53 protein-coding genes and 2 pseudogenes (1 of these 55 only partly in view) are annotated in these 57435 nt (G+C 54.8%); 36 read left to right on the top strand and 19 right to left on the bottom strand.

The features are described 5' to 3' along the window. Both ACOTZF_RS21875 and ACOTZF_RS21870 read left to right on the top strand, forming a co-directional pair. A protein-coding gene (locus tag ACOTZF_RS21875; protein WP_072200518.1) for a capsule biosynthesis GfcC D2 domain-containing protein crosses the window boundary here: on the top strand, positions 1-210 show its 3' portion. It extends 528 nt beyond the left edge of the window; only the last 210 of its 738 coding nucleotides appear in the window; the start codon falls outside the window, past its left edge; it ends in the stop codon at positions 208-210. Then, positions 210-2306: a YjbH domain-containing protein gene (locus ACOTZF_RS21870; protein ID WP_029882648.1), complete on the top strand. Its 2097-nt coding sequence runs from the start codon at positions 210-212 to the stop codon at positions 2304-2306. The genes ACOTZF_RS21875 and ACOTZF_RS21870 overlap by 1 nt, the downstream gene beginning before the upstream one ends. 77 nt (positions 2307-2383) lie before the next feature. Here ACOTZF_RS21870 and ACOTZF_RS21865 read toward each other — a convergent pair whose 3' ends face one another. Next, a complete protein-coding gene (locus ACOTZF_RS21865; RefSeq protein WP_129317932.1) occupies positions 2384-2836 on the bottom strand; it encodes an acyltransferase in 453 nt (150 codons plus the stop codon). A gap of 96 nt (positions 2837-2932) precedes the next feature. Between ACOTZF_RS21865 and psiE the strand changes: the two genes are divergently transcribed. The 5 genes from psiE to ACOTZF_RS21840 all read left to right on the top strand — a co-directional run bounded on the left by psiE (position 2933) and on the right by ACOTZF_RS21840 (position 7832). Continuing rightward, positions 2933-3343, top strand: a complete 411-nt coding sequence (gene psiE, locus ACOTZF_RS21860; protein WP_000202963.1) for a phosphate-starvation-inducible protein PsiE — start codon at positions 2933-2935, stop codon at positions 3341-3343. Between the two features lie 146 nt (positions 3344-3489). Then, positions 3490-5184, top strand: coding sequence for a PTS transporter subunit EIIC (locus tag ACOTZF_RS21855; protein WP_114519487.1), 1695 nt, complete (start codon positions 3490-3492; stop codon positions 5182-5184). Continuing rightward, the gene (locus ACOTZF_RS21850) at positions 5181-6224 is read left to right on the top strand and encodes an oxidoreductase (protein WP_129317933.1); all 1044 of its coding nucleotides are present in this window, start codon (positions 5181-5183) and stop codon (positions 6222-6224) included. The genes ACOTZF_RS21855 and ACOTZF_RS21850 overlap by 4 nt, the downstream gene beginning before the upstream one ends. A 2-nt stretch (positions 6225-6226) precedes the next feature. Continuing rightward, a complete protein-coding gene (locus tag ACOTZF_RS21845) occupies positions 6227-7087 on the top strand; it encodes a hypothetical protein (protein WP_045294813.1) in 861 nt (286 codons plus the stop codon). A 40-nt stretch (positions 7088-7127) separates the two neighbouring features. Next, complete coding sequence (locus tag ACOTZF_RS21840) at positions 7128-7832, top strand: GntR family transcriptional regulator (RefSeq protein WP_029882653.1); 705 nt, start codon at positions 7128-7130, stop codon at positions 7830-7832. 103 nt (positions 7833-7935) lie between these two features. Here ACOTZF_RS21840 and malG read toward each other — a convergent pair whose 3' ends face one another. The 3 genes from malG to malE form a co-directional block, all read right to left on the bottom strand. Beyond that, positions 7936-8826 (bottom strand): maltose ABC transporter permease MalG, encoded by an 891-nt coding sequence (malG, locus tag ACOTZF_RS21835; RefSeq protein WP_013095043.1) that lies wholly within the window; start codon positions 8824-8826, stop codon positions 7936-7938. Between the two features lie 14 nt (positions 8827-8840). Further along, on the bottom strand, positions 8841-10385 hold the full coding sequence (malF, locus tag ACOTZF_RS21830) for a maltose ABC transporter permease MalF (RefSeq protein WP_129252132.1): 1545 nt from the start codon (positions 10383-10385) through the stop codon (positions 8841-8843). 125 nt (positions 10386-10510) lie between these two features. Then, positions 10511-11701, bottom strand: a complete 1191-nt coding sequence (gene malE / locus ACOTZF_RS21825) for a maltose/maltodextrin ABC transporter substrate-binding protein MalE (RefSeq protein ID WP_014830274.1) — start codon at positions 11699-11701, stop codon at positions 10511-10513. A gap of 371 nt (positions 11702-12072) precedes the next feature. Between malE and malK the strand changes: the two genes are divergently transcribed. The 5 genes from malK to ubiA all read left to right on the top strand — a co-directional run bounded on the left by malK (position 12073) and on the right by ubiA (position 17215). Then, positions 12073-13182 carry a maltose/maltodextrin ABC transporter ATP-binding protein MalK gene (gene malK / locus ACOTZF_RS21820; protein ID WP_008500080.1) on the top strand — a complete coding sequence of 370 codons (1110 nt, stop codon included), beginning with the start codon at positions 12073-12075 and terminating at the stop codon, positions 13180-13182. Positions 13183-13253: 71 nt separating this feature from the next. After that, positions 13254-14597, top strand: a complete 1344-nt coding sequence (locus ACOTZF_RS21815) for a maltoporin (RefSeq protein ID WP_038980815.1) — start codon at positions 13254-13256, stop codon at positions 14595-14597. Between the two features lie 112 nt (positions 14598-14709). Continuing rightward, positions 14710-15654: a maltose operon protein MalM gene (gene malM / locus ACOTZF_RS21810; RefSeq protein WP_038980816.1), complete on the top strand. Its 945-nt coding sequence runs from the start codon at positions 14710-14712 to the stop codon at positions 15652-15654. A gap of 180 nt (positions 15655-15834) precedes the next feature. Then, complete coding sequence (ubiC, locus tag ACOTZF_RS21805; RefSeq protein WP_013095049.1) at positions 15835-16332, top strand: chorismate lyase; 498 nt, start codon at positions 15835-15837, stop codon at positions 16330-16332. A gap of 13 nt (positions 16333-16345) precedes the next feature. Beyond that, complete coding sequence (gene ubiA / locus ACOTZF_RS21800; RefSeq protein ID WP_013095050.1) at positions 16346-17215, top strand: 4-hydroxybenzoate octaprenyltransferase; 870 nt, start codon at positions 16346-16348, stop codon at positions 17213-17215. A gap of 98 nt (positions 17216-17313) precedes the next feature. Here the strand turns inward: ubiA and plsB are convergent, their stop codons facing one another. Beyond that, positions 17314-19734: a glycerol-3-phosphate 1-O-acyltransferase PlsB gene (plsB, locus tag ACOTZF_RS21795; RefSeq protein WP_013095051.1), complete on the bottom strand. Its 2421-nt coding sequence runs from the start codon at positions 19732-19734 to the stop codon at positions 17314-17316. Positions 19735-19888: 154 nt separating this feature from the next. Between plsB and ACOTZF_RS21790 the strand changes: the two genes are divergently transcribed. The 5 genes and pseudogenes from ACOTZF_RS21790 (at position 19889) to ACOTZF_RS21770 (ending at position 22706) form a co-directional block, all read left to right on the top strand. After that, entirely contained in the window at positions 19889-20257 is a 369-nt protein-coding gene (locus tag ACOTZF_RS21790; protein WP_013095052.1) for a diacylglycerol kinase, read from the top strand. Between the two features lie 108 nt (positions 20258-20365). Next, positions 20366-20974 (top strand): transcriptional repressor LexA, encoded by a 609-nt coding sequence (gene lexA / locus ACOTZF_RS21785; RefSeq protein ID WP_013095053.1) that lies wholly within the window; start codon positions 20366-20368, stop codon positions 20972-20974. Between the two features lie 64 nt (positions 20975-21038). After that, positions 21039-22376, top strand: a complete 1338-nt coding sequence (gene dinF, locus ACOTZF_RS21780; RefSeq protein WP_045294820.1) for an MATE family efflux transporter DinF — start codon at positions 21039-21041, stop codon at positions 22374-22376. After that, positions 22373-22447 (top strand): annotated as a pseudogene (locus ACOTZF_RS21775) (hypothetical protein); the annotation flags it as partial. The gene dinF and the pseudogene ACOTZF_RS21775, both read left to right, overlap by 4 nt. Before the next feature lie 49 nt (positions 22448-22496). Further along, positions 22497-22706 (top strand): CsbD family protein, encoded by a 210-nt coding sequence (locus ACOTZF_RS21770; protein ID WP_020686626.1) that lies wholly within the window; start codon positions 22497-22499, stop codon positions 22704-22706. Positions 22707-22775: 69 nt separating this feature from the next. On the opposite strand, the gene zur is transcribed toward ACOTZF_RS21770, so the two are convergent. Further along, positions 22776-23288: a zinc uptake transcriptional repressor Zur gene (gene zur, locus ACOTZF_RS21765; RefSeq protein ID WP_013095057.1), complete on the bottom strand. Its 513-nt coding sequence runs from the start codon at positions 23286-23288 to the stop codon at positions 22776-22778. A gap of 115 nt (positions 23289-23403) precedes the next feature. Here zur and ACOTZF_RS21760 point away from each other — a divergent pair, with 115 nt between their 5' ends. The 4 genes from ACOTZF_RS21760 (at position 23404) to pspG (ending at position 26829) form a co-directional block, all read left to right on the top strand. Beyond that, positions 23404-23892, top strand: coding sequence for a cupin domain-containing protein (locus tag ACOTZF_RS21760; RefSeq protein ID WP_023620296.1), 489 nt, complete (start codon positions 23404-23406; stop codon positions 23890-23892). 220 nt (positions 23893-24112) lie between these two features. After that, entirely contained in the window at positions 24113-25372 is a 1260-nt protein-coding gene (gene traF, locus ACOTZF_RS21755) for a conjugal transfer protein TraF (RefSeq protein ID WP_155687126.1), read from the top strand. Positions 25373-25454: 82 nt separating this feature from the next. After that, a complete protein-coding gene (gene dusA, locus ACOTZF_RS21750; protein WP_038980821.1) occupies positions 25455-26450 on the top strand; it encodes a tRNA dihydrouridine(20/20a) synthase DusA in 996 nt (331 codons plus the stop codon). 136 nt (positions 26451-26586) lie between these two features. Then, entirely contained in the window at positions 26587-26829 is a 243-nt protein-coding gene (gene pspG, locus ACOTZF_RS21745; protein WP_038980822.1) for an envelope stress response protein PspG, read from the top strand. A gap of 184 nt (positions 26830-27013) precedes the next feature. Here pspG and ACOTZF_RS21740 read toward each other — a convergent pair whose 3' ends face one another. Then, entirely contained in the window at positions 27014-27997 is a 984-nt protein-coding gene (locus ACOTZF_RS21740; RefSeq protein ID WP_013095062.1) for a quinone oxidoreductase, read from the bottom strand. Positions 27998-28057: 60 nt separating this feature from the next. Between ACOTZF_RS21740 and dnaB the strand changes: the two genes are divergently transcribed. The 6 genes from dnaB (at position 28058) to ACOTZF_RS21710 (ending at position 33701) form a co-directional block, all read left to right on the top strand. After that, positions 28058-29470, top strand: a complete 1413-nt coding sequence (gene dnaB / locus ACOTZF_RS21735) for a replicative DNA helicase (protein WP_013095063.1) — start codon at positions 28058-28060, stop codon at positions 29468-29470. A 16-nt stretch (positions 29471-29486) separates the two neighbouring features. Further along, positions 29487-30566, top strand: coding sequence for an alanine racemase (alr, locus tag ACOTZF_RS21730; RefSeq protein WP_129252130.1), 1080 nt, complete (start codon positions 29487-29489; stop codon positions 30564-30566). A 125-nt stretch (positions 30567-30691) separates the two neighbouring features. Beyond that, complete coding sequence (gene tyrB / locus ACOTZF_RS21725) at positions 30692-31885, top strand: aromatic amino acid transaminase (protein WP_029882661.1); 1194 nt, start codon at positions 30692-30694, stop codon at positions 31883-31885. 217 nt (positions 31886-32102) lie between these two features. Continuing rightward, entirely contained in the window at positions 32103-32816 is a 714-nt protein-coding gene (gene aphA / locus ACOTZF_RS21720) for an acid phosphatase AphA (protein WP_013095066.1), read from the top strand. A 112-nt stretch (positions 32817-32928) separates the two neighbouring features. After that, a complete protein-coding gene (locus tag ACOTZF_RS21715; RefSeq protein ID WP_013095067.1) occupies positions 32929-33345 on the top strand; it encodes a secondary thiamine-phosphate synthase enzyme YjbQ in 417 nt (138 codons plus the stop codon). 2 nt (positions 33346-33347) lie between these two features. Continuing rightward, the gene (locus tag ACOTZF_RS21710; protein ID WP_013095068.1) at positions 33348-33701 is read left to right on the top strand and encodes an MmcQ/YjbR family DNA-binding protein; all 354 of its coding nucleotides are present in this window, start codon (positions 33348-33350) and stop codon (positions 33699-33701) included. A gap of 3 nt (positions 33702-33704) precedes the next feature. On the opposite strand, the gene uvrA is transcribed toward ACOTZF_RS21710, so the two are convergent. Beyond that, positions 33705-36527: an excinuclease ABC subunit UvrA gene (gene uvrA, locus ACOTZF_RS21705; RefSeq protein ID WP_013095069.1), complete on the bottom strand. Its 2823-nt coding sequence runs from the start codon at positions 36525-36527 to the stop codon at positions 33705-33707. A 251-nt stretch (positions 36528-36778) separates the two neighbouring features. On the opposite strand from uvrA, the gene ssb1 reads away from it, so the two are divergent. Then, a complete protein-coding gene (gene ssb1 / locus ACOTZF_RS21700; protein WP_003860284.1) occupies positions 36779-37303 on the top strand; it encodes a single-stranded DNA-binding protein SSB1 in 525 nt (174 codons plus the stop codon). A gap of 62 nt (positions 37304-37365) precedes the next feature. Here the strand turns inward: ssb1 and ACOTZF_RS21695 are convergent, their stop codons facing one another. After that, a complete protein-coding gene (locus ACOTZF_RS21695) occupies positions 37366-37647 on the bottom strand; it encodes a YjcB family protein (RefSeq protein ID WP_008503385.1) in 282 nt (93 codons plus the stop codon). 659 nt (positions 37648-38306) lie between these two features. Here ACOTZF_RS21695 and ACOTZF_RS21690 point away from each other — a divergent pair. After that, positions 38307-39872 (top strand): EAL domain-containing protein, encoded by a 1566-nt coding sequence (locus tag ACOTZF_RS21690; RefSeq protein ID WP_129317934.1) that lies wholly within the window; start codon positions 38307-38309, stop codon positions 39870-39872. A gap of 6 nt (positions 39873-39878) precedes the next feature. Here ACOTZF_RS21690 and soxS read toward each other — a convergent pair whose 3' ends face one another. Next, positions 39879-40205, bottom strand: coding sequence for a superoxide response transcriptional regulator SoxS (soxS, locus tag ACOTZF_RS21685; protein ID WP_013095071.1), 327 nt, complete (start codon positions 40203-40205; stop codon positions 39879-39881). A gap of 97 nt (positions 40206-40302) precedes the next feature. Between soxS and soxR the strand changes: the two genes are divergently transcribed. From soxR to ACOTZF_RS21665, 4 genes are all read left to right on the top strand, one after another. Beyond that, the gene (gene soxR / locus ACOTZF_RS21680) at positions 40303-40761 is read left to right on the top strand and encodes a redox-sensitive transcriptional activator SoxR (RefSeq protein WP_013095072.1); all 459 of its coding nucleotides are present in this window, start codon (positions 40303-40305) and stop codon (positions 40759-40761) included. Positions 40762-41072: 311 nt separating this feature from the next. Then, a complete protein-coding gene (locus tag ACOTZF_RS21675) occupies positions 41073-41744 on the top strand; it encodes a glutathione S-transferase family protein (protein WP_038980831.1) in 672 nt (223 codons plus the stop codon). Positions 41745-42042: 298 nt separating this feature from the next. Continuing rightward, positions 42043-43392: a guanine/hypoxanthine transporter GhxP gene (gene ghxP, locus ACOTZF_RS21670; protein ID WP_013095074.1), complete on the top strand. Its 1350-nt coding sequence runs from the start codon at positions 42043-42045 to the stop codon at positions 43390-43392. Between the two features lie 150 nt (positions 43393-43542). After that, positions 43543-45189 carry a Na+/H+ antiporter gene (locus ACOTZF_RS21665; protein WP_013095075.1) on the top strand — a complete coding sequence of 549 codons (1647 nt, stop codon included), beginning with the start codon at positions 43543-43545 and terminating at the stop codon, positions 45187-45189. Positions 45190-45264: 75 nt separating this feature from the next. Here ACOTZF_RS21665 and ACOTZF_RS21660 read toward each other — a convergent pair whose 3' ends face one another. Continuing rightward, entirely contained in the window at positions 45265-46152 is an 888-nt protein-coding gene (locus ACOTZF_RS21660; protein WP_013095076.1) for a LysR family transcriptional regulator, read from the bottom strand. A gap of 102 nt (positions 46153-46254) precedes the next feature. Between ACOTZF_RS21660 and ACOTZF_RS21655 the strand changes: the two genes are divergently transcribed. After that, positions 46255-46665 (top strand): CidA/LrgA family protein, encoded by a 411-nt coding sequence (locus ACOTZF_RS21655; RefSeq protein ID WP_020686648.1) that lies wholly within the window; start codon positions 46255-46257, stop codon positions 46663-46665. Further along, on the top strand, positions 46658-47347 hold the full coding sequence (locus ACOTZF_RS21650; protein WP_013095078.1) for an LrgB family protein: 690 nt from the start codon (positions 46658-46660) through the stop codon (positions 47345-47347). Before ACOTZF_RS21655 ends, ACOTZF_RS21650 begins: the two co-directional genes overlap by 8 nt. Before the next feature lie 31 nt (positions 47348-47378). Here ACOTZF_RS21650 and actP read toward each other — a convergent pair whose 3' ends face one another. From actP to acs, 3 genes are all read right to left on the bottom strand, one after another. Then, a complete protein-coding gene (gene actP / locus ACOTZF_RS21645; protein ID WP_013095079.1) occupies positions 47379-49028 on the bottom strand; it encodes a cation/acetate symporter ActP in 1650 nt (549 codons plus the stop codon). Continuing rightward, complete coding sequence (locus ACOTZF_RS21640) at positions 49025-49339, bottom strand: DUF485 domain-containing protein (RefSeq protein WP_013095080.1); 315 nt, start codon at positions 49337-49339, stop codon at positions 49025-49027. Before ACOTZF_RS21640 ends, actP begins: the two co-directional genes overlap by 4 nt. 134 nt (positions 49340-49473) lie before the next feature. After that, positions 49474-51432 (bottom strand): acetate--CoA ligase, encoded by a 1959-nt coding sequence (acs, locus tag ACOTZF_RS21635; RefSeq protein ID WP_038980833.1) that lies wholly within the window; start codon positions 51430-51432, stop codon positions 49474-49476. A 423-nt stretch (positions 51433-51855) separates the two neighbouring features. On the opposite strand from acs, the gene gltP reads away from it, so the two are divergent. Further along, positions 51856-53169 carry a glutamate/aspartate:proton symporter GltP gene (gene gltP / locus ACOTZF_RS21630; protein ID WP_013095082.1) on the top strand — a complete coding sequence of 438 codons (1314 nt, stop codon included), beginning with the start codon at positions 51856-51858 and terminating at the stop codon, positions 53167-53169. An 80-nt stretch (positions 53170-53249) separates the two neighbouring features. Here the strand turns inward: gltP and ACOTZF_RS21625 are convergent. The 5 genes and pseudogenes from ACOTZF_RS21625 to ACOTZF_RS21605 form a co-directional block, all read right to left on the bottom strand. Further along, a pseudogene (locus ACOTZF_RS21625) lies at positions 53250-53747 on the bottom strand (tetratricopeptide repeat protein); the annotation flags it as partial. A 105-nt stretch (positions 53748-53852) separates the two neighbouring features. Beyond that, entirely contained in the window at positions 53853-54689 is an 837-nt protein-coding gene (locus tag ACOTZF_RS21620; protein ID WP_000480968.1) for an aminoglycoside O-phosphotransferase APH(6)-Id, read from the bottom strand. Beyond that, positions 54689-55492, bottom strand: coding sequence for an aminoglycoside O-phosphotransferase APH(3'')-Ib (gene aph(3'')-Ib / locus ACOTZF_RS21615; RefSeq protein ID WP_001082319.1), 804 nt, complete (start codon positions 55490-55492; stop codon positions 54689-54691). The genes ACOTZF_RS21620 and aph(3'')-Ib overlap by 1 nt, the downstream gene beginning before the upstream one ends. A 106-nt stretch (positions 55493-55598) precedes the next feature. Continuing rightward, positions 55599-56728 (bottom strand): IS3-like element IS1133 family transposase gene (locus ACOTZF_RS21610; RefSeq protein WP_421636201.1). Its coding sequence is split into 2 segments (ribosomal slippage): positions 55599-56482 and positions 56482-56728, totalling 1131 coding nucleotides; the frame shifts between segments, so codons are not numbered across the junction. A gap of 64 nt (positions 56729-56792) precedes the next feature. Continuing rightward, positions 56793-57338: a recombinase family protein gene (locus tag ACOTZF_RS21605; protein ID WP_011013294.1), complete on the bottom strand. Its 546-nt coding sequence runs from the start codon at positions 57336-57338 to the stop codon at positions 56793-56795. Positions 57339-57435: the final 97 nt, after the last annotated feature.

Here is a 57435-nt window from a genome sequence, read left to right as displayed (position 1 = left end):
CTAAGTGGTGCGGATAACAGCTACGCCTGGGTGATTTATCCTGACGGGAACACGCAAAAGGCGCCGGTTGCCTACTGGAACAAGCGGCATGTCGAACCCATGCCAGGCAGCATCATTTTTGTCGGTTTTGCCGACCATTTCTGGACGAAGGCATATGACGGGCTGAATGCCGATATCCTTCATTCCCTGACACAGCGGATACCGGAATAATGAAAAAGACCTATCTCTACAGCATGCTGGCACTGTGTGTGAGTGCCGCCTGTCATGCAGAAACGTATCCGGCACCCATTGGCCCGTCTCAGTCAGACTTCGGTGGCGTCGGTTTACTGCAAACCCCTACCGCGCGTATGGCGCGAGAAGGGGAAATCAGCCTTAACTATCGTGATAACGACCAGTACCGCTACTATTCTGCATCCGTACAGCTGTTCCCATGGCTCGAAACCACGCTGCGCTACACCGACGTACGAACGAAACAGTACAGCAGCGTGGACGCGTTTTCGGGCGATCAGACCTACAAAGATAAAGCCTTCGATCTCAAACTGCGCCTGTGGGAAGAGAGCTACTGGATGCCGCAGGTTTCCGTGGGGGCCAAAGATATCGGCGGTACCGGCCTGTTCGACGCGGAGTACATTGTCGCCAGTAAGGCCTGGGGGCCATTTGACTTCTCGCTGGGGCTTGGCTGGGGCTATCTCGGCACCAGCGGCAACGTGAAAAACCCGTTCTGCACCTACAGCGACAAATTCTGCTATCGCGACAACAGCTATCAGAAAGCGGGTTCCATTAACGGTGATCAGATGTTCCACGGTCCGGCTGCCCTGTTTGGCGGCGTGGAGTATCAGACGCCGTGGCAGCCGCTGCGCCTGAAGCTGGAGTACGAAGGTAACGACTACTCGCAAGAGTTCGCCGGAAAGATTGAGCAAAAGAGCAAGTTTAACGTCGGCGCCATTTACCGCGTCACCGATTGGGCCGACGTTAACCTCAGCTACGAGCGCGGCAACACCGTGATGTTTGGCTTTACGCTGCGTACTAACTTTAACGACATGCGGCCGCACTATAACGACAACGCGCGGCCTGCGTACCAGCCGGAGCCGCAGGATGCCATTCTGCAGCACTCCGTGGTGGCCAACCAACTGACGCTGCTGAAGTACAACGCCGGTCTGGCGGATCCGAAAATCCAGGTGAAAGGCGATACGCTGTACGTGACCGGTGAGCAGGTGAAATACCGCGACTCGCGGGAAGGGATCGAACGTGCTAACCGGATCATCATGAACGATCTGCCGGAGGGGATCCGCACGATCCGCGTAACGGAGAACCGCCTGAACCTGCCGCAGGTGACGACGGAAACGGACGTGGCCAGTTTGAAGCGCCATCTGGAGGGCGAGCCGCTGGGTCATGAAACCGAGCTGGTACAAAAACGCGTTGAGCCAATCGTGCCGGAGACGACCGAGCAGGGCTGGTATATCGATAAATCGCGCTTCGATTTCCACATCGACCCGGTGCTAAACCAGTCTGTCGGCGGGCCGGAAAACTTCTACATGTACCAGTTGGGCGTGATGGCAACGGCGGATCTGTGGGTGACCGACCACCTGCTGACCACCGGCAGCCTGTTCGGCAACATTGCCAACAACTACGACAAGTTCAACTACACTAACCCGCCGAACGACTCGAAGCTGCCGCGCGTGCGTACCCGCGTGCGTGAGTACGTGCAGAACGATGCCTACGTAAACAACCTGCAGGCCAACTACTTCCAGTACTTCGGCAATGGCTTCTACGGCCAGGTCTACGGCGGTTATCTGGAAACCATGTATGGCGGCGCGGGGGCGGAAGTGCTTTATCGTCCGGTGGACAGCAACTGGGCGTTTGGTATTGATGCTAACTACGTTAAACAGCGTGACTGGCGCAGCGCGCAGGACATGATGAAGTTCACCGACTATAGCGTGAAAACCGGCCACCTGACGGCCTACTGGACACCGTCGTTCGCCCAGGACGTGCTGGTGAAAGCCAGCGTGGGCCAGTACCTGGCGGGCGATAAGGGCGGCACGCTGGATATCTCCAAACACTTCGACAGCGGAGTGGTGGTGGGTGGTTACGCCACCATCACCAACGTCTCGCCGGACGAATACGGGGAAGGGGACTTCACCAAAGGGGTGTATGTGTCGATTCCGCTGGATCTGTTCTCATCCGGTCCAACCCGCAGCCGTGCGGCCATTGGCTGGACGCCGCTGACACGCGACGGGGGCCAGCAGCTGGGGCGTAAGTTCCAGCTGTATGACATGACCAGTGATAAGAACATTAACTTCCGCTGATGCTTCACGCCGGGCGGCACTGCGTTTGCCCGGCCTACGATTTTGTAGGCCCGGTAAGCGCAGCGCCACCGGGCGAATCAAAGACGGCGCAGCAGCCTCGCCGGGTTTCCCGCATAAACGCCTTTCTCGGTGATGGATTTGGTCACCACGCTCCCCGCACCAATCACCACCCCGTCGCAGATGGAGACCGCCAGGATGGTCGCCCCGCTGCCTATCGACACATCATTTCCCACAGTAATGCGTCCCCAGCTGTTCCGGTCAGCATTGGGTTTGCCGTCGCGAAATATATCGTTGGCAAACATCACCCCATGGCCAATGAAACAGCGTTCGCCCAGGGTGACGTACTCGCAAATGAAGGTGTGGGACTGAATTTTGCTCTCGTCGCCAATGCGCGTATTGCCCTGAATTTCAACAAACGGGCCGATAAACACACCGTTGCCAAGCACGCAGTCATAGAGATTGCAGGGCTCATACAGGGTGACATTTTCACCACAGGTTACGTTGCGAACCCCGGTAGGTCTGCGCTCCATTCGTTACCTCCGTACATAAAACATAATTAAAAAATATAGATCCACGTCACATTTTTGCGTTATACAGGAACCTCGCCCTGGAGAATGAGGTGCTGTATGACATCCCTGACTCGCCCGCGCGTTGAGTTCATCTCAACTATCCTCCAGACCGTGCTCAACCTCGGTCTGCTGAGCCTTGGCCTGATCCTGGTCGTCTTTTTGGGTAAAGAGACGGTGCATCTGGCGGATGTACTGTTCGCCCCCGAGCAAACCAGCAAATATGCGCTGGTGGAAGGCCTGGTGGTCTACTTTCTCTACTTTGAATTTATCGCCCTGATTGTGAAGTATTTCCAGTCAGGCTTTCACTTCCCGCTGCGCTATTTTGTCTACATTGGGATCACCGCGATAGTGCGGCTGATCATCGTCGATCATAAATCTCCCCTTGATGTGCTGATCTACTCGGCGGCGATCCTGCTGCTGGTGATCACGCTCTGGTTGTGTAATTCGAAGCGGCTGAAGCGCGAATAGGCGCTCTGACGCGGAAGAGATGCGGTCAAAATGTGATCTATATAGATTTAATTTAAAACTATATAGTTTTAAATGTGTGGCAGTTCAGGCATACGCTGTACTGAAATTAACTGCCACATACTTAATCTATTCGACAGGTGATCTGCATGGCCCACTCTTCAATACTGGAGCGGATAACTGACGTCTCGCAAAAGCTGGCATCAGAAGTCCATCTTCGAAGTCTACGGGACAGTTTTATTATTACTGTTCCGTTCCTTGTCCTGGCTGGACTCTTCATCATGCTTAATTATGTTTTTCTCGATCCGAAAGGCATATTGAGCGGTCTGTTATCCACTGACACCCTGGTACAGCTACGCAATATTGGCGAGCGCGTTCTTAACGGAACAATGAATATTTTATCGCTGATGCTGGTGATATTAATTGCGTATCATATTGCCAGTAAGAAAAAACACCCTACGCCAGTTATTCCCGCTATGGTTGCGCTGGCGGTGTTTTATGCATTAATGCCCATTGAAACCGTGCAAACCCTGGCCGATGGTCAGCAGGTTCGGCTTACCGGGATGGTCTCCTATGGCAGTACCAATGCTGGCGGTGTCTTTCTGGCAATACTGACGGCGGTGTTATCAACAAATCTTTTTTTATGGATTTCGAAAAATAAAAAATTACAGATCCGGCTCGGAGATGATGTGCCTTCCATGGTGGTACAATCCTTCCAGTCGATGTTTTCAATTATGCTAACCGTCGCTATTTTCGCGCTGGTTGCATTTAGCGTTAATCTTTTCCTTCATACTGAAATCCCGGCGCTGATTCAGCATCTCATCCAGGCGCCGCTGGTACATTTAACGACTAATTTATCCGGTTTTCTGGTGTTAACGACCCTGACAAATCTTCTCTTTTCGTTGGGGATACATCCGGGTGGGATTATTAATCCCATTCTTGAACCTCCCTTGCTGGTAGCGATGCAGGAGAACATGTCCGCCTTTGCCAGCGGGCAGATCCCACCCCATATTATCGTTCTGCCATTTCGCGATCTGTATGGTCATATGGGAGGAACCGGGAGCACGCTGGCCCTGCTGCTGGCAGTGTTTGTTCGAAGCCATATGTCCAGCCACCGTAACTTTTCCAGAACGGTGATTGCCCCAGGCATTTTTAATATTAACGAGCCGGTCATTTTTGGTTTCCCGGTGCTCTACAACCCGTTAATGATGATCCCTTTTATCCTCTATCCGCAGATTAATTTCACGATCGCGTACTTTGCAACCGCCTGGGGATGGGTCTCAAAAATTGTTGCCTACGTTCCCTGGTCAGTGCCTCCGCTTATTTCTGGCTGGCTCGGATCCGGCGGTGATTTTCGTAATGTCATTTTGCAGATCCTGCTATTAGCGCTTGGGGTCGTAATCTATTTACCTTTTCTAACCGCCTATGAGCGTTCGTTAATCAAACGCAGCAATGAAACGATAATTAACACTCTCGCCTCTGAGTCAGAAATAACGCCGCAGGAGGACAATGATATTCATCGGTTGGATGGGAAAACCATTATTCTGGCCTGCAATGAAGGCATGTCGACCTCTTTGATGGCCAGCAAAATGCGAAAATATTGCGAAAGTCAGAATTGTACACTCAACGTGTATGCCGTGAATGCAGGTAAACTGGTCGATGAATATAAAAACGCCCAGCTTATATTGCTGGGTCCGCAAATCGCGTATCTCCAGGAAACCATTCTTCAGGATATCAATCACCACTGCCCGGTGATCCCCCTTGACCCTCAGCACTTCAGCAAACTTGATGGACCGGCGGTAATTCATGCCGCCCTGCCATACTTTAAAAAGGAATCCGTATGATTAACTGCGCCTATATTGGCTTTGGTAAAAGCGCCACGCGCTATCATCTCCCTTATGTTTTATGCCGCAAGGATAAATACAACGTAAAGCGTATTTATGATATTGCGCGTAAGCCAGAGGTTGAAGCGCAGCCGCACTATCAACACATCTGTTTTACCTCCCGGCTGCAGGATATTCTGGAAGACAATACGCTTCAGCTGGTGGTTATCTGCACCCATCCTGATAGCCATTTTGAGTATGCCCGGCTATGTCTGGCACATGGCAAAAACGTGCTGGTCGAGAAACCTTTTACAACCACCCCAGAAGAAGCGAAAACGCTGTTTGCTCTGGCGAGAGAAAAGGGCTTAACCGTCTCTCCGTTTCAGAACCGACGTTTTGATAGCTGTTATTTGACCATGAAACAGGCGATTGAGAGCGGTAAACTGGGGGAAATTGTCGAGATCGAAAGCCATTTTGACTATTTTCGCCCGGCGTCGGAAACCTGTCCCGGCAGTTATTTCGACGGCGCGTTTTATGGCCTTGGCGTGCATACGCTCGATCAAATTATCGCCCTGCTGGGGCGTCCGCAGCAGGTCGGGTACCATCTTCAGCGCCAGAGAAACCCGCTCAACCCTGACGACGCCTTCACCGTTCACCTCTATTACCCGAAGACGACCGCGATCGTGAAAACCAGCCATCTGGTGAAAATACCCTCGCCGAGATTCACGGTACACGGTACGCGAGGCTCGTTTATTCGCTATGGTATCGACCAGCAGGAAACCAGCCTGAAGGCGGGCATTATGCCAGGGGACCCAGGGTTTGGTGAAGATCGTGAATGCGCGGTGCTGGAGTATATCGATGACGCAGGATTTTCTGTCCGGGAGGAACTGTCGGCGGTACCCGGCGACTACGGACGCGTTTATGACGCGCTTTACGACACACTCTCCTCAGGCAAGGCCAACTATGTCAGCGAGCAAGAAGCGTTAACCAATCTCGACATTTTGCAAAAGGCATTTCAACAGCCAACGCCTGCCATCGTTTCTCCCGAAGAGGAGGCGTAAAGATGAAACGGCTTCTGAATTGCCGGGCCAGCGACTTTCGTGGCCCCATTACCGGCGATAGCTTACGAGATGCCATCAGCGCCAGCGAAGGGCGCGTCATTATGGCCGAAATTGCCGTGCAGGCGCCCCCGCTATTTGCAGAGGTGACGAATGCGGAATTGTTGTGTGCGTTTGGCGCCGACCTTCTGCTGCTCAAGGGGATCCATTTTCAGCGGCCCGCATTGAACGGCGGAGAAGAACGTTTTGGCGCCGATCCTGTCAGCCAGGTGAAATGCCTGACGGGGCGTTTAACAGGCGTCAATTTTGAAGTCCTGCCCGCAGACGATCTCTCCAGCCCCGGCGCTTTTCTGCCTGCGCATCTGGAGGCAGTGCGGCATGCGGATTTTTACTGCCTGACCGGCTATGACAAGCCCGGGGTGACGGCCGGGCGTATGTGTCAGGCGATAGCGGCGCTCAGGGCGCAAACCGATAAACTGATTCTGGCCGCGAAATTTTATACTTCTGGTCTGGCGCAACCCCAGGAGTATGCTGGCTATATCAGTGCAGGCGCAGATGGCGCTATCTTTTCGGCACCAGGCGGATGCCGGGGGGCATCGGAAGGACGCGTCAGCCACATTGCGCAGGCAGTGCAGTCGCTGGGAGGGCTTGCCATCACCACGCTGAGCAGTAGTCAGGAAGGTGCGGATTGTGCTACGGTGCGCGACATTGGCCTGGCCAGTAAACGTTGCGGTAGCGACATGCATAATTTTGGCGACGCAGGGGTGGCAGGCATGGCCGACCCGGAAGCGCTGAATGCCTTATCTCTCGCTATCCGTGGCCGACGGCACACCTGGGTGCGTATGGCTGCATCCCTGTCTCGTTAATTTGAGTCGGCCCTGTAAGGGGCCGTTTGCGGAGAGCGTTATGCCTAAGTATATGGAGATCTACCATGAAGTGCGGCGGCGCATTATGGTGGGCATCTATGCTCCCGACAAAAAATTGCCCGAAGGGGCAAGGCTCGCCGCTGAATTTGGATGTAGCGAGCTAACCATCACCAAAGCGCTGGATTTGCTCGTCCGCGAGGGACTGGTGCTGCGCAAGCGTGGGCTAGGCTCGTTTGTTAAGCGCCAGGTTTCTGCGGCAAGCAACTCACACCTGATAGGCACCGCGCAGCGCTGCGCCACTCAGGGGAAAACCCTTACCACTCGCGTGCAGTTATATACCGCCGTGCCTGCCTCTGCCGATATCGCGCAAAAATTGCAAATCCCTGAGGGTGAACTGGTGCATGAAATCCACAGGGTACGCGTCATAGCGGAGATCCCTTCCATCGTGGAGTACACATGGATGCCTGTCGCGCTGTTTCCTCGTCTGGCTCTGAGCCATGTTCAGCATTCCATTTACGCGTACATTACCCATGAACTGGGGTGTACCGTCCATAGCGCACATATGAAAGTCACCGGGCGAAACGCCAGCGAGCAGGAAAGGGTGTGGCTGGAGCTGACCGAACCCACCACGCTTATTCAGGTGGAGCAGACGGCATTTCTCGATAACGGCAAGCTGTTTGAATACTCCTGCGCCCGCCATCTCTGGCATACCTTTAACTTTGAGACTGACTTTGTGCGTGTCTGACCCATAAAAAAATGGCGCTCCGAAGAGCGCCTAACAACAGTCACAAGTTGGGTTAATACAATACGTCTAAAGTTGAGGGTTGCAGTGGCATAACAGATGAAACTTAACCTTTCACACCGCCCGCCGTCAGGCCGTTGACCAGCCAGCGCTGCGCCAGCAGGAACACCACGGTAATCGGGATGGCAGAGAGTACGGCCGCCGCGGCAAAGTCGCCCCACAGGTAGTTTTGCGGGTTGAGGTATTGCTGCATACCCACGGCCAGGGTGTAACTATTCACATCACGCAGTAACAGAGACGCGACCGGCACTTCGGTGATGGCGGCGATAAACGACAGGATAAACACCACCGCCAGGATAGGCACCGACAGCGGCAGCAGAACCAGACGGAACGCCTGCCATGGTGTCGCGCCATCCAGCGCCGCCGCTTCTTCCAGCGAGCCGTCGATGGTTTCGAAATAACCTTTGATGGTCCACACATGCAGGGCGATACCGCCAAGATAGGCGAAGATCACGCCGCCGTGGGTGTTCAGGCCGATAAACGGCACATACTGGCCCAGGCGGTCAAACAAGGCATACAACGCGACCAGAGACAGTACCGCCGGGAACATCTGGAAAATCAGCATCCCTTTCAGCAGTGAGGCCTTGCCCGGGAACTTCATACGGGCGAAGGCGTACGCACAGGTGGTGGAGAGCGTCACAATGCCGATCGCGGTGATGGTCGCCACTTTCACCGAGTTCCAGAGCCACAGCAGTACCGGGAACGGCGGCGGGGTAACGCGGCCATCGGCATGCTCTACGCTGAAGCCCAGCGCAAGCTTCCAGTGCTCCCAGGAGATTTCGTCCGGGATCAGGCTGCCGGTAGCGAAGTTACCCGAACGCAGGGAGATGGCGATGACCATCAGCAGCGGGAACATGATCGCCGCAATAAAAATCAGCAGCCCTAAATGTGTCGCCAGGAGGCGCAGTTTCTGAGATTTGGGTTGTACCATAGCCATGATCGATGCCCTCCTTAGTCAAATTTCATACGTGTGGCTTTCAGGTTCACTATCGCCAGCGCGCCAACCAGCAGGAAGATCAGGGTGGCAATCGCTGCCGCCAGACCAAAGTCCTGACCGCCACCGCCTTCAAAGGCGATGCGATAGGTGTAGCTCACGAGCAGATCGGTATAGCCGGCTGGCGTGGTGGTACCGAGACGATCCGGGCCACCGTTGGTCAACAGCTGAATCAGCACGAAGTTGTTAAAGTTGAAGGCAAAGCTGGCAATCATCAGCGGAGTCAGCGGCTTGATGAGCAGCGGCAGCGTAATCTTAAAGAAGTTCTGGAACGGACCTGCGCCATCCATTGCCGAGGCTTCGTACAGGTCGTCCGGGATAGCCTTCAGCAGGCCCATGCACAGGATCATCATGTACGGATAACCCAGCCAGGTGTTGACGATGATAATCATCGAACGGGCGGTGGTCGGGTCGCTGAACCAGGCCGGTTTGATGCCGAACAGCGCGCTCAGCATCATGTTGATTTCACCGAAGCTCTGGTTAAACAGCCCTTTGAAAATCAGAATTGAGATAAACGACGGTACGGCATACGGCAGGATCAGCAGCACGCGGTAGATCGCTTTGCCTTTCAGGGCTTCCCACTGCACGAGGCAGGCCAGCACCATACCCACGGCAACGGTCAGGAGTACCGTCAATACGGAGAAGATTACCGTCCAGACGAAGATAGCAAAGAACGGCTTCTGGATCCCTTCGTCGGTAAACACGCGGGTAAAGTTGTCCCAGCCGATAGTCACGGTATAGCCCGGGCTGAGTTTGTCATCGCCCCAGCTGCCGTCGGCGTTTACAGACTGATAGAAACCAATATCGTTGTTCGGACGGTACTTCACGCCGCTCTGGTTATTCGTCAGCGTGCCGTCATCCGCCAGGGTATAGAGTGGCTGCGTGCCGGAAAACTGGCGCAGCGAGCTCATGGTCACTTTGCTTTCATCTGGCAGCACGGCGGTGAGCTGAGTCAGCGCCTGACGGTTCTGGGTAATGATACGCAGGTTAGCGCGTTCGCCTTCCGGCAGGGCAGGGGCCTCTTTTAAGGCCAGCTTCTGCTCGCCGCCAAATTTGAAAGCATCGGAAATATAGGTTTTGCCGCTCTCGCCGTCAGTCAGTGCTAATTTCCATTCGTCACCCGCAGGATACAAACCAAAGTTGAAGGTCTTTCCTGCCTGATAAGAACGATCCAGAAGCACCTGAGTGGCGCGCTCTTGTGCGAGCTGGTTGGTGCTGCTGTAGTTAGTGAATGCGATAGCGATAGTACAGATCAGCGGGAACAGGACAAACAGCCCCATCCCGGCCACGCCCGGATAGACATAACGCCAGGCATACGCCTTACGGTTGGCGAAAATATACAGGCCAGCAGAGCTTAAAATCAGCGTCATGATGGCGAACAGATATTCCCCTTGTACGTACATTAAAACAACAAGGTAACCCACCAGCAGACAGAGCAGACCGATCGCTGACCACTTCAGCACGTCGCTTTGCCACCAATGTTTCTTTTTAATGACATCCATGGGGTTCTTCCTCTACAACGTTTGATCTTTTCTCCCTCTCCTGGGGGAGAGGGCCGGGGTGAGGGCGTGCGGATAGCGACAACCCTCACCCTAACCCTCTCCCAGAGGGAGAGGGGACTACGGTATTACTTAGTAATACGACCCTGCGCATCTTTCAGCGCGGCATCGACAGTCTGACGACCGCTTGCGGCGTTAATTACCGCAGTACGGGTGGCATACCAGAACGCGGCCATCTGTGGGATGTTCGGCATGATTTCGCCTTTCTGGGCGTTATCCATGGTTGCCGCGATACGTGGGTCTTTTGCCAGCTGATCCTGGAAGGATTTCAGCGCAACGGCACCCAGCGGTTTGTCCTTGTTCACTTCATCCAGACCCTGATCGGTCAGCAGGTAGTTTTCGAGGAACTCTTTCGCCAGCTCTTTGTTCGGGCTGGCGGCGTTGATACCTGCGCTCAGCACGCCAACAAACGGTTTAGACGGCTTGCCGTTGAAGGTTGGCAGCAGCGTCACGCCATAGTTGATTTTGCTCTTGTCGATGTTGGTCCAGGCCCACGGACCGTTGATGGTCATCGCGGTTTCGCCTTTGTTGAACGCCGCTTCCGCGATGGAGTAATCGGTATCCGCGTTCATGTGTTTGTTCTTGATCAGATCGACCAGGAAGGTCAGACCCGCTTTCGCACCCGCGTTGTCCACGCCCACGTCTTTGACGTCATATTTGCCGTTTTCAAACTTGAACGCGTAACCGCCATCGGCAGCAATCAGCGGCCAGGTGAAGTACGGCTCCTGCAGGTTGAACATCAGCGCGCTCTTACCTTTCGCTTTCAGCTCTTTATCCAGTTTCGGGATCTCTTCCCAGGTTTTCGGCGGGTTAGGCACCAGGTCTTTGTTATAAATCAGAGACAGGGCTTCCACTGCAATGGGATAAGCGATCAGCTTGCCGTTATAGCGAACGGCGTCCCAGGTGAACGGGAACAGTTTGTCCTGGAAGGCTTTATCAGGCGTGACTTCCGCCAGCAGGCCGGATTGTGCATAACCCCCGAAACGGTCATGCGCCCAGAAGATGATGTCCGGGCCGTCACCGGTTGCCGCAACCTGCGGGAATTTCTCTTCCAGCTTGTCCGGGTGTTCTACGGTGACTTTGATACCGGTGTCTTTTTCGAATTTTTTACCCACTTCGGCCAGGCCGTTATAGCCTTTGTCGCCGTTAATCCAGATAACCAGCTTACCTTCTTCAATTTTGGCGAGAGCCGGTGCGGAAATCATCATTGCTGCAAGGGCGGACAATGCGAAAACGCGTGCGCCAGTCTTGATCTTCATATCTGCCATCCTTTTTTGGTGATGTGCTCGTGGATACATAAGGTGGTTCAACGTCACTCAGTCTCCTTATTTGACATCCTCTTTCCATCCTCCCAACCCCTACGCCCCACCCCCGGTTTGTGTGATCTGTGTTGCATAAATTTAAGTTATGAGTGCTGGCGCACATAAAAACACGCTGAATTTTGCAGGTGGCTTCACGAATTTTGCCTCAGCCCGCCAGCTGCGGTCGCAGAGCCTGCTCTCTCATCCTCCCGCCTCCTCCCCCATAAAAAAGCCGGGGGGTGGAGGATTCGCGAAAGTAATGGATACCCCATAGTGAACTTATCTTGAATGTTTCTGTCGGTGACAGGTTGTAACGAAGGGAGAAGGGCATGGCGAGCGTACAGCTGCGTAATGTAACGAAAGCCTGGGGCGACGTAGTGGTGTCAAAAGACATCAATCTCGACATCCATGAAGGTGAATTCGTGGTGTTTGTTGGCCCATCTGGCTGCGGTAAATCAACTCTGCTGCGTATGATTGCCGGTCTTGAAACCATCACCAGCGGTGATTTGCTGATTGGTGATACCCGAATGAACGACATTCCGCCTGCCGAACGTGGCGTTGGCATGGTGTTCCAGTCTTATGCACTTTATCCCCATCTCTCCGTCGCCGAGAACATGTCCTTTGGCCTGAAGCTGGCGGGGGCGAAAAAAGAGGTGATTAACCAGCGCGTCACGCAGGTGGCAGAAGTGTTACAGCTGGCACACCTGCTGGAGCGTAAACCGAAGGCGCTTTCCGGTGGTCAGCGTCAGCGCGTCGCGATTGGCCGTACGCTGGTTGCCGAACCACGCGTCTTCCTGCTGGATGAACCGCTTTCTAACCTGGATGCCGCGCTGCGCGTCCAGATGCGTATCGAAATCTCCCGTCTGCATAAACGTCTTGGCCGCACGATGATTTACGTCACCCACGATCAGGTCGAAGCGATGACGCTGGCTGACAAAATTGTGGTGCTGGACGCAGGCCGCGTGGCACAGGTGGGTAAACCGCTGGAGCTGTATCACTATCCGGCAGACCGCTTTGTTGCGGGCTTTATTGGCTCGCCAAAGATGAACTTCCTGCCCGTCAAAGTCACGGCGACAGCCATTGAACAGGTACAGGTGGAGTTGCCAAACCGTCAGCAAGTCTGGCTGCCGGTCGACAGCGCCAACGTACAGGTGGGGGCCAACATGTCCCTCGGTATTCGTCCTGAGCATTTACTGCCGAGCCACATCGCCGATGTGACGCTGGAAGGTGAAGTTCAGGTCGTCGAACAACTTGGTCACGAAACACAGATTCATATCCAGATCCCCGCCATCCGTCAGAACCTGGTCTACCGCCAGAATGACGTGGTGTTGGTAGAAGAGGGTGCCACATTCGCTATCGGTTTGCCGCCAGAGCGTTGCCATCTGTTCCGCGAGGATGGCACTGCATGTCGTCGGCTGCACAAAGAGCCAGGCGTTTAAGCAATCCCAAAAGAAGACACGAAACCGACAGGTCAAGTGTTCAAAGAAAAGCAATGATCTCAGGAGATAGAATGATGATTACTCTGCGCAAACTTCCTCTGGCAGTTGCCGTCGCAGCGGGCGTAATGTCTGCTCAGGCACTGGCCGTGGATTTCCATGGTTATGCTCGTTCCGGTATCGGCTGGACCGGGAGTGGTGGTGAACAACAATGTTTCCAGGCAACCGGTGCTCAAAGTAAATACCGTCTCGGTAACGAATGTGAAACGTATGCTGAGCTGAAACTGGGCCAGGAAGTGTGGAAAGAGGGCGACAAGAGCTTCTATTTCGACACTAACGTAGCGTATTCCGTGGCGCAGCAGAACGACTGGGAAGGTACAGACCCGGCATTCCGTGAAGCTAACGTGCAGGGTAAAAACCTGATTGAGTGGCTGCCAGGCTCCACCATCTGGGCCGGTAAGCGTTTCTATCAACGTCATGACGTCCACATGATCGACTTCTACTACTGGGATATTTCTGGTCCTGGTGCAGGTCTGGAAAACATCGACGTCGGTTTCGGTAAACTCTCTCTGGCAGCGACGCGTTCTTCTGAAGCGGGTGGCTCTTCCTCCTTCGCCAGCAACAGCATTTACGACTACACCACCCGTACAGCAAACGACGTGTTTGACGTCCGTTTAGCTCAAATGGAAATCAACCCAGGCGGTACTCTGGAATTGGGTGTTGACTATGGCCGTGCTAACCCACGTGATGACTATCGCCTGGTTGACGGTGCATCTAAAGATGGCTGGATGTTCACTGCTGAACACACCCAGAGCATGTTGAAAGGCTACAACAAGTTTGTTGTTCAGTATGCAACTGACTCTATGACTTCTCAGGGTAAAGGCCTTTCTCAGGGGGCTGGTGTAGGCATCGATAGTAATAGCGGCTTTGCCTATGACATCAATAATAACGGTAGTTTGCTGCGTATCCTCGACCACGGGGCGATCTCTTTGGGCGATCGTTGGGACCTGATGTATGTCGGTATGTATCAGGATATCGACTGGGATAACAACAACGGTACCAAGTGGTGGACTGTGGGCGTACGTCCAATGTTCAAATGGACGCCAATCATGAGTACCTTACTGGAAGTGGGTTACGACAACGTCAAATCCCAGGAGACTGGCGAAACGAACAACCAGTACAAAATCACCCTAGCGCAACAGTGGCAAGCTGGCGACAGCATTTGGTCACGCCCAGCAATCCGCGTCTTCGCAACCTATGCCAAGTGGGATGAAAAATGGGGCTACGACTACACCGGTAACCCTTCCAACAACGCAAACTTCGGTAAAGCAGTCAAAGATGGCTTTAACGGTGGTTCCTTCGGCCGTGGCGACAACGATGAGTGGTCCTTCGGCGCCCAGATGGAAATCTGGTGGTAAACCCGTCTTAATCTGACGTAATGACCAAACTGAGGGGCGCAAGCCCCTCAATCCTTGGGACGGCGCGCTATTGCCTGGCTACCGCTGACCTGTGCATTTTGAGGTGATAACAATGAAAATGAACAAAACTCTCCTTGCCCTTTGCTTATCCGCAGGGCTGCTGGCAAGCGTGCCTGCAGTGACGCTCGCCAATGTGAATTTCGTCCCGCAAAATACGGCGTCTGCACCTGCTATTCCGACAGCGGCATTGCAGCAGTTAAGCTGGATCCCCGTAGATCAATCTAAAACGCAGACGACCCAGCTTTCAACGGGTGGACAGCAGCTCAACGTCTCCGGCATCACGGGGCCGGTTGCCGCTTACAGCGTGCCAGCTAATATTGGTGAACTGGCGATTACACTGACCAGTGAAGTAAACAAACAAACGAGCGTATTTGCACCTAATGTTCTGATCCTCGATCAGAACATGACTCCTTCTGCTTTCTTCCCGAGTGAATATTTTACCTATCAGGAACCGGGCGTAATGAGCGCCGACCGTCTGGAAGGTGTTATGCGTCTCACGCCTGCGCTGGGTCAACAAAAACTCTATGTGCTGGTCTTTACCACCGAGCAAGATCTGCAGAAAACGACCAAACTACTTGACCCAGCTAAAGCTTATGCCAAAGGCACCGGCAATGCGGTTCCGGATATTCCAGACCCGATTGCACGTCATGTCACCGATGGCACGTTAAAGCTGAAAGTGAAAACCAATAGTGGGTCCAGCGTTCTGGTCGGCCCACTGTTTGGCTCCTCCGGTACCGGGCCTGTCACCGTTGGGAATACCGCTGCACCTGTTTATACCGCGCCAGCGGCTACGGCAGCCGCGACCGCAGCCCCAGCTCCGGCGAAGAAAGCTGAGCCGGTACTGAACGACACCGAAGAATACTTCAACAACGCCATTAAGCAGGCGGTGAAGCGCGGCGATGTCGATAAAGCGCTGAAACTGCTTGATGAAGCCGAACGTTTAGGTTCAACCACTGCCCGTTCCACCTTTATCAGCAGTGTAAAAGGCAAGGGGTAACCGTTTCCCCACAGTGCTGATTTGTTAGTAGTTTAGTGCGCCTGAGTGGGCGCACTTTTTTTCGTGCCGCTCGCGCTGTTGCACCATTGTTGCGATAGTGATCGCTAAATAACGTTTGACCGCCCTCAATGCGCTTTTCTGCGATACAATGCCATTACGTTATGTATCGGAGAGTCCGGCATGTCACACCCTGCGCTAACGCAACTGCGTTCGCTGCGCTATTTCGACCAAATACCTGCGCTTGACCCGCAGCAGCTTGACTGGTTGCTGCTGGAAGATTCCATGACTAAACGTTTTGAGCAACAGGGCAAGACGGTTACGGTGACGATGATTCAGGAAGGGTTTGTCACCTCTGCTGACATTGCCAGTGAGCTGCCGCTGTTACCAAAAGAAGAACGCTACTGGTTGCGTGAAATTCTGCTCTGCGCGGATGGTGAGCCGTGGCTCGCCGGACGAACCGTGGTGCCTGAATCCACCCTTTCCGGGCCAGAGCTGGCACTGCAACGGCTGGGAAATACCCCGCTCGGGCGGTATCTTTTTACCTCGTCTGAACTTACCCGTGATTTTATTGAAATTGGACGCGATGCCGAACTGTGGGGACGTCGTTCCCGTCTTCGCCTGAGCGGTAAACCGTTAATACTGACGGAGCTTTTTTTACCGGCATCGCCGTTGTACTGAGAGGAAGAAAAAAATGGAGTGGAGCCTGACGCAGAACAAGCTGCTGGCCTATCACCGCTTAATGCGTACCGATAAACCCATCGGCGCGCTACTGCTGTTGTGGCCGACATTATGGGCGCTATGGGTGGCGACGCCGGGCGTTCCACCGCTGTGGATCCTGGGCGTGTTTGTGGCCGGTGTCTGGCTGATGCGTGCGGCGGGCTGTGTGGTCAATGACTACGCCGATCGTAAATTCGACGGACATGTGAAACGGACAGCCAATCGTCCGTTACCCAGCGGGCAGGTCACAGAGAAAGAGGCCCGCGTGCTGTTTATCGTGCTGGTGCTGCTCTCCTTCCTGCTGGTGTTAACCCTCAACACCATGACCATCCTGCTTTCCGTTGCGGCCCTCGCGCTGGCATGGGTCTACCCGTTTATGAAACGCTATACCCATCTGCCGCAGGTGGTGCTCGGCGCGGCGTTTGGCTGGTCGATCCCAATGGCGTTTGCGGCGGTCAGCGAGTCGGTACCGCTGAGCTGCTGGCTGATGTTCCTGGCGAACATTCTCTGGGCCGTGGCTTATGACACGCAATATGCGATGGTTGACCGCGATGACGATCTGAAAATTGGCATTAAATCGACCGCCATTCTGTTTGGTCGTCACGACAAGCTGATTATCGGTATCCTGCAGGTCGCCGTGCTGGCGCTGATGGTGGCGATTGGTCGCCTGAACGGGCTCAACTGGGAGTTTTACTGGTCAGTGCTGGTGGCGGGGCTGCTGTTTGCTTATCAGCAAAAGCTGATCGCAAAGCGTGAGCGTGACGCCTGTTTTAAAGCGTTTATGAATAATAACTACGTGGGCCTGGTGCTGTTCCTGGGGCTGGCGATGAGCTATTTTGGCTGAAAAAAAGCCCGGTGACGCTGAAGCTTACCGGGCCTGCATGATATGAAGCGTCAGATTGTGAGCCGGGTAAGGCGAAGCCGCCACCCGGCTTTTTCACATCACTCGCCCTGCGTCGCACTCTCAATCGTCAAACGCACGTCGGAGGTAATCAGCTCTGCCAGCATCTGATACACCTTCAGCGTCTCTTCCGGCTCGGCATCGCCCGTGTCGCTAATGAAGCCTTCATCACGCAACGTCAGTACCAGTGAACTGAAGACCGCTTTGTCGAAGAATTCCGGGGCGTTGATGCCGTGCAGAACGGAAAGACGCTGTGCCAGCGTCCGGCTCTCTTTCTCCAGCGTACCGCGGTTAATGGAGGGGTTCGCGCTCAGCAGCCAGAAGGTGATAGCGTAGCGCTGCAGCGTTTCACGCGCACCCGCCGCCAGCAGTTGCAGCGTGCGGGAGCGTGACGGATTGATATGCAGCTCGTCGTTAACAACGGTAATTAGCCCCTGACGACGCAGCTCCTCGGTCATTTTATCCAGCTCAATCGCCAGCTCATCCTTGCTCCAGCGCAGGAACAGCTCTGCTTTCAGCATCGGATAGAGCGTCTCCACGTGACGCAGCAGCTCCTGACGAGAAATACGGCGATGCTGAGTAATGATCGCCGCCATCAGCGACGGCAGCATCAGCATATGCGCGATATTGTTACGATAGTAGGTCATCAGCACCGCCTGCTCGCGCGGGAGAATGATGATGTCGCCAATCGTATCTTTCTCGACTTCAAACTTGTTCATCTGCAGCGCATGGTCGATCAGCTCGCTCGCCGTGCTGGCAGGCGTCGTTGAATCCACCGAGTAGGGAACGTTGCGCATCAGGTCAAGATAGCAATCCAGCTGCTCCGTAAGCTGTTCACGGGTCAGCGAGCGTTGACGTGACGCCAGCAGCGCCGTACAGCACAGGTTCATGGCGTTTGCGGCACCGGCATTGTTAATACGCACCATCAGCTCAGCCGCGATACCGTTAACCGTAGGCGTCAGCCAGGCTGGACGCACCGCTTCGATAGGATCGATAGACTCGCGCCAATCGGGAACATGGTTGTTCAGATACGTCATCAACGGCATCGGCTCGCCGAAGTTTACGTAGCCCTGACCAAGATTGCGTAGCTTGCTCAGGCCGCGCAGCATCTGCGGCAGGCTCTCTTTCTCTTTAGTCGCCCCGCGTAGCTCTTTGGCGTAAGTCCCCACTTCCATGACGTGCTCATAGCCAATGTAAATGGGCACCAGCGTGATGGGACGAGTGCCGCCGCGCAGCATCGCCTGGATGGTCATCGACAGCGTGCCGGTTTTCGGATCCAGCAGACGGCCGGTTCGTGAACGTCCCCCCTCCACGAAGTACTCAACGGAATAACCGCGGCTGAACAGCTCGCCCAGATATTCACGGAATACGGTGGAGTAGAGCTTGTTGCCCTTAAAGGTACGACGAATGAAGAACGCCCCCAGGCGGCGGAAAATCGGGCCTGCTGGCCAGAAGTTCAGGTTGATACCGGCTGCGATGTGCGGTGGCACCAGCCCCTGGTGATAGAGCACATACGAGAGGAGCAGGTAGTCCATGTGGCTGCGGTGGCAGGGCACATAAACAATTTCATGGCCGTCATGCGCCAGTTGGCGAACGCGCTCGGCGTTATGGACGTTAATGCCCTGATAGAGGCGGTTCCATGTAAAGCCCAGGATGCGGTCAGAAAGACGGATCATCTCATAGGAGAAGTTCGCGGCAATCTCTTCCATCAGCGCAATGGCGTTCTGCTGTGCTTTTTCATGAGAAATCTTTTTACTGCGCGCTTCGTCTTCAACAGCACGGGCGATCGCTTTGGAAGCCAGCAGCTTGTTGAAGAGATCCTGACGCGCCGGAAGGCGAGGGCCAACGGCGGCCAGACGCTGACGAGCGAAATGCATGCGCGCCACGCGCGCCAGTTTTTGCGCGATGATCTTATCGGTGCCGTGCTCGTCGGCCATCCGGCGTAGCGAGACGGAAGGGGAGAAGCGCACAAAGCTGTCGCGCCCCAGCCAGGAGACGGCGAAGAATTTCTGGATGCCATTAAGCATGCGTAACGGTGGGTTCTCTTCCCCTTTTTCGCGGCCCGGACGACGACCAAACATCACCGACACCGGCACCATTTGCACATCCAGATCGGGATTGCTGCGATGCAGGTCGAGATAGTCGTGGAACAGCTTAATGGACTCTTCTTTTGGCGTGTAATAGGTAAACACGCGTGGCCCACCGTGAATGAACACGTATCGCGGCAACAGCGTACCGTCGACTTCTAACGGTTCAAGCGGGTCAGGTAAATCATGCGCCAGACACTGGGCGCGAAGCGTCAGCAAGTCTGCCTTCGAGTTATAAGGCAAAACATACATAATAGGGCGCGACGTATCGAGCCCCAATTCCAGCGCGGGTTCTGCTGGGATAGACTTACTTTTTACCAGGACGCTTAATGGTAAATTAAGTAATTTGTAGTAAATTCGTGGCCAGCCAGACATAAACGATGTAAAGCCTCTGGTTAATAATGCAATTGCGGCGCAAGGATAACAGAAAGCGCGCGAAATTACTGTTGTTACCCGTCATACTTCAGGCTACAGCGCAACACGTTGCGCCTCCTGTTATTGACGCTATTTCAAATAAAAGGTTCTTTTAATGGCCAATAATACCACTGGGTTAACCCGTATCATTAAAGCTGCTGGCTATTCCTGGAAAGGTTTTCGCGCCGCATGGGTCAACGAAGCCGCGTTTCGCCAGGAGGGTGTCGCCGCGATTGTCGCGGTGATTATCGCCTGTTTCTTGGATGTTGATGCCATTACCCGCGTGCTTCTGATCGGCTCCGTGCTGTTGGTGATGATAGTGGAAATTCTTAATAGCGCTATTGAGGCCGTAGTGGACCGTATTGGCTCTGATTTCCACGAACTTTCTGGCCGGGCAAAAGACATGGGCTCTGCTGCCGTGTTGCTGGCGATTATCACTGCGGTCATCACCTGGGTCACGCTGCTTTGGTCACATTTCCGATGAGCCTCGAGGAATAATTAAGTCCCTGGTTTTTTGTGCAGTTTTTGGTTCCAAAATCGCCTTTGACTGTATATACTCACAGCATAACTGTATATACACCCAGGGGGCGGAATGAAAGCGTTAACGACCAGGCAGCAAGAGGTGTTTGATCTCATTCGGGATCATATCGGCCAGACGGGTATGCCACCCACGCGTGCGGAAATCGCGCAGCGTCTGGGCTTCCGTTCTCCGAACGCTGCCGAGGAACACCTGAAAGCGCTGGCGCGTAAAGGCGTAATTGAGATTGTATCGGGTGCTTCACGCGGTATCCGCCTGCTGGTGGAAGAAGAGACGGGCATTCCGCTGGTGGGGCGCGTCGCGGCAGGTGAACCTCTGCTGGCGCAACAGCATATTGAAGGCCACTACCAGGTTGATCCCGGCATGTTCAAGCCGAGCGCGGATTTCCTGCTGCGCGTAAGCGGTATGTCCATGAAAGACATCGGTATTCTTGACGGCGATCTGCTTGCGGTACATAAAACGCAAGACGTGCGTAACGGCCAGGTTGTGGTGGCACGCATCGATGATGAAGTCACCGTTAAACGCCTGAAAAAGCAAGGTAATACGGTTCAGCTGCTGCCGGAAAACAACGAGTTTTCCCCCATTGTGGTAGACCTCCGCGAACAAAACTTCTCTATCGAGGGGCTGGCGGTAGGGGTCATTCGCAACGGAGAATGGCTGTAATCTCATCATGACAGGCTACGGATCTGCCGTGGCCTGATTCCTTATCCACTCCCGGTATTTTTTCATGTCACTGCTTACGGCATCCGATAAGGCATTGTGGCGTCTTGCACTGCCGATGATTTTTTCCAATATCACCGTTCCTCTGCTGGGGCTGGTGGATACGGCAGTTATTGGTCACCTTGATTCACCCATCTATCTGGGCGGCGTGGCGATTGGCGCGACGGCGACCAGCTTCCTTTTTATGCTCCTGCTCTTTTTGCGCATGAGTACCACCGGGCTTACGGCGCAGGCGTACGGTGCTAAAGATCCTTTGCGTCTGGCGCGCGCGCTGGTTCAGCCGTTAATTCTGGCGCTTGGGGCAGGCGCGTTAATCGCTATATTACGTACCCCACTGATTGATCTGGCGCTGCATATCGTTGGCGGCAGCGAGGCGGTACTGGAGCAGGCACGACGCTTCCTGGAAATTCGCTGGCTCAGCGCGCCCGCGTCGCTGGCCAATCTGGTTCTGCTGGGGTGGTTACTCGGCGTGCAGTATGCCCGCGCGCCCGTGATCCTGTTGGTGGTAGGCAACCTCCTCAACATCGTGCTCGATCTCTGGCTGGTGATGGGCCTGCACATGAACGTGCAGGGTGCGGCACTGGCGACGGCGATTGCCGAATACGGGACGTTTATCCTTGGTCTGTGGATGGTCTGGCGGGTGCTTGTCATGCGGGGGATTTCCCTTGCTCTGCTCAAGAGTGCATGGCGAGGCAATATCCGCACCCTGTTGGCGCTTAATCGCGACATTATGCTGCGCTCATTGCTGCTGCAGCTCTGTTTCGGCGCACTGACAGTCTTTGGCGCCCGGCTTGGGCCAGATATCGTCGCGGTGAATGCCGTTCTGATGACGCTGCTGACCTTTACCGCCTATGCACTGGATGGCTTTGCCTATGCTGTGGAAGCGCATTCCGGCCAGGCATACGGCGCACGTGAAAGTGGTCAGTTGCGGGATGTCTGGCGGGCGGCCTGTCGGCAGTCGGGGCTGGTGGCGCTGGCGTTCGCGCTGATTTACGCCTGGTTTGGCGAACAGATTATTGCGTTACTCACCTCCCTTCCTGCACTGCGCGAGCTGGCAAGCCATTACCTCATCTGGCAGGTCATTTTGCCGGTGGTGGGGGTCTGGTGCTATCTGCTGGACGGTATGTTTATTGGCGCGACGCGAGGAGCGGAGATGCGTAACAGCATGGCGGTGGCGGCGGCTGGTTTTGCCCTGACGCTGCTCACGCTCCCCTGGCTGGGTAACCATGGTTTATGGCTCTCCCTGGCGGTCTTTCTCGCGTTGCGGGGCCTGTCACTGGGCTTTATCTGGCACCGGCACTGGCAAAACAATACCTGGCTTCCTTCCCGCAACGATATATCGTGACGGTTAAAGATTCCGAATATGAAATCAACTGCCGAATCCTTAACTACAATTATTATCACGTCCAGCAGAAAAGAACGTAACGGACGTTACGACCCGACGCTTAACTAAGAGGACACGATGATGAATAAAGACGAAATCGGCGGCAACTGGAAGCAGTTCAAAGGTAAAGCGAAAGAACAGTGGGGTAAGCTGACGGATGACGATATGACGGTCATCGAAGGTAAACGCGATCAGCTTGTCGGTAAAATTCAGGAACGCTACGGTTACGAGAAAGACCAGGCGGAAAAAGAGGTCGGCGACTGGGAAAAACGCAACGACTACCGTTGGTAACCGTGTGATACCCGACAGTACAAGGAAGTACTCCCTGAGGGCGGCCATGGGCCGCCTTTGTTTTGGCTGTTAACGCGGCTTTTTCTTTACGAGGATAGAGTGGTCATGGTGGCACGCGTCCTGATGCCGACAGGCCTCCACTTCTACACACGCAGAGCATAATCCGTGTGCTTCAATGACGTTATGGCGCAAGGCAAAGCCCATTCTGGCCGCCAGCGTATGCATAATATCTTCTACGCCTTCCGCCCCTTCTTCTTTCACCACGCCACAACGGTCGCAGATAAACATGGCCGACGTATGGGTTGGCTGGTCAAAAAGATGACACAACACATAACTGTTTGTGGATTCGACCTTGTGTACAAACCCTTGTTCCAGCAGAAAATCTAGCGCACGATAGACCGTAGGCGGTTTAGCCTGTGGCTCGCTTTCGCGCAGCAGGTCGAGCAGGTCGTATGCGCTGATGGCGCCCTGCTGCAGGGTCATCAGACGCAAGACTTCAAGGCGCTGCGGAGTCAGGCGCACATTGCGTTGCGCGCACAGCTTCTCTGCCTGCGCTAACAGCTCTTTTGTGGACTTATCCATTTAGCACCTCGGATGTTATAGGCTGGAAAACCCTCACTTTACCATGTTCTGGTAAAAACGCCGAGATCCGCCAGGCTGTGCTATACCTGACCCATCGCAAACCGGGAAATTAATGATGAAAAAACCTGACTGTATTCGGCACTGGCGAGACGTGGAAGAGCCAGATAATTCAACCTATCCCGACAGCAACGAGCTTTTCTCCATCGGTGCACCGCTGGCTCGTCACCTGGGGCTCAGGCGAATCGGTATTCACCACGAGCGTTTGCCGCCCGGGCGTCGAACCTCCTATCCCCACGCGGAAAGCGACGAAGAAGAGTTCATCTATGTGCTGGAAGGGTATCCGGAAGCCTGGATTAACGGCTATTTGTGGAAGCTTGAACCCGGCGACAGCGTAGGGTTTCCTGCTGGCACCGGCGTCTGCCATACCTTTATTAATAACACCGAAGAAGAGGTGCGATTACTGGTCGTTGGCGAGGCTAACAAGAAGCACAACCGAATCTACTATCCGCTTAACCCGGAGTATGCCGCCACGCGTGAAGATCGCTGGGTTGATCATCCCCCTCAGTTCTTTGGGCCGCACGATGGAAAACCTGGGAAAAAATAATTTCCTCTTCTATAAATATTGAGGGCCGTCACAAATAACAACAGGCCTGTCCGGAGTTTTACTTAAGGAAATAGCGGGTCTTTTTGTACTTATTCACAGCAATAGTTCGTTCCTGTTTGGGTGATAACAAACAGGGTGATGTTATTAACGACAATAAGACGAGCATACTGTGAAAAAACATTTTAAATTTTCGGTGGTTAGCATCGCTGTCTCCCTGTTTATGGCAAATCAGGCGGGAGCAGCCAATACCTGGACAGAATCACGTAGCGACGCAATGGGTGGCACGGGCGTCGCTTCGGGCAGCTATGGCAGCGGGGCGTTAATCAACCCTGCGTTGTTGGCAAAGGCGAAACCGGACGATGATGTGACGGTTATTTTACCGTCCGTCGGCGTGCAGGTGACGGATGAAGACAATCTTCAGGATGAGATTGATACCATCAACGATAAAATCAATCACTATAAGGATGTGGTTGATAGCCTGACCCCCATCGAAGTGATTACCAACCCGCTGGGCTCAATCGATCAGTTCCAGGGAGCGGCAAAAGATCTTGCCGATGAACTGGACTATCTCAAAGGCAAAACCGCACGCGCTACGGCAGGCGCGGGGATTGCGGTGAGTATCCCTAACGATGTGCTCTCCGTGGCCTTTATGGCGAAAGGCTATGCCCACGGGCGCGTCAGCTCTTCCATCGATCAGCAAGATATTGATTACCTGCGCAGTATCCAAAACAGCGATGCGGTGGCGGCGGGCGTGGCACTGGATGCGGCGCTAAACGGTACCGATCAAATCACAAAAAACCTTAACTCTACGGCGTCTGGCCGGGCGGCAATTGTCTCCGATTATGGTGTTGCCATTGCCCGTCAGTTCGATCTGGGTGGCGTCCCGGTTTCCCTTGGTGTCACGCCAAAACTGCAGAAAACCTGGATCTACAACTACACCACCTCAATTTACGATTACGACAGTAACAAGTGGAACGACAGCCGCTACCGGAAAGACGATACCGGCTTTAACGTGGATGCCGGTATCGCGGCCGATTTCGGCGAGCACTGGACGGTCGGGGTGAGCGGGCAAAACCTGATGTCGCGCGATATTGACACCAAGGACATTCGCATCCGCAACGGGCGCACGGGGGAAGTGGTGAGCTATAAAGACACCTATCAAATCCGTCCGCTGGTGACGGCCGGTGCCGCCTGGCACAACGATCTGGTGACCCTGACCGCCGATGGCGATCTGACAGAAACCAAAGGTTTTAAAAGCGAAGATACCTCGCAGTATGTTGGCGTGGGTGCGGAAGTGACGCCGCTGAGCTGGCTGGCCGTGCGGGCGGGTTATCGTGCCGATATGAAAGGGAATGACAGTAACGTCTTTACCGGTGGTGTCGGTTTTGCACCGTTTAACACGGTCCACGTCGACCTGATGGGGCTCTACGGTGAAGATGAAACCTGGGGCGCAGGGGCGCAGTTGAGTATGACGTTCTAAAGGGCACCGGAGGCGTTGCGCCTCCGGCTTTTCTTTATGCTATAGTAGCGCCCCTTTTCCACCAGATGCTTAAAACTTCGCCATGTCGTCAGAACACCAGACTGCCTTTCCCGCACACCGTTTCTCCATTGCGCCCATGCTCGACTGGACGGACAGACACTGCCGCTATTTCCTGCGCCAGCTCTCCCGACATACGCTGCTGTACACCGAAATGGTCACCACTGGTGCAATTATTCACGGTAAGGGCGACTATCTGGCGTACAGCGAAGAAGAGCATCCGGTTGCCCTGCAGCTGGGGGGCAGCGATCCGGCTGCGCTGGCGCACTGTGCGAAGCTGGCAGAAGAACGTGGCTACGACGAAATTAACCTTAACGTTGGCTGTCCGTCCGATCGCGTACAAAACGGCATGTTCGGCGCCTGTCTGATGGGGAACGCACAGCTGGTAGCGGACTGCATCAAGGCGATGCGTGATGTGGTCTCCATTCCGGTGACGGTGAAGACCCGTATCGGTATTGATGACCAGGACAGCTACGAATTCTTGTGTGATTTCATCAATACGGTTGCCGGAAAGGGCGAGTGCGAGATGTTTATCATCCATGCGCGTAAAGCCTGGCTCTCTGGCCTTAGCCCGAAAGAGAACCGCGAAATTCCGCCGCTGGACTACCCGCGTGTGTATCAACTGAAGCGGGACTTCCCGCACCTGACCATGTCGATCAACGGTGGTATCAAGTCGCTCGACGAGGCCAAAACACATCTGGCGCATATGGATGGTGTGATGGTCGGTCGCGAGGCATATCAGAATCCGGGTATTCTGACGACGGTCGATCGCGAGATCTTCGGCGTTGAAGGCGCAGACACTGACCCGGTTGCCGTGGTGCGGGCCATGTATCCGTACATTGAACGTGAGCTGAGTAACGGCACTTACCTTGGCCATATCACGCGTCATATGCTTGGCCTGTTCCAGGGGATCCCGGGCGCACGCCAGTGGCGTCGCTATCTGAGCGAGAACGCGCATAAAGCTGGCGCGGATATCAAAGTGCTGGAACAAGCGCTACGCCTGGTTGCAGATAAACGATAAATCTCGCTAAAAATTCGTCAAATTCACCACGCCCCGCACAGCCTTGCGGGGCGTTTTGCTTTTATAACAACACGTTAGTGTTGGCATGGATCTTGTAATGGTTGCGACATCATTCGGGAACTCGTGGGAGAGAACCATGCTGGAACTGCTTTTTGTGATTGGCTTTTTTGTCATGCTGTTAGCCACCGGCGTGTCGCTGCTCGGCATTCTGGCAGCGCTTGTGGTGGCAACAGTGGTCATGTTTATTGGCGGATTATTTGCCCTGACGATCAAACTTCTGCCGTGGCTGCTGCTGGCCGTTGCGGTGGTGTGGGTTATACGGGCGATTAAATCACCAAAACTGCCCACTTATCAGCGTAATAACCGCTTTCATTACTAAGGTATTGAGGGGTTCGTCACATACCTGCAACTTTTCCGGCGGCATTGCTTAGAACGGAATAGGATTTACTTATCGAATCTGTCACTATGGCTGCCGCTAAAGAATTCATCGAGCTGTACCCTACATACAGCCGAACTAAAAAAAGAAAGGGCTTCCTCAGGGAAGCCCAATTTCTTTTCTGGGATCAGGGAATTAACAGACTCGACCCCTGCGTTGACCGGCTCTCCAGCACCTCATGCGCACGTTGCGCATCGCTTAGCGCGTACTTCTGCGCATCTGCCACATCCACTTTGATGACCCCGCTGGCAATCAGCGAGAACAGTTCGTTACTGGCTTCGAGCAACTCTTCGCGATTGGTGATGTAGCCCTGCAGGGATGGACGAGTGACATACAGCGAGCCTTTCTGGTTCAGAATACCCAGATTCACACCGGTCACCGCGCCTGACGCGTTACCGAAGCTCACCATCAGACCGCGGCGCTGCAGGCAGTCCAGAGACGCTTCCCAGGTATCTTTCCCTACCGAGTCATATACCACGCGCACTTTTTTGCCGCCGGTTACCTCTTTTAAGCGTTCAACGATGCTCTCTTCCCGGTAGTTAATCACCTGCCAGGCGCCGGCCTGCAGCGCGCGCTGGGCTTTTTGCGCGCTCCCCACGGTGCCGATCAGTTTTGCGCCTAACGCTTTGGCCCACTGGCAGGCGATGAGCCCTACGCCGCCCGCTGCCGCATGGAACAGGAACTGCTCGTCGGGTTTGATTTCATAGGTTTTGCGCAGCAGATAATAGACCGTCAGCCCTTTAAGGAAGGAGGCCGCGGCCTGTTCAAACGAAATGGCATTGGGCAGGAGAGCAACTTTGTCAGCCGGAACGTTGTGCACGGAGCTGTAAGCGCCCAGCGCCGATTGCGCATACACCACGCGATCGCCTTCTTTAACATGCTTAACGGCGCTGCCCACTTTGCTGACCACGCCCGCCGCCTCGGTACCCAGACCGCTCGGCAGTGACGGCGGTGGATAAAGACCGCCGCGAATATAGGTGTCGATGTAGTTAATGCCGATGGCTTTATTTTCAACCTGCACTTCATTTTCGCCAGGCGCGGCGGGGGTAAACTCCACCGCGTTGAGTACGTCAGGGCCACCATGCTTGTGAAATTCAATACGTGTTGCCATGCTTCCTCCAGAATGTGGTAATCTTTCGACCCACTCTTTATCTCGGTAACTCCATTCACTATGGCAGGAAACAAACCCTTCAACAAACAGACTGAACCTCGTGAGCGTGATTTTCAGGTCGCCGGGTTAAAAGTCCCGCCGCACTCGATTGAAGCGGAACAGTCGGTGTTGGGCGGTTTAATGCTGGATAACGAGCGCTGGGATGACGTCGCCGAGCGCGTCGTGTCCGACGATTTCTACACTCGCCCGCACCGCCACATCTTCACCGAAATGGCGCGCCTGCAGGAGTCCGGTAGCCCGATTGACCTGATTACGCTCGCGGAATCGCTTGAGCGGCAGGGGCAACTGGACAGCGTTGGCGGTTTTGCTTATTTAGCAGAACTGTCGAAAAACACGCCAAGTGCAGCGAACATTAGCGCTTATGCTGACATCGTCCGCGAACGCGCCGTTGTTCGTGAGATGATCTCGGTCGCGAATGAAATCGCCGAAGCGGGCTTTGATCCGCAGGGTCGCACCAGCGAAGACCTGCTCGATCTCGCGGAATCCCGCGTCTTTAAAATCGCTGAAAGTCGCGCCAATAAAGACGAAGGCCCAAAAAACATCGCCGATGTGCTCGATGCCACCGTCGCCCGTATTGAACAGCTCTTCCAGCAGCCGCACGATGGCGTAACCGGAGTTAACACCGGCTATGACGATCTCAATAAGAAAACCGCAGGCCTGCAGCCGTCGGATTTGATTATCGTCGCCGCGCGTCCGTCGATGGGTAAAACCACCTTTGCGATGAACCTCGTCGAAAACGCGGCGATGTTGCAGGATAAACCGGTCTTAATCTTCAGTCTGGAGATGCCATCTGAGCAGATCATGATGCGTTCTCTGGCGTCGCTTTCTCGTGTGGATCAGACCCGTATCCGTACCGGTCAGCTCGACGATGAGGACTGGGCGCGTATCTCCGGCACCATGGGGATCCTGCTGGAAAAACGTAACATCTATATCGATGACTCCTCCGGCCTGACGCCGACAGAAGTGCGCTCCCGTGCGCGCCGTATCGCCCGCGAGCATGGCGGTATTGGCCTTATCATGATCGACTACCTTCAGCTGATGCGCGTGCCGTCGCTCTCCGATAACCGTACGCTGGAGATTGCGGAAATTTCCCGCTCGCTCAAGGCATTAGCCAAAGAGCTGCATGTGCCTGTCGTGGCGCTCTCGCAGCTTAACCGCTCCCTGGAACAACGTGCCGACAAACGTCCGGTCAACTCCGACCTGCGTGAATCCGGCTCCATCGAGCAGGATGCCGACTTAATCATGTTCATCTACCGTGATGAGGTTTATCACGAGAACAGCGACCTGAAAGGGATCGCCGAAATTATTATCGGTAAACAACGTAACGGCCCTATCGGTACGGTACGTCTGACCTTTAACGGACAGTGGTCGCGTTTCGACAACTATGCCGGTCCTCAATATGATGATGAGTAATTTCTAAGGAAATCAAATGCAAGCGGCAACTGTTGTGATTAACCGCTGCGCTCTGCGACACAACCTGCAACGTCTGCGTGAACTGGCTCCCGCCAGTAAACTTGTTGCAGTCGTGAAAGCGAACGCTTACGGACACGGTCTTCTTGAGACCGCGCGAACGCTCCCCGATGCCGACGCCTTTGGCGTTGCCCGTCTTGAAGAAGCCCTCCGCCTGCGCGCGGGGGGGATCACCCAACCGATTTTGCTGCTCGAAGGCTTTTTTGAGGCTGCAGACCTGCCGACCATTGCAGACCAGCATCTGCACACGGCGGTACACAACGAAGAACAGCTTTCCGCCCTCGAAACCGCTGAGCTGAGCGAGCCAGTCACCGTCTGGATGAAGCTCGACACGGGCATGCACCGTCTGGGCGTACGTCCGGAACACGCGCAGGCGTTTTATCAGCGTCTGTGCCAGTGCAAAAATGTCCGCCAGCCGGTAAATATAGTCAGTCATTTTGCCCGGGCTGATGAGCCTGACTGCGGCGCTACTGAACAACAACTCGACATCTTTAACACCTTCTGCGAAGGCAAGCCGGGGATGCGCTCTATCGCGGCCTCCGGTGGCATTCTGCTGTGGCCGCAGTCGCACTTCGACTGGGCGCGTCCGGGGATTATTCTTTACGGCGTATCGCCGCTGGAGAACAGACCCTGGGGACCGGACTTTGGCTTCCAGCCGGTGATGTCCCTGGTGTCTAAGCTGATTGCGGTGCGTGAGCACAAGGCGGGGGAACCGGTGGGTTACGGCGGCACCTGGACCAGCGAGCGTGACACCCGGCTGGGTGTGGTGGCGATGGGGTATGGCGACGGTTATCCACGTGCTGCGCCGTCCGGTACGCCGGTTCTGGTCAATGGCCGCGAAGTGAAGATTGTCGGTCGCGTGGCGATGGACATGATTTGCGTAGATCTTGGCCCCGATGCCCAGGATAAAGCGGGCGACGATGTGGTGATGTGGGGTGACGGTTTGCCCGTCGAACGCATCGCGGAAATCACGAAAGTGAGTGCTTACGAACTTATAACGCGCCTGACATCAAGGGTGGCAATGAAGTACATCGATTAAACTGCTGTGAATGCCGGGGGGCAGCGTTGCCTGACCCGGCATGGAACAGGTTAAACGCTCGATCTTCTGTCATATCCGGTTTATTGTTGAATTCCCTGCCTCATCGAATTCCGGAGAACCATCGCGTGTTTCAGAAAGTTGACGCCTACGCCGGCGACCCCATTCTCTCCTTAATGGAGCGTTTCAAAGAAGATCCTCGCAGCGACAAAGTGAATCTCAGCATTGGTCTGTATTACAACGAGGACGGCATTATTCCTCAGTTGAAAGCCGTTGCTGAAGCGGAAGCGCGTCTTAACGCCGCCCCGCACGGTGCTTCTCTTTATCTGCCGATGGAAGGGCTCAATACTTACCGTAACGCCATCGCGCCGCTGCTGTTTGGTGCCGATCACGCGGTGCTCGCACAAAAACGTGTTGCAACCATCCAGACCCTGGGCGGTTCAGGCGCGCTTAAAGTGGGTGCGGACTTCCTGAAAAAATACTTCCCGGATTCAGGGGTATGGGTCAGCGATCCCACCTGGGAAAACCACGTGGCGATTTTTGAGGGTGCCGGCTTTAAGGTGGCGACCTATCCATGGTTCGACAGTGAAACCAACGGCGTGCGCGTTGACGCGCTGCTGGAAAAACTAAATACCCTGCCAGAGCGCAGCATAGTACTGCTGCACCCGTGCTGCCACAACCCGACCGGGGCAGATCTCACCAACACCCAGTGGGATGCGGTGATTGAGGTGCTGAAAGCGCGCAACCTGATCCCCTTCCTCGACATCGCCTATCAGGGCTTTGGCGCAGGGATGGAAGAAGATGCCTATGCTATCCGTGCCGTGGCCAGCGCCGGTCTGCCTGTTCTGGTCAGCAACTCGTTTTCAAAAATCTTCTCCCTGTACGGCGAGCGCGTGGGTGGCCTCTCTGTGGTGTGCGAAGACGCCGAAGCGGCAGGTCGCGTACTGGGGCAACTGAAGGCGACCGTGCGCCGCATCTACTCCAGCCCGCCAAACTTTGGCGCGCAGGTGGTGGCGACCGTGCTGGGAGACGAACAGCTAAAAGCCAGCTGGCTTGCCGAAGTGGAATCCATGCGTAAGCGTATTCTGTCGATGCGTCAGGAGTTGGTCAACGTGCTGAAAGAGGCCGTACCGGGGCATAACTTCGACTATCTGCTTAAACAGCGTGGGATGTTTAGCTACACCGGGCTGAGCGCCGCACAGGTTGAACGTCTGCGCGAAGAGTTCGGCGTCTACCTGATTGCCAGCGGACGTATGTGCGTGGCGGGTCTGAATGCCAGCAACGTTCATCGCGTGGCGCAGGCATTTGCTGCAGTAATGTAAGTACTTACTCACCCCCCCTCTCCCCGTGGGAGAGGGCCGGGATGAGGGCATCAGGCCGCACAAACAGGTTGCCCGGCATTCTGTGATCTTCTTCTTTTTATCCAACCTCATAAGCAAAAACTCCTTCCCTTCATCTCCCGCTGGGGTTATGGTCGGATAGATTTTTGACCAGTCGCTCAAATTAAAACGATAACAAACTGAATATTCAGGGGAAAATATGCGCAAGATCACACTGGCGCTCAGCGCCGCCTGCTTATTGTTCTCGCTTAACAGTACGGTCGTCGCGCGCGCTTCCGCACCGACGCCGCTTTACACCGGCACTACCGCCGCTATTCTGGCTGAACAAGCCCCCATTCACTGGGTCTCTGTAGCCCAGATTGAAAACAGCCTGATGGGCCGCCCGCCAATGGCCGTGGGCTTTGATATTGACGATACCGTTCTCTTCTCCAGCCCCGGGTTCTGGCGCGGTAAAAAAACATACTCACCGGACAGCGAAGCGTATCTGAAAAACCCGGAGTTCTGGGAAAAGATGAACAACGGCTGGGACGAATTCAGCATCCCGAAAGAGGTGGCCCGCGCGCTTATCGCCATGCATGTAAAACGTGGCGACAGCATCTACTTCGTTACCGGACGCAGTCAGACCAAAACGGAAACCGTCTCTAAAACCCTGCAGGATGATTTCCTGATCCCGGCGGCCAGCATGAACCCGGTGATTTTCGCGGGTGACAAACCGGGACAAAACACCAAAACCCAGTGGCTGGAGCAGAAACATATCAAAGTCTTCTACGGTGATTCAGACAACGATATCAGCGCCGCGCGTGATGTGGGAGCCAGAGGGATCAGGGTGTTACGCGCCTCAAATTCGACCTATCGCCCGCTGCCAATGGCCGGGAAGTTTGGCGAAGAGGTCATTGTGAACTCAGAGTATTAAATCGTTGGCGGCGAGTTTGGCTCTTTTTTAATCAAATCTCGTCGCTGCGGGTTTTACCTTTCGTCTTCTTGCTGCACACTTAGAAAGATTCACTTTCATAACGGAGCAGCACATGTGGTACCAACAAACCCTGACCTTAAGCGCTAAACCTCGCGGATTTCACCTGGTGACGGATGAAGTTATCGGGCAGATCCGCGATCTGTCGCGCGTCAAAACGGGTTTGCTGCATCTGCTGCTTCAGCACACGTCGGCCTCTCTCACGCTTAATGAAAATTGCGATCCCACCGTCCGGTCTGATATGGAGCGGCATTTTCTGAAAACCGTTCCGGACAACGCCTCCTACGAGCATGACTATGAGGGGGCGGACGACATGCCTTCGCATATCAAATCTTCTCTGCTGGGCGTATCGCTAATGCTGCCGGTACACAACGGGCGGCTTCTGCTGGGAACATGGCAAGGGATCTGGCTGGGAGAACATCGCATTCACGGTGGTTCGCGTAAAATTATCGCAACGCTACAAGGGGAATAAAGATGACAATTTCGGAGCTACTGCAGTACTGCATGAGTAAGCCAGGCGCGGAGCAGAGCGTTCACAGCGACTGGAAAGCCACGCAGATTAAAGTTGGAGATGTGCTGTTTGCGATGGTGAAAGAGGTGGAAGGCCGCCCGGCGGCGTCGCTCAAAACCAGCCCGGAGCTGGCGGAGCTATTACGTCAGCAGCACGACGATGTCCGGCCGAGCAAACATCTGAACAAAGCGCACTGGAGTACGGTCTATCTCGACGGTTCACTCCCGGGATCGCAGATTTACTACCTTGTGGACGCGTCTTATCAGCAGGCGGTTGAGCTGCTGCCGGAAGCGACCCGACAGCAACTCTCCGTATGACAATTACAGCAACGGTTTAAGGAAGCGCGCGGTGTGCGAGGCTTCGCACTCTGCAACGGTCTCTGGCGTACCGGAGACGAGGATTTCACCGCCGCCGCTGCCGCCTTCCGGGCCGAGATCGACAATCCAGTCCGCGGTTTTAATCACGTCCAGGTTGTGCTCAATGACCACAATGGTGTTGCCCTGATCGCGAAGCTGATGCAGAACGTCGAGCAACTGCTGGATATCCGCAAAGTGCAGACCGGTGGTCGGCTCATCGAGAATGTACAGCGTCTGCCCGGTACCGCGTTTGGACAACTCACGCGCCAGCTTCACGCGCTGCGCTTCACCTCCAGAGAGCGTGGTCGCTGACTGCCCCAGACGAATGTAGGTCAGGCCTACGTCCATCAGCGTCTGCAGCTTACGCGCCAGCGCAGGCACGGCATCAAAGAACTCGCGCGCCTCTTCGATGGTCATGTCCAGCACTTCGTGGATGGTCTTGCCTTTGTACTTAATCTCCAGCGTTTCACGGTTATAGCGTTTGCCTTTGCACTGGTCGCACGGCACGTAGATATCCGGCAGGAAGTGCATCTCAACCTTGATCACGCCGTCGCCCTGACAGGCTTCACAGCGGCCGCCGCGAACGTTAAAGCTGAAACGTCCTGGCGTGTAGCCGCGCGAACGCGCTTCCGGTACACCGGCGAAGAGTTCACGGACGGGCGTGAAGACGCCGGTATAGGTCGCCGGGTTGGAACGCGGCGTACGGCCAATCGGGCTTTGGTCGATGTCGATAACTTTATCGAAATGTTCCAGCCCCTGAATGTCGCGGTACGGTGCAGGTTCGGCCAGCGTCGCGCCGTTCAGCGCCGTCTGCGCAATCGGGAACAGCGTATCGTTGATCAGCGTCGACTTACCGGAACCGGATACGCCGGTGATACAGGTAAACAGCCCGACGGGCAGCGTCAGCGTCACGTCTTTCAGGTTGTTGCCGCGAGCGCCGGTGAGCTTAAGCACTTTTTCCGGGTTCGCCGCCACGCGCTGTTTCGGCACTTCAATTTTGCGCTTGCCGCTCATGTACTGGCCGGTTAACGACTCTGGCACCGCCATGATGTCTTTCAGGGTGCCTTCCGCGACCACCTGGCCGCCGTGCACGCCCGCGCCCGGGCCGATGTCGATCACATGGTCGGCAGCACGGATCGCATCTTCGTCGTGCTCGACCACAATCACCGTGTTGCCGAGGTTACGCAGATGAATAAGCGTTCCGAGCAGACGCTCGTTGTCGCGCTGGTGCAGGCCGATGGACGGTTCGTCCAGGACATACATGACGCCCACCAGGCCCGCGCCAATCTGGCTGGCCAGACGGATACGCTGGGCTTCACCGCCGGACAGCGTCTCTGCGGAGCGGGAAAGCGTCAGGTAGTTCAGGCCGACGTTCACCAGGAATTTCAGACGGTCGCCGATCTCTTTCAGCACTTTTTCGGCAATCTTCGCACGCTGGCCGGAGAGCTTCAGGTTGTTGAAGAAGTCCATTGCGTGACCGATGCTCATGTCTGAGATGGTCGGCAACGCCGTGTTTTCGACAAACACGTGGCGCGCTTCGCGACGCAGACGCGTGCCCTCACAGGTGGCGCAGGAGCGGTTGCTGATGAACTTCGCCAGCTCCTCGCGCACCGCGCTGGATTCGGTCTCTTTGTAGCGGCGCTCCATGTTGTGCAGCACCCCTTCGAACGGGTGGCGACGCACGGAGGTATCGCCGCGATCGTTCATGTATTTGAACTCGATGTTCTCTTTACCGGAACCGAACAGGATCACTTTGTGCACGTTCGGGCTCAGGCTGGCCCACGGCGCCTCCACGTCGAACTTGTAGTGCTCTGCCAGCGATTTAAGCATCTGGAAGTAGTAAAAGTTACGCTTATCCCAGCCACGGATCGCACCGCCAGCCAGCGACAGTTCAGGATTCTGGATCACGCGGTCCGGGTCAAAATACTGCTGTACGCCCAGGCCGTCGCACGTCGGGCAGGCTCCCGCCGGGTTGTTAAAGGAGAACAGACGTGGCTCCAGCTCACGCATGCTGTAGCCGCAAATCGGGCAGGCAAAGTTGGCGGAGAAGAGCAGTTCTTCCGCGTTCGGGTCGTCCATATCGGAGACCACCGCCGTACCGCCAGAGAGTTCCAGCGCGGTTTCAAAGGATTCCGCCAGACGGGTCGCCAGATCGTCACGCACTTTAAAGCGGTCAATCACCACTTCGATGGTGTGTTTTTTCTGCAGCTCCAGCTTCGGGGGATCGGACAGGTCACACACCTCGCCGTCGATACGGGCGCGGATATACCCCTGGCTTGCCAGGTTTTCCAGCGTTTTGGTGTGCTCGCCCTTACGCTCTTTAATGATTGGGGCAAGCAGCATCAGGCGTTTGCCTTCTGGCTGCGACAGCACGTTATCCACCATCTGGCTCACGGTCTGCGCCGCCAGCGGCACGTCGTGATCCGGGCAGCGCGGCTCTCCTACGCGGGCATACAGCAGACGCAGGTAGTCATGAATTTCGGTAATGGTACCGACCGTTGAACGCGGGTTGTGGGAGGTGGACTTCTGCTCAATAGAGATAGCAGGCGAAAGCCCCTCGATATGGTCTACATCCGGTTTTTCCATCAATGACAGGAACTGGCGCGCATACGCAGAGAGTGATTCAACGTAACGGCGCTGTCCTTCGGCATACAGAGTGTCGAAAGCCAGTGAGGATTTGCCAGACCCCGAAAGCCCGGTCACGACGATGAGTTTGTCGCGAGGGATTATGAGGTTGATATTCTTGAGATTGTGGGTGCGGGCGCCCCGAACTTCGATCTTATCCATTCACCTTTCCCGGTTGGAACACGGATTGCCTGGTTTGTTTGAAGGACAAACGGCTGTCAGAAACGGCTAATTATGACACAATTTAACCTGTTTGAATATACAGTATTGGAATGCATTTTCTGATTAGCTGTGTAACAATGCCGAGTTCGCGAGAGATTTCTGAACCCGCCACGCAACTATGCAAATTGACGCGTGGAAATGGTACACTCGCGCGTTTACACTATTAAGAAACGTATTCAGGAGACACGAACATGGCCAGCAGAGGCGTAAACAAGGTGATTCTCGTCGGTAATCTGGGCCAGGACCCGGAAGTACGCTACATGCCGAGTGGTGGCGCAGTTGCCAACATTACGCTGGCTACTTCCGAATCCTGGCGTGACAAAGCAACCGGTGAGATGAAAGAGCAGACCGAATGGCACCGCGTTGTGCTGTTTGGCAAACTGGCAGAAGTGGCCGGTGAGTATCTGCGTAAAGGCTCTCAGGTGTATATTGAAGGCCAGCTGCGTACCCGCAAATGGACCGATCAATCCGGTCAGGAAAAGTACACCACTGAAGTGGTGGTAAACGTTGGCGGCACCATGCAGATGCTGGGTGGCCGTCAGGGCGGCGGCGCACCAGCAGGTGGTGGCCAGCAGCAGGGCGGTTGGGGCCAGCCTCAGCAGCCACAGGGCGGCAACCAGTTCAGCGGCGGCGCGCAGTCTCGTCCGCAGCAGCAGTCCGCTCCGGCACCGTCTAACGAACCACCAATGGACTTCGACGACGACATTCCGTTCTGATTCACGGATATGCAAAATAAAAAAACCCAGACATCGGTCTGGGTTTTTTATTCAGTCAGGTATCAGGTAATTACCATCGGCCAGTCTGGTGGCGTATGGCTCATTGCCTCAACCATCACTACTTTAATATTTTCCCAGACGGCGGCAATATCCAGCAGGGTGATACCAAGCAGACCCGTTGCAAACCAGCAAGCCGCGCCCAGTCCTAACAGCGTACTGATGACCGCAAGACCCGCGTAGTCAGATTTACGAAACTGAATGTTCAGCGTGCTGGCTAAAAACATCAGTACCGCACTCAACAAAGGCCAGCGCAGGAGAACCATGCTGGTCGTAATGGTTGCCATAAAACCCATCCTCTCCAAAACAGACGAACTGAATGAAACAGTGTTTCTCGTTACATGATATGTGTGAACTATATCACATTTGTTGATTTATTCGCCAGTGCCTGTGCGAGCAGATTGGGGATTTTATTACGTTGAAAAAGAGAGGCGGCAGGATGGGGTTGCCTTCGACATCGGCGGATGCGAACCCACCACGTGCCGGGAGCAACCTCCTTCGAACGAGCGGAGGAGGGCAACGGCGTTCCCAGCGATGCCTTTTTATAAATGAAGCCTTATTCTCTGCTGATCCTGGAAATAATGTGGTAATAGCCGAACGTTTATAAAACATTGATCAAATTACATCCGCGCAAATAGTATAAAACGTCATGTTGATGTTGTACTTTTTTCATGCTGCCAGAAGTTTGGCTTAATCAACGATCCTCTGTTGCGTTATCTTCAATCCCCCCGTTCAGGCTGGATAAATATTTTCCTTAATAGAAACGGAACGAATACTTTTAGTTTAGCTTACGGACAAATATTATCGTCATAACGAAATTTAAGATTTTTAATACTAAAAGTCAGTTGCTAACTTCGCATGATTCATGCAACGTAATCACCTGTTTATCAAAGCATCCGGCCTTCATTACTACAGGCGTACAACATGCAGGGATATAGGGCGGGAAATGAATCGTAGCGCGCGGCGCAAGATGCTCAGAGTGGTAGGGATCATCATGGTAGTTATGCTGCCGGTGATGCTTGCGCTATGGTTTGCCCAGCTAAGAGCGGTGTCGGAAACAAGCGCGCAGTTACGCACATTTGCTGAACTGGCTTTAGACAAAACTGAACTGGTTATTGAACAGGTTGATCTGGCCCGGGCCGAAGCGGAAAAATATCAGGGTAAAGTTTGTACGCCGTCACATCGGCAATATATGTTGAACGTGGTTCGCGGCCGTCTGTTCATCGCTGATTTAATTTATGCCGAAGGCCAGAATTTTCGTTGTTCATCCATTTTTACCCCGGATCATCCTTATGCGATCTCCCCCGCTAATTACATCCGTAAACCCGATATCGCTATCTATTATTACCGTGATACGCCATTTTTCACTGGCTATAAAATGACATATATGCAGCGCGGGAATTATGTCGTGGTGGTTAATCCGCTCTCGTACAGTGAAGTGATGTCCACCGATCACTCTCTCTCATGGGGCGTGTACGATACGGTAACGAATGCCTTCTTTTCCGTCAGTCAGAAAGCCAACGTTTCTTTATTAAACTCGATGATTCGGGATAAGGACGTGGTATTTCAAAAAGATGACCGTTTTTATACGGTGGTAAAATCGGATAAACGTCCGATTGCCGCCATCGTTTCAACGTCGAATAAACGCTTCTATGAAACGCTCTACCATCAGGCGACGTTGACGCTGCCGCTGGGAATGATCTGTAGCATCATTATTTTGCTGGTCTGGTCGCGCACCCACCGTGAGCTGAACTCCCCAGGACGATTGCTGCATCGGGCGCTGAATAAACGTCAGCTTTGTGTCCATTATCAGCCAATCATCGATATCAAGAATAATCAGTGCGTGGGGGCAGAGGCGTTGTTACGCTGGCCTGGTTTTAACGGGCCTGTCATGAGCCCGGCGGAATTCATCCCGCTGGCGGAAAAAGAGGGGATGAGTGAACGCATCACGGATTATGTTGTAGAAGAGGTCTTCAGCGATCTGGGCCATTTCCTGGCCGCGCATCCTGACCTCTATATTTCGATCAACCTGTCGGCGACGGATTTTCACTCTTCGCGGCTGATCGCCATGATATCCGACAAAGCGCGGCACTATGCCGTGCGTGCGCAGCAGATCAAAATCGAAGTGACGGAGCGCGGATTTATTGATGTGCCGAAAACTACGCCGGTTATCCAGGCTTTTCGTCAGGCGGGTTATGAAGTGGCAATCGACGATTTTGGTACAGGTTACTCGAACCTGCATAATCTCTACTCGCTGAATGTCGATATTCTGAAAATCGACAAATCCTTTATCGACACCCTAACCACCAACAGCACCAGCCATCTTATCGCCGAGCATATTATCGAGATGGCGCAGAGCCTGCGGCTCAAAACCATTGCGGAAGGGGTAGAAACTGCCGAGCAGGTAAGCTGGTTGTTGAAGCGCGGCGTACAGTTCTGTCAGGGATGGCACTTCGCGAAAGCGATGCCGCCCCAGGAGTTTATGACCTGGCAGCAGCAACCTTTGCACTGATAAACCTTAATTCAACTGGTGACGGTAATCGCTTGGCGTGCGGTCAAACTCGCGGCGAAACACGCGGGAAAAGGTTTGTTGCGACACATACCCCAGATCCATCGCGATATCAAAAATAGGCCGCTGCGTAGAGCGTAACGCCTGCGCCGCCAGCAGTAACCTGCGCTGACGAATGTACTCACCCAGCGTCTGGTGCATTACGGTCCGGAACATTCTCTGTAAATACCATTTCGAATAGCCCGACTTTTTCGCGACCACATCAATGTTCAACGGTTGGTCGATATGTTCATCAATCCATTCAATAAGTGTCTGAATAATTTGCTGATGCGACATAAGGTTGCCCTCTGTAGATACAACTTTCCTGGTTGATTCGTCGTTTTCTCTGTGGGGGAGTATAATTCCTCAAGTTAACTTGAGGTAAAGAGGTTTTATGGAAAAGAGATTGCCGAGAATAAAAGCGCTTTTGACCCCGGGTGAAGTGGCTAAGCGAAGCGGTGTGGCAGTATCGGCGCTCCACTTCTATGAAAGTAAAGGGTTAATCAAAAGCATCCGTAACGCCGGAAACCAGCGGCGCTACACCCGTGACGTGCTCCGCTACGTGGCGATTATTAAAATTGCGCAACGAATCGGAATTCCCCTGGCCACCATCGGTGAAGCGTTCGGCGTGTTACCGGAAGGCCATACGCTGAGCCCGAAAGAGTGGAAAGAGCTGTCATCCCAGTGGCGTGAGGAGCTGGACCGGCGTATTCATACGCTGGTGGCGCTGCGTGACGAACTGGACGGGTGCATCGGTTGCGGTTGTTTGTCGCGCAGCGATTGCCCGTTACGCAACCCCGGTGACAAACTGGGCGAACAGGGGACGGGGGCGCGGCTGCTGGAAGAGGATTGAGATCTGTTTGCCGGGTGGCGAAGCGCCATCCAGCAAAAAGCATAATAAAGAACTAAAGCGCCACATAAGGGCGCTTTAGTTTTTTCCGGTCTTTGTCTTTCTCTCTATCCCGCTGGCTCACGGGAGGGTTTCCCCCGACATCAGCACCCCTCATGTCGAGCTGGTTGAGGAGGTTCCGGTTTGTGCTGACACTTTAATTCTATGTAAGGGCCGCTTTTTCGCCAGTCACCGGGGCCGCTTTTTTGGCGAATATTTTTCGCGGTGTTGTTCAATTTTCTATAGTTAAAAAGTATGAATAACAGGAGACCACTATGCTCACGGTACATCACCTTAACCAGTCGCGCTCACACCGCGTGATCTGGGCTCTGGAAGAACTTTCTCTGCCCTATGAGATTGTTCACTACCAGCGCGAAAAAACGATGCTGGCTCCCGAGTCCCTTAAACGCGTGCATCCGTTGGGCAAGTCACCGGTCATTGAAGACAACGGGCTGATCCTTGCTGAATCCGGTGCCATTCTGGAGTATCTGCAAGAAACCTACGACGCAGAATCGCAGCTTAAGCCGCTGGATCCTGCCCACAAGGTGCAATACCGCTTTTGGCTACACTATGCAGAAGGTTCTCTTATGCCGCTGCTGTTAATGAAGCTGGTATTTAGCAGCTTCGGTAAACCGCCCGTGCCGTTTGGGATACGAACGCTGGGGAAAGCGCTGGGTCAGGGCGTGCAAAAAGCCTATCTCAACCCCCAGCTCGAAACCCACGCGCGTTTTATTGAATCTCACCTGGCTGAAAATAGCTGGTTTGCCGGAGAGACTCTCAGCATGGCCGATATTCAGATGAGTTTCCCGATTTTTGCTCTGCTGGCACGCGGCGGTGTCGAGGATCTTCCGCACACCCATGCCTGGAAGAAAAAGGTCGAAAATCGTCCTGCCTGGCAGAGAACCCTGGAACAAGGTGGGCCGTTAACGATCCCTGGCGAGGCGTAATTTGTAACCCCATTGCGCATAAACGATAACGTTTGCGCATCCTCTGCTTATTTCTTCATCGTCATAAGGGAAATTTAGCGAAAAACGAGAAAGTTCAGTTGAAAAGGGCGGTGATTAGGCTGGATAATCGTTTGCCTAAATTTGACCACCCGTTTTGTAAGCGCGGAGCTAAACGTTTGCTTTTTTTGTGACGCCCCTTTTCGTCGCAAACGCAGCACAAGGATTTGACGTTTTGCTGGCAGTGGAGTCTCCACCACGCTTACGGACTTTCTATAAAAACTCTCAGGGGATGTTTTCTATGTCTACGCCATCCGCGCGTACCGGCGGTTCACTTGACGCCATCTTTAAAATTTCTGCTCGCGGCAGCACCGTGCGCCAGGAAATCGTTGCCGGTCTGACAACGTTTCTGGCAATGGTGTACTCCGTCATCGTTGTGCCGGGCATGCTCGGTAAAGCAGGCTTCCCACCGGCAGCGGTCTTTGTTGCAACCTGTCTTGTCGCCGGTGTTGGCTCCATCGTAATGGGGCTGTGGGCGAATCTGCCGATGGCGATTGGCTGTGCCATTTCCTTGACCGCCTTCACCGCGTTTAGCCTGGTGCTGGGCCAACACATCAGCGTACCGGTTGCCCTGGGCGCCGTCTTCCTGATGGGCGTGCTGTTCACCATTATCTCGGCAACCGGTATTCGTAGCTGGATTTTGCGCAACCTGCCGCACGGCGTAGCACACGGCACCGGTATCGGTATCGGGCTGTTCCTGCTGCTGATTGCCGCCAATGGCGTGGGTCTGGTCATTAAGAACCCGCTGGACGGTCTGCCGGTGGCGCTGGGTCACTTCGCCAGCTTCCCGGTGATCATGTCCCTGATTGGCCTGGCGGTGATTATTGGTCTGGAAAAACTGAAAGTCCCAGGCGGCATTCTGCTGACCATTATCGGTGTGTCCATTGTTGGCCTGATTTTCGATCCGACCGTGCATTTCTCCGGTATTTTTGCCATGCCGTCACTGAGCGATGACAACGGTAACTCCCTGATTGGCAGCCTGGATATTGTCGGCGCGCTGAACCCGGTGATCCTGCCAAGCGTGCTGGCGCTGGTGATGACGGCGGTGTTTGATGCCACCGGTACCATCCGTGCGGTGGCCGGTCAGGCGAACCTGCTGGATAAAGACGGTCAGATTATCGACGGTGGCAAAGCGCTGACCACCGACTCCCTGAGCAGCGTCTTCTCGGGTCTGGTAGGCGCTTCTCCGGCTGCGGTCTATATCGAGTCCGCTGCGGGCACCGCGGCAGGCGGTAAAACTGGCCTGACCGCCATTACCGTTGGTGTGCTGTTCCTGCTGATCCTGTTCCTCTCGCCGCTCTCTTACCTGGTGCCAGCCTACGCTACGGCTCCTGCACTGATGTACGTCGGCCTGCTGATGCTGAGCAACGTGGCGAAAATTGACTTTGCGGACTTTGTGGACGCGATGTCAGGCCTGATCACTGCGGTATTTATCGTGCTGACCTGTAACATCGTGACCGGCATCATGATCGGCTTCGCGTCGCTGGTGATTGGTCGCCTGGTCTCCGGTGAGTGGCGCAAGCTGAACATTGGCACCGTGGTTATCGCCGTTGCGCTGGTGGTGTTCTACGCGGGCGGCTGGGCAATCTAAATTGTCCTTTGATGCGAAAACGGGTGGCTCAGGCCGCCCGTTTTTATTTTCAGGACTCATCCCGTTGCCTTTTGCGTTACTCTGGGGAAGATAGAATAAAAGGCACGACGCCTTCCGTAGTACATAAGTAACACAGCAAACAGGGAACGCATGGAAATCTTTTTCACAATACTCATCATGACCCTTGTGGTCTCATTATCCGGGGTGGTTACACGCGTACTGCCCTTTCAGGTCCCCCTGCCATTAATGCAAATTGCCATCGGCGCGCTGCTGGCGTGGCCGACGTTTGGCCTGCACGTTGAGTTCGACCCGGAACTGTTCCTCGTGCTGTTTATCCCGCCACTGCTGTTTGCTGATGGCTGGAAAACACCCACGCGCGAGTTTCTGGAACATGGGCGCGAGATCTTCGGTCTGGCACTGGCGCTGGTCGTCGTGACCGTGGTCGGGATTGGTTTCCTGATCTATTGGGTGGTTCCGGGGATCCCGTTAATCCCCGCTTTTGCGCTGGCCGCAGTCCTGTCGCCAACCGATGCCGTGGCGCTGTCCGGCATTGTGGGTGAAGGGCGGATTCCGAAGAAAATCATGGGCATCTTACAGGGAGAGGCGCTGATGAACGACGCCTCCGGTCTGGTTGCCCTGAAGTTCGCCGTGGCCGTCGCAATGGGGACGATGATCTTTACCGTGGGTGGCGCGACCCTGGAATTCTTTAAGGTTGCTATTGGCGGTATCCTGGCGGGCTTCGTGGTGAGCTGGCTGTATGGCCGCTCGCTGCGCTTCCTCAGCCGCTGGGGCGGTGATGAACCCGCAACGCAGATCGTACTGCTGTTCCTGCTGCCGTTTGCCTCCTATCTGATTGCCGAACATATTGGCGTGTCGGGCATTCTGGCAGCGGTCGCGGCAGGGATGACCATCACCCGCTCCGGCGTAATGCGCCGCGCGCCGCTGGCCATGCGTCTGCGTGCAAACAGCACCTGGGCAATGCTGGAATTTGTCTTTAACGGCATGGTCTTCCTGCTGTTGGGTCTGCAGCTGCCGGGCATTATGGAATCCTCTCTGGTGGCGGCGGAGGCCGATCCGAACGTTGAAGTCTGGATGCTCTTTACCGACATCGTGCTGATCTACATGGCGCTGATGCTGGTGCGCTTCGGCTGGCTGTGGACGATGAAAAACTTCAGCGTGCGCTTCCTGAAGAAAAAGCCGATGGAGTTTGGTTCGTGGACCACGCGTGAGCTGCTGATTGCCTCCTTTGCGGGGGTACGCGGGGCGATTACCCTGGCCGGTGTGCTCTCCATTCCGTTGCTGTTGCCGACGGGCGATGTCTTCCCGGCGCGTTATGAACTGGTCTTCCTGGCGGCGGGCGTGATCCTGTTCTCACTGTTTGTCGGGGTGATTATGCTGCCGATTTTGCTGCAGCATATCGACGCCGGGGACGCCACGCAGCAGCATAAAGAGGAGCGGATTGCCCGCGCTGCCACTGCCGAAGTGGCGATTGTCGCTATTCAGAAAATGGAAGAGCGCCTGGCCGCCGATGCCGAAGAGAACATCGACAATCAGCTGCTGACGGAGGTGAGCTCACGCGTGATTGGTAATCTGCGTCGCCGGGCTGACGGGCGTAACGATGTAGAAAGCTCGCTGCAGGAGGAGAACCTGGAGCGCCGGTTCCGTCTGGCGGCGCTGCGCTCCGAGCGTGCCGAGCTGTACCACCTGCGCGCCACGCGGCAGATCAGCAACGAGACGCTGCAAAAGCTGCTGCACGATCTGGATCTGCTGGAAGCGTTGTTGATAGAGAATCAGTAACGCTGTTTTTGCCCGGTGGCGCTGCGCTTACCGGGCCTACGTGCTCGATCGGTTCCCTCTTCCTGTGGGAGAGGGTTAGGGTGAGGGCACCCAAAATCCCTCACAACATTGCAGCCACGCCTGGGCGCTGTGCGACAAATATATCCCTTCTCGCCAGATCATCCCCAGCTGCCAGTGCAAATCGCTTTCGAGTGGGATCCAGCGCAGCGTGTTTTTATCCAGACGCTCGCAAATCGGCTGCGGCAGAATGGCAATCCCCACGCCTGCCTGCACCATCGCTGCCAGGAAATCCCACTGGCCGCTGCGCACCGCAATGCGCGGCTTCACGCTATGTTGATTAAACAGCGTCATCAGCTGGCGGCTGAGGGCGAAATCTTCGTTGTAGATCAGCAGAGGGTATTCACCGAGCAGTTCAGGTTTCACTGAATCTCGCTTCAGCCAGTCGCCGGAGCGGGGAACCAGCACGCACAGCGGATGGCTAAAGAGCGGAAGCGTCGCCAGACCGCTCTCTTCCTCAACGGGGAGGGCTGTCATGGCGACGTCCAGCTCGCCGTTGGTTACGGCCTGCTGGACGGTTAATCCACCAAACTCCGAAATTTTGAGTTCAACGCCGGGGTAACGCTGGCGAAACAGGCTAATCGGCCCGGCCATCATCATCCCGACCATCGGCGGAATACCAAGGCGCAGCACCCCTTTGGTCAGGTGGTTAATATCGTCTAGCTCCGCTTCCAGCTGACGAAACTCGGCCAGGATCGCCAGGCCACGTTCAAACACCACGCGCCCGGTATCGGTAAGCAACAGCTTGCGTCCGTCGCGGATCAGCAGGGTACAGTTGAGTTCATCTTCGAGGTTTTTCAGCATTTTGCTGATGGTGGGCTGGGTAACAAATAACTTCTCCGCTGCGCGGGTAAAACTCTGCTGGCGAACCACTTCGACAAAATAGCGCAGCGTTCTTATGTCCATGATTATTCCTCGAAACTATACCTTCGATGATTTTAATTCATTTCAGTCCATACCGTGCGCTCACTATACTGGCGCCTCGTCTCATTTTTGAGGAAAACCCCCATGGCCGTGGCGTTAAGCCGTGTTACGCCTGCCGTTGTGCAACGACTCCAGGTACCGGTTCAGGTACTGCTCTACGCGGGACTGTTTGTTTTTGCGGAATATCTTGTCGGCTGGCTGCATCTGCCGCTGCCTGCCAACCTGGTGGGGATGGTGTTGATGCTGACGCTCATTCTCTGCCGCGTTATCCCCCTTAGTTGGGTGCGTGCCGGCGCGCGCTGGCTGCTGGCAGAGATGTTGCTGTTCTTTGTTCCTGCCGTGGTGGCAGTGGTGAACTATGCGCAACTGCTGATGGTGGACGGCTGGCGGATCTTCGCGGTCATCGCCCTGAGCACGCTGATGGTGCTGGGCGCCACCGCCTGGGTGGTGGACAAGGTTTATCGCTTCGAGATCCGCAGGCAAAAACATGACTAACTTCCAGATAAGCGTGCTGTGCCTGATTGCCACGCTGGTTATCTACTTTGCCAACAAGCGCCTGTATCGCCGCTTTCACGCGCTGCCGCTGATGCCGCTGGTCTTCACGCCGATCCTGCTGGTGCTGATGCTGGTTTTTGGCCATATCTCCTGGCAAAACTACATTGGTGAATCCCACTGGTTGCTGTGGCTACTGGGGCCAGCCACCATCGCCTTTGCGGTACCGGTGTACGACAACCTGAATATCATTAAACGTCACTGGATGTCGCTCAGCGCGGGGGTGATTACCGCCACGGTGGTGGCGGTCTGTAGCTCCGTCTGGCTGGCGCGGCTGTTTACGCTGCCCGATGAAATTCAGCGTAGCCTGGCCGTGCGCTCGGTGACGACGCCATTTGCGCTGGCAGCCGCTAAACCGCTCGGCGGACAGCCAGATCTGGTGGCGCTGTTCGTGGTTGTCACCGGTGTCTTCGGTATGGCGGTAGGCGACATGCTATTTCTGCGGCTTTCTATCCGTGAAGGGTTGGCAAAAGGGGCGGGATTTGGCGCGGCGTCACACGGCGCGGGAACGGCACGCTCTTATGAGTTGGGTCAGCAGGAGGGGGTTGTAGCAAGCCTGGTGATGATGCTTTCCGGCGTGTTGATGGTGCTGATTGCGCCGCTGGTGGCGTGGGTGATGTTCTGAACTCCCCGGCCCGAAGGCCGGGGATCAAGACTCAGTGTGCGCGGCCTTGTTCCACGCCCAGGCCGGTTTGCGAGCGGATAAACTGGGCGCGGAATTTCTCACGCTCCAGGTTCCCCTCCGGCGAGTTGTCGGTTGCAGAGAAGATCCAGATACCGATAAACGCCACGGCGATTGAGAACAGCGCCGGGTACTCATACGGGAAGAGCGCCTTTTCGTGACCGAGGATCTGCACCCAAATCGTCGGGCCGAGGATCATCAGAATCACCGCGGTCAGCAGCCCCAGCCAGCCGCCTACCATTGCGCCACGGGTGGTCAGTTTAGACCAGTACATGGAGAGCAGGATGATAGGGAAGTTACAGCTCGCCGCAATTGAGAAGGCCAGCCCCACCATGAAGGCAATGTTCTGCTTCTCGAAGAGGATCCCCAGCAGGATCGCCACCACACCCAGAATCAGTACGGTGATTTTGGAGACTTTGAGCTCTTCACGCTCGGTTGCGCCTTTGCGGAACACGTTCGCGTACAGGTCATGCGACACCGCAGATGCTCCGGCAAGCGTAAGCCCGGCCACCACGGCAAGGATGGTGGCAAAGGCCACGGCTGAGATAAAGCCGAGGAACAGATTGCCGCCTACCGCATCCGCCAGATGCACTGCCGCCATGTTGTTCCCGCCAATCAGCGCGCCCGCCGCGTCTTTAAATGCCGGGTTCGCTCCCACCAGCATGATGGCGCCAAAACCGATGATAAAGGTCAGTATGTAGAAGTAACCCATAAACCCGGTGGCGTAGAAGACGCTCTTGCGCGCTTCGCGGGCATCGCTCACGGTGAAGAAACGCATCAGGATATGTGGCAAGCCTGCGGTACCAAACATCAGACCCAGACCGAGTGAAAGCGCGGATATCGGGTCTTTCACCAGCCCGCCCGGGCTCATGATCGCTTCCCCTTTCGGGTGGACAGCCATTGCTTCGGTAAACAGGTTGTTGAAGCTAAAGCCGACGTGTTTCATCACCATAAAGGCCATGAAGCTCGCACCGAACAGCAACAGAACCGCTTTGATAATTTGCACCCAGGTGGTTGCCAGCATGCCGCCAAACAGGACGTACATCACCATCAGCACACCCACCAGCACCACCGCGACGTGGTAGTTCAGGCCGAACAGAAGTTCGATCAGTTTGCCTGCGCCAACCATCTGGGCGATCAGATACAGCGCCACCACCACCAGCGAACCGCAGGCGGAGAGAATACGAATCGGACCCTGCTTCAGGCGATACGAAGCCACGTCAGCAAAGGTGAAACGCCCCAGGTTGCGCAAGCGTTCGGCGATCAGGAACAAAATGATCGGCCAGCCCACCAGGAAGCCGAGAGAGTAGATCAGACCATCGTAGCCGGAGGTGTACACCAGCGCGGAGATCCCAAGGAAAGACGCGGCAGACATAAAGTCGCCCGCAATCGCCAGCCCGTTCTGGAAACCGGTAATATTACCGCCCGCAGTGTAGTAATCATTACGGGAACGGACGCGTTTCGACGCCCACCAGGTGATATACAGCGTCAGCACCACGAAAATCAGGAACATGATAATCGCCTGCCAGTTGGTTGGCTGGCGCTGAACCTCGCCGGTAATGGCATCTGCGGCGTGTGCCGCAAAGGGAAGTGTGGCGGCAAGCGCCGTCAGGACTCTCTTCATGATGCTTTTACCTCACGCAGTACCGCTTTATTAAGACGATCGAATTCGCCGTTCGCGCGCCAGACGTAGACGCCGGTCAGCACAAACGAAATCACAATCACGCCAATGCCAATCGGGATGCCCCGTGTGACGCTGGTGCCCTCATGCAGCGGCGTACCCAGCCAGTGCGGGGCAAAGGCGATAAGCAGAATAAAGCCGACGTAGATAATCAGCATGATGATGGAAAGTAAGAAGGCAAACCGTTGCCGTTTATCAACGAGCTCCCTGTAGTGCGCACTATTCTCTATCTGCTGACAAATATCGTTATTCATCACAGAGTTCTCCAGAAGTAAGGTTGGTTTGTTTTATCCCCTCTCCCCTATGGGGAGAGGGTTAGGGTGAGGGGAGGAAGGTGCGGTCTGATGCCCTCACCCCGGCCCTCTCCCACAGGGAGAGGGAGAAAAGGTTACGAAGGCATTGTGATGGACTGCTTCTCTTCGAGCAGTTTTTCCACCACGCCCGGATCGGCGAGCGTTGAGGTATCACCAAGGTTGCTGGTGTCCCCTGCCGCAATTTTGCGCAAGATACGGCGCATAATTTTGCCGGAACGAGTTTTCGGCAGCGAGTCAGTCCAGTGCAGTACATCCGGCGTGGCAAGCGGGCCAATCTCTTTGCGGACCCAGTTGCGCACGTCGGCATACAGTTCTGGCGATGGCTCTTCACCGTGGTTCAGCGTCACGTAGGCGTAAATCGCCTGGCCTTTAATGTTGTGCGGGATCCCCACAACGGCGGCTTCGGCAATCTTCGGATGCGATACCAGCGCGGATTCAATCTCCGCGGTGCCCAGACGGTGGCCGGAGACGTTCAGCACATCGTCCACGCGCCCGGTGATCCAGTAATAGCCATCCTCGTCGCGACGCGCGCCGTCACCGCTGAAGTACATGTTTTTAAAGGTTGAGAAGTAGGTCTGCTCGAAGCGTTCGTGGTCGCCAAAGAGCGTACGTGCCTGGCCCGGCCAGGAATCGACGATCACCAGGTTGCCTTCGGTGGCACCATCCAGCGGATTGCCTTCGTTATCCACCAGCGCAGGCTGGACGCCGAAGAACGGTTGGGTCGCTGAACCGGCTTTTAAGCGGGTCGCACCTGGCATTGGGGTGATCATGAACCCACCGGTTTCGGTCTGCCACCAGGTGTCCATTACCGGGCATTTTTCGTTGCCGATCTTCTTCCAGTACCACTCCCAGGCTTCCGGGTTGATAGGCTCGCCGACGGAGCCGAGGATGCGCAGGGAAGAGCGGTCAGTGCCTTCTATCGCTTTATCCCCTTCCGCCATCAGCGCACGGATCGCCGTTGGCGCGGTGTACAGAATGTTGACCTGGTGCTTATCGACCACCTGGCACATCCGCGCCGGGGTTGGCCAGTTTGGTACACCTTCAAACATCAGCGTTGTTGCACCGCAGGCCAGCGGGCCGTACAGCAGATAGCTGTGACCGGTGACCCAGCCCACGTCGGCGGTGCACCAGTAGATATCGCCCGGATGGTAGTCGAAAACGTATTTAAAGGTGGTGGCTGCATAGACCAGATAGCCACCGGTGGTATGCAGTACGCCTTTCGGTTTGCCGGTGGAGCCGGAGGTATAGAGGATAAACAGCGGATCTTCCGCGTTCATCTCTTGCGGTTGATGCTGGTCGCTTGCTTTTTCAATCAGGTCGCTCCACCACAGGTCACGCCCTTCATTCCAGTCGATCTTGCCACCGGTACGCTTAAGGACGATAACGTTGCTGACGGTTTTGACGTTCGGGTTTTTCAGCGCTTCGTCGACATTTTTCTTCAGAGGAATACCGCGCCCGGCGCGCACGCCTTCATCAGCGGTGATCACCAGTTTCGAACTCGAGTCGACAATACGCCCGGCAACCGCTTCCGGCGAGAACCCGCCAAAGATAACGGAATGGATCGCGCCGATGCGCGCGCAGGCCAGCATCGCCACCGCCGCTTCCGGCACCATCGGCATATAGATGGCGACCACATCGCCTTTTTTAATGCCCTGGTCCAGCAGCACGTTAGCGAAGCGGCACACGTCGCGGTGCAGCTCTTTATAAGAGATATGTTTGCTCTGAGAGGCGTCGTCGCCTTCCCAGATAATGGCCGTTTCGTTACCGCGTTCGGCAAGGTGGCGATCGAGGCAGTTCGCCGCAAGGTTTAGCGTGCCGTCTTCATACCATTTAATAGAAACGTTACCCGGCGCAAAGGAGGTGTTCTTCACCTTCTGGTAAGGTTTGATCCAGTCAAGAATATGGCCCTGCTCGCCCCAGAAAGCGTCAGGATCAGAGACAGATTGCTGATACTTCTCGTGGTACTGCTCCGGGTTGATCAGGCAACGGTCCGCAATGTTAGCGGGAATGTCGTGTTTGTGTATTTGGCTCATGGCTTTTTTTCTCCTTGTAAGATGTTAATAATATGTCGCAAAAACGTTAATAGTAGGGGCTTTACAAGCTTTGTTTATTATTTGGGCGGCAGATCACGCATTGTTTGAAGCGTATGAAAAATGAGCGAATGAAACTTTGAAGAAAAATAATTTACCGGACGGATTATTCACATTTGCGCCTAAAAAATCGTTTTTATAACAAATGGTTATTTATAAGAATTATCGTAAACTCGCGTCATAACGGCTTTTCGTAGTGAAATGCGTTGTTCTTTAAGGCTTGCGCAACACACCGCGCAGATGATACTCATACGCCGCGTTAAAAAATCCCATAAACCAACGCAACACAATTCATACCCTTTCAGTATGTCTCCATATTCATGCAGTCTGCATGAATAGGGCGCTTCATTGAGGAAGTCAGTTTCTATGAAAAACGTTAAAGTCAGCCTGGCCTGGCAAATCCTGCTGGCCCTTGTGCTGGGTATCCTGCTGGGTAGCTATCTCCATTATCACAGCGACAGCCGCGAGTGGCTGATTGCGAACTTGCTCTCCCCGGCGGGCGATATCTTTATTCATTTGATCAAAATGATCGTAGTGCCGATTGTCATCTCGACGCTGGTGGTCGGTATTGCCGGAGTCGGTGATGCAAAACAGCTGGGCCGCATCGGTGCAAAAACCATTCTCTATTTCGAAGTGATCACGACGATTGCCATCATCCTTGGCATTACCCTGGCGAATGTCTTCCAGCCAGGTTCCGGGATCGATATGTCGCAACTCGCGACGGTGGATATTTCGAAATACCAAAGTACGACCGCTGAAGTGCAGAGCCATGCGCACGGCCTGATGGGCACCATCCTGTCGCTGGTGCCGACTAACATTGTGGCGTCGATGGCGAAGGGCGAGATGCTGCCAATCATCTTCTTCTCGGTGCTTTTTGGTCTGGGTCTTTCCTCTCTGCCTGCTACGCATCGTGAACCGCTGGTTACCGTGTTCCGCTCCATATCTGAAACCATGTTTAAAGTGACCCACATGGTGATGCGTTACGCGCCGGTTGGGGTGTTTGCGCTTATCGCGGTAACCGTGGCGAACTTCGGTTTTGCCTCCCTGTGGCCGCTGGCGAAGCTGGTAATTCTGGTGCATTTCGCCATCCTGTTCTTCGCGCTGGTGGTACTGGGCATTGTGGCGCGCCTGTGTGGGCTGAGCATCTGGATCCTGATCCGCATTCTGAAAGATGAGCTGATTCTGGCGTACTCCACAGCCAGTTCTGAAAGCGTGCTGCCGCGTATTATTGAGAAGATGGAGGCCTATGGTGCTCCGGCTTCTATCACCAGCTTCGTGGTGCCAACCGGCTACTCCTTTAACCTGGACGGCTCGACGCTGTACCAGAGCATCGCAGCCATCTTTATTGCCCAGCTGTACGGCATTGATCTGTCGCTGTGGCAGGAAATTGTGCTGGTGCTGACGCTGATGGTGACCTCAAAAGGGATCGCGGGCGTGCCGGGTGTCTCCTTCGTGGTGCTGCTGGCGACGCTTGGCAGTGTCGGTATTCCGCTGGAAGGCCTGGCGTTTATCGCCGGTGTTGACCGTATCCTCGATATGGCGCGTACGGCGCTGAACGTGGTTGGAAACGCGCTGGCGGTGCTGGTTATCGCCAAGTGGGAACACAAGTTCGACCGTAAAAAAGCGCTGGCGTATGAACGCGAGGTGCTGGGTCGTTTTGATAAGACGGCTGACCAGTAACATCCTAAGCCCGGTGGCGCTGCGCTTACCGGGCCTACGGGTTTTGTAGGCCGGGTAAGGCGAAGCCGCCACCCGGCACGTTATTCTCCGCTCAACGCATCAAACTCTTCACATCCCGTATCAAACCCTTCCGTACAGCTCAGGTTCAACCAGTAGAGCGCCTTCTGTTTATTGGGCGTGATAAAGCCTTTCTCGCCCTGCTGGAACAGCATCCCTGCCCAGTATTCGGCATAGCCAGTGCGTGACAGAGACGAGCTGCGCTTAAACCACGATGCCGCCAGAGCATCGTCCTGGGCCACTTCTACACCGTTGGCATAAATCAGACCCAGCAGCATTTGCGCATCTACCGCTGAGTCGTTGTCGATATCTTCAGTGGCCGTCTGCAGCAGTTTGATGGCCTGCGGGTAGTCTGTTTTGCCACCCTGGGTATTCACCAGGACGCGTGCCAGCATAATGGCGCCACGCTTGCTGCCCGCAATCGTGGCCTGCTGTGCCAGCGCTTTAGCCTGAGCGTAATCGCCCTGAGTAAAGTGGATCTGAGACAACAGGGCCATGGCATCGATGTCGCCCCCTTTTGGGGGTCGTTTGCGGGAGAGGGCGAAATCCTACGCTAAGGCTTTGGCCAACGATATTCTCCGGTAAGATTGATGTGTTCCCAGGGGATAGGAGAAGTCGCTTGATATCTAGTATGACGTCTGTCGCACCTGCTTGATCGCGGCCGCGATAGCTAGATCGCGTTGCTCCTCTTCTCCATCCGCGTTCCAAGCTGCGGAAAGGCACCCATAAGCGTACGCCTGGTCGAGCAGGCGACGCGGATCGACGTCCAGCGCACGAGAGAATGCGTCCGCCATCTGTGCAATGCGTCTAGGATCGAGACAAAGGTCGTCTCTGTCAGCCGGATCGTAGAACATATTGGCGGCGCCAAAGCCCACTTCACCGACCAGACCGACGGGATCTATCACCAGCCAGCCGCGACTGGAGAACATGATGTTTTCATGATGCAGATCGCCATGTAGCCCACGCAGTTCCGAGGCATTGCTCATCATTTGATCGGCTATAATCGCCGCGTGGACGTAGTCAGTTTGACAACCTGCGTTTTGATCATCGCGCGCCCGCTGAAACAAAGCTGCAAAGCGATCCCGGATCGGGAGAAGGGCAGAAGGCAGGGGTTCCTCAGATGCGGCATACAGCTTCGCCATTAGTTCCGCTGCAATTTCGGTCGCCTGGTAGTCGCCGTGCTCGGCAACGATGTGAGAGAGCATTCGCTCCCCGGCATATTCGAGCAACATCAGATTGTTCTCACGACCGAGCAACCGGACTGCTCCCCTCCCATTGCGCCATACCAGATAGTCGGCCCCGCGCAGTTCATCAGCAATGTCTTCTATAGGTTTCAATCCCTTGACGATTGCAGGAGTCCCGTCTGGCAATGAAACTTTCCAAACGAGGCTGGAAAAGGTGTCCGCAATGAGAACAGGTTGCGAAACGTGCCAATGAGCAGGAAAAACAGGCGGCATGAACATCAACCCCAAGTCAGAGGGTCCAATCGCAGATAGAAGGCAAGGCGTTCGCGGTCGGGGGCTTCGATCCCCAATACATTGAATAGGACAGCGAAGGCGCGCTCTGCTTCATCTGGCGCTGCCCAGTTCTCTTCGGCGTTAGCAATCATGAGTGCCAAATCGGCATAGCGATCTGCTGTTCCGAGCCGCCCAAGGTCGATCAGACCCGTGCATTGAAGAGTTTTAGGGTCCACCATGAAGTTCGGCATGCAGGGATCACCATGGCAAACAACCATATCGGTGCGCTCTTGGTCGAGCCGCACCGGTAGCTCTCGTTCGACACGAGCCAAAAGATCGAGCTGCGGCGTACTCTTGTCCTCGTCCGGTAAGAAGTCGGGATTGACGGCATTGCGGGACACCACATCAACGGCGCGTCCGAACATTCGCGACAGCCTGCGCTCAAACGGACATTGATCAACCGATAGGCTGTGAACAGCGCCAAGTTGCTGCCCCATTGACGGCCACGCTTTGAGCAAATCCGCTCCAGACAGATCAGCCGCCGGTACTCCCGGAATTGCCGTTATCACCAAGCATGCACCCTCCTGTTCCTCCTGCCAGTTGATCACCTCGGGGCAAGCCACACCTCGACCTTTGAGCCAAATGAGGCGGTCACGCTCTCCAGCGAGCTCACCGCGGCGGGAAGCAGGTGCGATTTTCGCGAAGGCATGCCCGTCACCACGTCGAAAAACAAAATCACCAGATTCTCCGCCTCTGACAGGCAACCAGTCAGAATGCGATTCACCAAAAAAAATATTAGTTCGATTCAATGGAGGTTCCTTCAGTTTTCTGATGAAGCGCGGAGGTGGCTCAACCTGCGAAAAGAAACGAGTTGCTATGGACTTGCACCGGTTGTGTTCCGGTCTATCTCTCATTTTAAGCGGCTTTTTTCTCAAATGCCACCGGCGATTTCCAGCCGAGTGTTGAATGTCTTCGGCGTGGATTATAAAAGCCATTTATATATTCGAAGATTGCAATCTCAATATCTCGCCTTGTTTGCCAGTGTCTGCGCCAAATCAACTCAGCCTTTAATGATTTAAAGAAGCTTTCTACTGCGGAGTTATCAAAACAATTGCCTTTCCCGCTCATGGACGGCAGCAATTGATGTTTGAGCAGTAGCTTTTGATATTCATGAGCGCAATATTGGCTCCCACGGTCTGTGTGTTGAATACAACCCGGTGGTGGTTTGCGTAAAGCCAACGCCATATTCAGTGCCCTTAATGCAAGATCCTGCTTTAATCGCTCACCTGTTGCCCAGCCAATCACGCGACGGGAATACAGGTCAAGGATAACAGCAAGATAGACCCATCCTTCTCTGGTCCAAACATAAGTGATATCGCCTGCCCATTTCTGGTTGGGTGCGCTTGCGCTAAAGTCTTGTTTTAATAGGTTCGGTGCAATGTTGAAGGTATGATGACTATCCGTTGTCCGTTTGAATTTACGCGTTCGAACAACTGTAATGTTATTCTGGCGCATCAAACGTCCAACCCGACGCTGCCCAACCTGCAGGCCCAGCGCTTTCAACTCTTCTGTCATACGCGGCCTACCATAGCTCCCCAAACACAACCGATGCTGCTCACGTATATGCGCTAGAAGTATAAGATCACGACGCTGGCGCAGTGATGGAGGACGGCGTTTCCATGCACGTAAACCACGATCTGTTACGCCCATCAAACGACATATGCGTGAACGTGAGAGAGAGCCACGGTAATCCGTAATAAACTGAAATCTCACAGCTTTTGTACTGCGAAAAATATTGCTGCCTTTTTTAATATCTCCCTCTCCTCCCGAAGGATACGGTTCTCTTTGCGTAAACGTTCATTCTCACGCAGAAGATCAGTGTCTTGGGTAGGAATTTTAGTTTCATCGGAAATTGATGCGATCCATTTCCCAAGCGTGGAAAGCCCAATACTTAAATCTGACGCAACTTGACGGCGTGTTAAGCCACTAGTGAGTGCTATGCGAACTGCATCACGCTTAAATTCATCACTATGCTTTAATGACATATATGGTCTCCTTGATAACAAATAATGCTCTCAAAAAGACCGGAACGAAACCGAGGCAAGTCCACTACGTAAGTCCGAGAACATGCTTTCCATGGTCTCTGAGCTCGCCTTTGGGACCGACATATCGGTAGAGAGTGACGCGCTCGATGCCGAGTTCCTTGCAGAGATCGGAAACTGAAGTATCGCGCTGGGCCATGGCGGCTTGCGCGAGACGCACCTGAGCTTTGGTGAGCGCGAATTTTCGTCCGCCCTTGCGACCGCGCGCTCTCGCGGAGGCGAGACCCGCCATGGTGCGCTCTCGGATCAGATCCCGCTCGAACTCGGCCAAGGTGGCGAAGATTCCGAACACCATGCGACCGGACGCAGTCGTGGTGTCGATCTGAGCGCCCTTTCCAGTCAGAACCCGCAGGCCGATCTTGCGGTCTGACAGCTCCTTCACCGTGTTGACCAGATGGGCAAGCGATCGTCCGAGGCGATCGAGCTTCCAGACCACCAGCACATCGCCGTCACGCAATGACTTGAGGCAGGCAGTCAAGCCAGGGCGATCATCACGACCGCCGGAAGCAAGATCATCATAGATATTGTCCCGTTCGACACCTGCGGCGCGCAAGGCGGCACTGTTGCAAAGTTAGCGATGAGGCAGCCTTTTGTCTTATTCAAAGGCCTTACATTTCAAAAACTCTGCTTACCAGGCGCATTTCGCCCAG

The sequence above is a fragment of the Enterobacter cloacae complex sp. SHL021 genome, from assembly GCF_049237765.1.
GTDB lineage: Bacteria > Pseudomonadota > Gammaproteobacteria > Enterobacterales > Enterobacteriaceae > Enterobacter > Enterobacter cloacae.
This window is presented reverse-complemented; position numbering and strand designations above follow the sequence as displayed.

Excerpts from the sequence above, each read along its gene's own strand:
- ACOTZF_RS21870 (WP_029882648.1), top strand. The coding sequence starts at position 210 with ATGAAAAAGACCTATCTCTACAGCATGCTGGCACTGTGTGTGAGTGCC.
- ACOTZF_RS21865 (WP_129317932.1), bottom strand. The coding sequence starts at position 2,836 with ATGGAGCGCAGACCTACCGGGGTTCGCAACGTAACCTGTGGTGAAAAT.
- psiE (WP_000202963.1), top strand. The coding sequence starts at position 2,933 with ATGACATCCCTGACTCGCCCGCGCGTTGAGTTCATCTCAACTATCCTC.
- ACOTZF_RS21855 (WP_114519487.1), top strand. The coding sequence starts at position 3,490 with ATGGCCCACTCTTCAATACTGGAGCGGATAACTGACGTCTCGCAAAAG.
- ACOTZF_RS21850 (WP_129317933.1), top strand. The coding sequence starts at position 5,181 with ATGATTAACTGCGCCTATATTGGCTTTGGTAAAAGCGCCACGCGCTAT.
- ACOTZF_RS21845 (WP_045294813.1), top strand. The coding sequence starts at position 6,227 with ATGAAACGGCTTCTGAATTGCCGGGCCAGCGACTTTCGTGGCCCCATT.
- ACOTZF_RS21840 (WP_029882653.1), top strand. The coding sequence starts at position 7,128 with ATGCCTAAGTATATGGAGATCTACCATGAAGTGCGGCGGCGCATTATG.
- malG (WP_013095043.1), bottom strand. The coding sequence starts at position 8,826 with ATGGCTATGGTACAACCCAAATCTCAGAAACTGCGCCTCCTGGCGACA.
- malF (WP_129252132.1), bottom strand. The coding sequence starts at position 10,385 with ATGGATGTCATTAAAAAGAAACATTGGTGGCAAAGCGACGTGCTGAAG.
- malE (WP_014830274.1), bottom strand. The coding sequence starts at position 11,701 with ATGAAGATCAAGACTGGCGCACGCGTTTTCGCATTGTCCGCCCTTGCA.
- malK (WP_008500080.1), top strand. The coding sequence starts at position 12,073 with ATGGCGAGCGTACAGCTGCGTAATGTAACGAAAGCCTGGGGCGACGTA.
- ACOTZF_RS21815 (WP_038980815.1), top strand. The coding sequence starts at position 13,254 with ATGATGATTACTCTGCGCAAACTTCCTCTGGCAGTTGCCGTCGCAGCG.
- malM (WP_038980816.1), top strand. The coding sequence starts at position 14,710 with ATGAAAATGAACAAAACTCTCCTTGCCCTTTGCTTATCCGCAGGGCTG.
- ubiC (WP_013095049.1), top strand. The coding sequence starts at position 15,835 with ATGTCACACCCTGCGCTAACGCAACTGCGTTCGCTGCGCTATTTCGAC.
- ubiA (WP_013095050.1), top strand. The coding sequence starts at position 16,346 with ATGGAGTGGAGCCTGACGCAGAACAAGCTGCTGGCCTATCACCGCTTA.
- plsB (WP_013095051.1), bottom strand. The coding sequence starts at position 19,734 with ATGTCTGGCTGGCCACGAATTTACTACAAATTACTTAATTTACCATTA.
- ACOTZF_RS21790 (WP_013095052.1), top strand. The coding sequence starts at position 19,889 with ATGGCCAATAATACCACTGGGTTAACCCGTATCATTAAAGCTGCTGGC.
- lexA (WP_013095053.1), top strand. The coding sequence starts at position 20,366 with ATGAAAGCGTTAACGACCAGGCAGCAAGAGGTGTTTGATCTCATTCGG.
- dinF (WP_045294820.1), top strand. The coding sequence starts at position 21,039 with ATGTCACTGCTTACGGCATCCGATAAGGCATTGTGGCGTCTTGCACTG.
- ACOTZF_RS21770 (WP_020686626.1), top strand. The coding sequence starts at position 22,497 with ATGAATAAAGACGAAATCGGCGGCAACTGGAAGCAGTTCAAAGGTAAA.
- zur (WP_013095057.1), bottom strand. The coding sequence starts at position 23,288 with ATGGATAAGTCCACAAAAGAGCTGTTAGCGCAGGCAGAGAAGCTGTGC.
- ACOTZF_RS21760 (WP_023620296.1), top strand. The coding sequence starts at position 23,404 with ATGAAAAAACCTGACTGTATTCGGCACTGGCGAGACGTGGAAGAGCCA.
- traF (WP_155687126.1), top strand. The coding sequence starts at position 24,113 with ATGGCAAATCAGGCGGGAGCAGCCAATACCTGGACAGAATCACGTAGC.
- dusA (WP_038980821.1), top strand. The coding sequence starts at position 25,455 with ATGTCGTCAGAACACCAGACTGCCTTTCCCGCACACCGTTTCTCCATT.
- pspG (WP_038980822.1), top strand. The coding sequence starts at position 26,587 with ATGCTGGAACTGCTTTTTGTGATTGGCTTTTTTGTCATGCTGTTAGCC.
- ACOTZF_RS21740 (WP_013095062.1), bottom strand. The coding sequence starts at position 27,997 with ATGGCAACACGTATTGAATTTCACAAGCATGGTGGCCCTGACGTACTC.
- dnaB (WP_013095063.1), top strand. The coding sequence starts at position 28,058 with ATGGCAGGAAACAAACCCTTCAACAAACAGACTGAACCTCGTGAGCGT.
- alr (WP_129252130.1), top strand. The coding sequence starts at position 29,487 with ATGCAAGCGGCAACTGTTGTGATTAACCGCTGCGCTCTGCGACACAAC.
- aphA (WP_013095066.1), top strand. The coding sequence starts at position 32,103 with ATGCGCAAGATCACACTGGCGCTCAGCGCCGCCTGCTTATTGTTCTCG.
- ACOTZF_RS21715 (WP_013095067.1), top strand. The coding sequence starts at position 32,929 with ATGTGGTACCAACAAACCCTGACCTTAAGCGCTAAACCTCGCGGATTT.
- ACOTZF_RS21710 (WP_013095068.1), top strand. The coding sequence starts at position 33,348 with ATGACAATTTCGGAGCTACTGCAGTACTGCATGAGTAAGCCAGGCGCG.
- uvrA (WP_013095069.1), bottom strand. The coding sequence starts at position 36,527 with ATGGATAAGATCGAAGTTCGGGGCGCCCGCACCCACAATCTCAAGAAT.
- ssb1 (WP_003860284.1), top strand. The coding sequence starts at position 36,779 with ATGGCCAGCAGAGGCGTAAACAAGGTGATTCTCGTCGGTAATCTGGGC.
- ACOTZF_RS21695 (WP_008503385.1), bottom strand. The coding sequence starts at position 37,647 with ATGGCAACCATTACGACCAGCATGGTTCTCCTGCGCTGGCCTTTGTTG.
- ACOTZF_RS21690 (WP_129317934.1), top strand. The coding sequence starts at position 38,307 with ATGAATCGTAGCGCGCGGCGCAAGATGCTCAGAGTGGTAGGGATCATC.
- soxS (WP_013095071.1), bottom strand. The coding sequence starts at position 40,205 with ATGTCGCATCAGCAAATTATTCAGACACTTATTGAATGGATTGATGAA.
- soxR (WP_013095072.1), top strand. The coding sequence starts at position 40,303 with ATGGAAAAGAGATTGCCGAGAATAAAAGCGCTTTTGACCCCGGGTGAA.
- ACOTZF_RS21675 (WP_038980831.1), top strand. The coding sequence starts at position 41,073 with ATGCTCACGGTACATCACCTTAACCAGTCGCGCTCACACCGCGTGATC.
- ghxP (WP_013095074.1), top strand. The coding sequence starts at position 42,043 with ATGTCTACGCCATCCGCGCGTACCGGCGGTTCACTTGACGCCATCTTT.
- ACOTZF_RS21665 (WP_013095075.1), top strand. The coding sequence starts at position 43,543 with ATGGAAATCTTTTTCACAATACTCATCATGACCCTTGTGGTCTCATTA.
- ACOTZF_RS21660 (WP_013095076.1), bottom strand. The coding sequence starts at position 46,152 with ATGGACATAAGAACGCTGCGCTATTTTGTCGAAGTGGTTCGCCAGCAG.
- ACOTZF_RS21655 (WP_020686648.1), top strand. The coding sequence starts at position 46,255 with ATGGCCGTGGCGTTAAGCCGTGTTACGCCTGCCGTTGTGCAACGACTC.
- ACOTZF_RS21650 (WP_013095078.1), top strand. The coding sequence starts at position 46,658 with ATGACTAACTTCCAGATAAGCGTGCTGTGCCTGATTGCCACGCTGGTT.
- actP (WP_013095079.1), bottom strand. The coding sequence starts at position 49,028 with ATGAAGAGAGTCCTGACGGCGCTTGCCGCCACACTTCCCTTTGCGGCA.
- ACOTZF_RS21640 (WP_013095080.1), bottom strand. The coding sequence starts at position 49,339 with ATGAATAACGATATTTGTCAGCAGATAGAGAATAGTGCGCACTACAGG.
- acs (WP_038980833.1), bottom strand. The coding sequence starts at position 51,432 with ATGAGCCAAATACACAAACACGACATTCCCGCTAACATTGCGGACCGT.
- gltP (WP_013095082.1), top strand. The coding sequence starts at position 51,856 with ATGAAAAACGTTAAAGTCAGCCTGGCCTGGCAAATCCTGCTGGCCCTT.
- ACOTZF_RS21620 (WP_000480968.1), bottom strand. The coding sequence starts at position 54,689 with ATGTTCATGCCGCCTGTTTTTCCTGCTCATTGGCACGTTTCGCAACCT.